The 55722-nt window shown below is 72.0% G+C and carries 57 protein-coding genes (2 of these 57 running past the window's edge); 24 read left to right on the forward strand and 33 right to left on the reverse strand.

Annotated features, from left to right (window positions below):
* From treS to ACFT32_RS13550, 3 genes are all read right to left on the reverse strand, one after another.
* Positions 1 to 1029, reverse strand: partial view of a maltose alpha-D-glucosyltransferase gene (gene treS / locus ACFT32_RS13540; protein WP_382488579.1) — the 5' portion only. It extends 690 nt beyond the left edge of the window; only the first 1029 of its 1719 coding nucleotides appear in the window; the start codon lies at positions 1027 to 1029; its stop codon lies beyond the left edge, outside the window.
* Complete coding sequence (locus tag ACFT32_RS13545) at positions 1026 to 3023, reverse strand: alpha-1,4-glucan--maltose-1-phosphate maltosyltransferase (RefSeq protein WP_382488580.1); 1998 nt, start codon at positions 3021 to 3023, stop codon at positions 1026 to 1028. Before ACFT32_RS13545 ends, treS begins: the two co-directional genes overlap by 4 nt.
* Before the next feature lie 75 nt (positions 3024 to 3098).
* Positions 3099 to 3422 (reverse strand): DUF5133 domain-containing protein, encoded by a 324-nt coding sequence (locus ACFT32_RS13550; RefSeq protein WP_382488581.1) that lies wholly within the window; start codon positions 3420 to 3422, stop codon positions 3099 to 3101.
* 375 nt (positions 3423 to 3797) lie between these two features.
* Between ACFT32_RS13550 and ACFT32_RS13555 the strand changes: the two genes are divergently transcribed.
* Together ACFT32_RS13555 and glgX are read left to right on the forward strand one after the other, a co-directional pair.
* A complete protein-coding gene (locus ACFT32_RS13555; RefSeq protein ID WP_184598753.1) occupies positions 3798 to 4310 on the forward strand; it encodes a pep a2 in 513 nt (170 codons plus the stop codon).
* Positions 4307 to 6451, forward strand: a complete 2145-nt coding sequence (glgX, locus tag ACFT32_RS13560; RefSeq protein WP_382488582.1) for a glycogen debranching protein GlgX — start codon at positions 4307 to 4309, stop codon at positions 6449 to 6451. Before ACFT32_RS13555 ends, glgX begins: the two co-directional genes overlap by 4 nt.
* Before the next feature lie 6 nt (positions 6452 to 6457).
* Here the strand turns inward: glgX and ACFT32_RS13565 are convergent, their stop codons facing one another.
* The gene (locus ACFT32_RS13565) at positions 6458 to 7261 is read right to left on the reverse strand and encodes a VOC family protein (protein ID WP_382488583.1); all 804 of its coding nucleotides are present in this window, start codon (positions 7259 to 7261) and stop codon (positions 6458 to 6460) included.
* Positions 7262 to 7512: 251 nt separating this feature from the next.
* Here ACFT32_RS13565 and ACFT32_RS13570 point away from each other — a divergent pair, with 251 nt between their 5' ends.
* A complete protein-coding gene (locus ACFT32_RS13570; protein WP_382488584.1) occupies positions 7513 to 7833 on the forward strand; it encodes an ANTAR domain-containing protein in 321 nt (106 codons plus the stop codon).
* Positions 7834 to 7854: 21 nt separating this feature from the next.
* On the opposite strand, the gene ACFT32_RS13575 is transcribed toward ACFT32_RS13570, so the two are convergent.
* Complete coding sequence (locus ACFT32_RS13575; protein ID WP_382488585.1) at positions 7855 to 8646, reverse strand: RNA polymerase sigma factor SigF; 792 nt, start codon at positions 8644 to 8646, stop codon at positions 7855 to 7857.
* Between the two features lie 249 nt (positions 8647 to 8895).
* On the opposite strand from ACFT32_RS13575, the gene ACFT32_RS13580 reads away from it, so the two are divergent.
* From ACFT32_RS13580 to ACFT32_RS13595, 4 genes are all read left to right on the forward strand, one after another.
* Positions 8896 to 9351 (forward strand): MarR family winged helix-turn-helix transcriptional regulator, encoded by a 456-nt coding sequence (locus ACFT32_RS13580; RefSeq protein ID WP_382488586.1) that lies wholly within the window; start codon positions 8896 to 8898, stop codon positions 9349 to 9351.
* The gene (locus ACFT32_RS13585; protein ID WP_382488587.1) at positions 9348 to 10205 is read left to right on the forward strand and encodes an ABC transporter ATP-binding protein; all 858 of its coding nucleotides are present in this window, start codon (positions 9348 to 9350) and stop codon (positions 10203 to 10205) included. The genes ACFT32_RS13580 and ACFT32_RS13585 overlap by 4 nt, the downstream gene beginning before the upstream one ends.
* Entirely contained in the window at positions 10165 to 11025 is an 861-nt protein-coding gene (locus tag ACFT32_RS13590) for an ABC transporter permease (RefSeq protein WP_382488588.1), read from the forward strand. The genes ACFT32_RS13585 and ACFT32_RS13590 overlap by 41 nt, the downstream gene beginning before the upstream one ends.
* Before the next feature lie 191 nt (positions 11026 to 11216).
* Positions 11217 to 11738, forward strand: coding sequence for a hypothetical protein (locus tag ACFT32_RS13595; protein WP_261682633.1), 522 nt, complete (start codon positions 11217 to 11219; stop codon positions 11736 to 11738).
* Positions 11739 to 11762: 24 nt separating this feature from the next.
* On the opposite strand, the gene hemC is transcribed toward ACFT32_RS13595, so the two are convergent.
* The 4 genes from hemC to ligD all read right to left on the reverse strand — a co-directional run bounded on the left by hemC (position 11763) and on the right by ligD (position 15782).
* Positions 11763 to 12698 carry a hydroxymethylbilane synthase gene (gene hemC / locus ACFT32_RS13600; RefSeq protein ID WP_382488589.1) on the reverse strand — a complete coding sequence of 312 codons (936 nt, stop codon included), beginning with the start codon at positions 12696 to 12698 and terminating at the stop codon, positions 11763 to 11765.
* Positions 12699 to 12766: 68 nt separating this feature from the next.
* The gene (locus ACFT32_RS13605; protein WP_382488590.1) at positions 12767 to 13789 is read right to left on the reverse strand and encodes a questin oxidase family protein; all 1023 of its coding nucleotides are present in this window, start codon (positions 13787 to 13789) and stop codon (positions 12767 to 12769) included.
* 99 nt (positions 13790 to 13888) lie between these two features.
* Positions 13889 to 14662, reverse strand: a complete 774-nt coding sequence (locus ACFT32_RS13610) for an NPP1 family protein (protein ID WP_382488591.1) — start codon at positions 14660 to 14662, stop codon at positions 13889 to 13891.
* Positions 14663 to 14801: 139 nt separating this feature from the next.
* The gene (gene ligD / locus ACFT32_RS13615; protein WP_382488592.1) at positions 14802 to 15782 is read right to left on the reverse strand and encodes a non-homologous end-joining DNA ligase; all 981 of its coding nucleotides are present in this window, start codon (positions 15780 to 15782) and stop codon (positions 14802 to 14804) included.
* Between the two features lie 134 nt (positions 15783 to 15916).
* Between ligD and ACFT32_RS13620 the strand changes: the two genes are divergently transcribed.
* The 4 genes from ACFT32_RS13620 to ACFT32_RS13635 all read left to right on the forward strand — a co-directional run bounded on the left by ACFT32_RS13620 (position 15917) and on the right by ACFT32_RS13635 (position 18787).
* Positions 15917 to 16657, forward strand: coding sequence for a response regulator transcription factor (locus ACFT32_RS13620; RefSeq protein WP_382488593.1), 741 nt, complete (start codon positions 15917 to 15919; stop codon positions 16655 to 16657).
* Positions 16658 to 16784: 127 nt separating this feature from the next.
* Positions 16785 to 18002: a cytochrome P450 gene (locus ACFT32_RS13625; RefSeq protein WP_382488594.1), complete on the forward strand. Its 1218-nt coding sequence runs from the start codon at positions 16785 to 16787 to the stop codon at positions 18000 to 18002.
* 26 nt (positions 18003 to 18028) lie between these two features.
* Positions 18029 to 18223: a ferredoxin gene (locus ACFT32_RS13630; protein ID WP_193483710.1), complete on the forward strand. Its 195-nt coding sequence runs from the start codon at positions 18029 to 18031 to the stop codon at positions 18221 to 18223.
* Between the two features lie 48 nt (positions 18224 to 18271).
* A complete protein-coding gene (locus tag ACFT32_RS13635; protein ID WP_382488595.1) occupies positions 18272 to 18787 on the forward strand; it encodes a MarR family winged helix-turn-helix transcriptional regulator in 516 nt (171 codons plus the stop codon).
* 165 nt (positions 18788 to 18952) lie between these two features.
* Here the strand turns inward: ACFT32_RS13635 and ACFT32_RS13640 are convergent, their stop codons facing one another.
* Positions 18953 to 20110 (reverse strand): MFS transporter, encoded by a 1158-nt coding sequence (locus ACFT32_RS13640; RefSeq protein WP_382488905.1) that lies wholly within the window; start codon positions 20108 to 20110, stop codon positions 18953 to 18955.
* 90 nt (positions 20111 to 20200) lie between these two features.
* Here ACFT32_RS13640 and ACFT32_RS13645 point away from each other — a divergent pair, with 90 nt between their 5' ends.
* From ACFT32_RS13645 to ACFT32_RS13660, 4 genes are all read left to right on the forward strand, one after another.
* Positions 20201 to 20947: an AraC family transcriptional regulator gene (locus ACFT32_RS13645; protein ID WP_382488596.1), complete on the forward strand. Its 747-nt coding sequence runs from the start codon at positions 20201 to 20203 to the stop codon at positions 20945 to 20947.
* 75 nt (positions 20948 to 21022) lie between these two features.
* Entirely contained in the window at positions 21023 to 21403 is a 381-nt protein-coding gene (locus tag ACFT32_RS13650) for a DoxX family protein (protein ID WP_189729852.1), read from the forward strand.
* Complete coding sequence (locus ACFT32_RS13655) at positions 21400 to 21867, forward strand: peroxiredoxin (RefSeq protein ID WP_382488597.1); 468 nt, start codon at positions 21400 to 21402, stop codon at positions 21865 to 21867. Before ACFT32_RS13650 ends, ACFT32_RS13655 begins: the two co-directional genes overlap by 4 nt.
* Positions 21868 to 21927: 60 nt before the next feature.
* On the forward strand, positions 21928 to 24270 hold the full coding sequence (locus ACFT32_RS13660) for a SpoIIE family protein phosphatase (protein WP_382488598.1): 2343 nt from the start codon (positions 21928 to 21930) through the stop codon (positions 24268 to 24270).
* A 13-nt stretch (positions 24271 to 24283) separates the two neighbouring features.
* Here ACFT32_RS13660 and ACFT32_RS13665 read toward each other — a convergent pair whose 3' ends face one another.
* Together ACFT32_RS13665 and ACFT32_RS13670 are read right to left on the reverse strand one after the other, a co-directional pair.
* Positions 24284 to 24892 (reverse strand): DNA polymerase ligase N-terminal domain-containing protein, encoded by a 609-nt coding sequence (locus ACFT32_RS13665; protein ID WP_382488599.1) that lies wholly within the window; start codon positions 24890 to 24892, stop codon positions 24284 to 24286.
* Between the two features lie 37 nt (positions 24893 to 24929).
* Positions 24930 to 25760, reverse strand: coding sequence for an aldo/keto reductase (locus ACFT32_RS13670; protein WP_382488600.1), 831 nt, complete (start codon positions 25758 to 25760; stop codon positions 24930 to 24932).
* Positions 25761 to 25864: 104 nt separating this feature from the next.
* Between ACFT32_RS13670 and ACFT32_RS13675 the strand changes: the two genes are divergently transcribed.
* Positions 25865 to 26929: a LacI family DNA-binding transcriptional regulator gene (locus ACFT32_RS13675; protein ID WP_382488601.1), complete on the forward strand. Its 1065-nt coding sequence runs from the start codon at positions 25865 to 25867 to the stop codon at positions 26927 to 26929.
* Here the strand turns inward: ACFT32_RS13675 and ACFT32_RS13680 are convergent.
* From ACFT32_RS13680 to ACFT32_RS13695, 4 genes are read right to left on the reverse strand one after another with little or no spacing between them, the layout of a single operon-like run.
* Positions 26892 to 28274 carry a glycoside hydrolase family 32 protein gene (locus tag ACFT32_RS13680; RefSeq protein ID WP_382488602.1) on the reverse strand — a complete coding sequence of 461 codons (1383 nt, stop codon included), beginning with the start codon at positions 28272 to 28274 and terminating at the stop codon, positions 26892 to 26894. The genes ACFT32_RS13675 and ACFT32_RS13680 overlap by 38 nt on opposite strands.
* Positions 28271 to 29125 carry a carbohydrate ABC transporter permease gene (locus ACFT32_RS13685; RefSeq protein ID WP_382488603.1) on the reverse strand — a complete coding sequence of 285 codons (855 nt, stop codon included), beginning with the start codon at positions 29123 to 29125 and terminating at the stop codon, positions 28271 to 28273. Before ACFT32_RS13685 ends, ACFT32_RS13680 begins: the two co-directional genes overlap by 4 nt.
* A gap of 17 nt (positions 29126 to 29142) precedes the next feature.
* Positions 29143 to 30099, reverse strand: a complete 957-nt coding sequence (locus tag ACFT32_RS13690) for a carbohydrate ABC transporter permease (RefSeq protein ID WP_382488604.1) — start codon at positions 30097 to 30099, stop codon at positions 29143 to 29145.
* Entirely contained in the window at positions 30096 to 31505 is a 1410-nt protein-coding gene (locus ACFT32_RS13695) for an extracellular solute-binding protein (protein ID WP_382488605.1), read from the reverse strand. The genes ACFT32_RS13690 and ACFT32_RS13695 overlap by 4 nt, the downstream gene beginning before the upstream one ends.
* Positions 31506 to 31663: 158 nt before the next feature.
* Here ACFT32_RS13695 and ACFT32_RS13700 point away from each other — a divergent pair, with 158 nt between their 5' ends.
* From ACFT32_RS13700 to ACFT32_RS13710, 3 genes are all read left to right on the forward strand, one after another.
* Complete coding sequence (locus ACFT32_RS13700; RefSeq protein ID WP_382488606.1) at positions 31664 to 33208, forward strand: glycoside hydrolase family 32 protein; 1545 nt, start codon at positions 31664 to 31666, stop codon at positions 33206 to 33208.
* Positions 33209 to 33296: 88 nt separating this feature from the next.
* Positions 33297 to 34271, forward strand: coding sequence for a TauD/TfdA dioxygenase family protein (locus ACFT32_RS13705; RefSeq protein WP_382488607.1), 975 nt, complete (start codon positions 33297 to 33299; stop codon positions 34269 to 34271).
* 52 nt (positions 34272 to 34323) lie between these two features.
* Positions 34324 to 35214, forward strand: a complete 891-nt coding sequence (locus tag ACFT32_RS13710; protein ID WP_382488608.1) for a YwqG family protein — start codon at positions 34324 to 34326, stop codon at positions 35212 to 35214.
* Between the two features lie 3 nt (positions 35215 to 35217).
* Here the strand turns inward: ACFT32_RS13710 and ACFT32_RS13715 are convergent, their stop codons facing one another.
* From ACFT32_RS13715 to ACFT32_RS13735, 5 genes are all read right to left on the reverse strand, one after another.
* On the reverse strand, positions 35218 to 36249 hold the full coding sequence (locus ACFT32_RS13715; protein WP_382488609.1) for an LLM class flavin-dependent oxidoreductase: 1032 nt from the start codon (positions 36247 to 36249) through the stop codon (positions 35218 to 35220).
* 94 nt (positions 36250 to 36343) lie between these two features.
* On the reverse strand, positions 36344 to 37849 hold the full coding sequence (locus ACFT32_RS13720) for a metallophosphoesterase family protein (RefSeq protein ID WP_382488610.1): 1506 nt from the start codon (positions 37847 to 37849) through the stop codon (positions 36344 to 36346).
* Positions 37850 to 37895: 46 nt separating this feature from the next.
* Entirely contained in the window at positions 37896 to 38741 is an 846-nt protein-coding gene (locus tag ACFT32_RS13725) for an MHYT domain-containing protein (RefSeq protein WP_382488611.1), read from the reverse strand.
* Between the two features lie 122 nt (positions 38742 to 38863).
* On the reverse strand, positions 38864 to 39619 hold the full coding sequence (locus ACFT32_RS13730) for a dienelactone hydrolase family protein (RefSeq protein WP_382488612.1): 756 nt from the start codon (positions 39617 to 39619) through the stop codon (positions 38864 to 38866).
* Between the two features lie 194 nt (positions 39620 to 39813).
* The gene (locus ACFT32_RS13735) at positions 39814 to 40434 is read right to left on the reverse strand and encodes an L-threonylcarbamoyladenylate synthase (protein WP_382488613.1); all 621 of its coding nucleotides are present in this window, start codon (positions 40432 to 40434) and stop codon (positions 39814 to 39816) included.
* 136 nt (positions 40435 to 40570) lie between these two features.
* Between ACFT32_RS13735 and ACFT32_RS13740 the strand changes: the two genes are divergently transcribed.
* A complete protein-coding gene (locus ACFT32_RS13740) occupies positions 40571 to 42064 on the forward strand; it encodes a helix-turn-helix domain-containing protein (protein ID WP_382488614.1) in 1494 nt (497 codons plus the stop codon).
* A gap of 215 nt (positions 42065 to 42279) precedes the next feature.
* Here ACFT32_RS13740 and ACFT32_RS13745 read toward each other — a convergent pair whose 3' ends face one another.
* The 7 genes from ACFT32_RS13745 to ACFT32_RS13775 form a co-directional block, all read right to left on the reverse strand.
* A complete protein-coding gene (locus ACFT32_RS13745) occupies positions 42280 to 43506 on the reverse strand; it encodes a cytochrome P450 (RefSeq protein ID WP_382488615.1) in 1227 nt (408 codons plus the stop codon).
* Positions 43503 to 44741 (reverse strand): cytochrome P450, encoded by a 1239-nt coding sequence (locus ACFT32_RS13750; protein ID WP_382488616.1) that lies wholly within the window; start codon positions 44739 to 44741, stop codon positions 43503 to 43505. Before ACFT32_RS13750 ends, ACFT32_RS13745 begins: the two co-directional genes overlap by 4 nt.
* On the reverse strand, positions 44738 to 45364 hold the full coding sequence (locus tag ACFT32_RS13755; protein WP_382488617.1) for an ATP/GTP-binding protein: 627 nt from the start codon (positions 45362 to 45364) through the stop codon (positions 44738 to 44740). Before ACFT32_RS13755 ends, ACFT32_RS13750 begins: the two co-directional genes overlap by 4 nt.
* Complete coding sequence (locus tag ACFT32_RS13760; RefSeq protein ID WP_382488618.1) at positions 45336 to 45698, reverse strand: DUF742 domain-containing protein; 363 nt, start codon at positions 45696 to 45698, stop codon at positions 45336 to 45338. Before ACFT32_RS13760 ends, ACFT32_RS13755 begins: the two co-directional genes overlap by 29 nt.
* Entirely contained in the window at positions 45695 to 46117 is a 423-nt protein-coding gene (locus tag ACFT32_RS13765; protein ID WP_382488620.1) for a roadblock/LC7 domain-containing protein, read from the reverse strand. The genes ACFT32_RS13760 and ACFT32_RS13765 overlap by 4 nt, the downstream gene beginning before the upstream one ends.
* Complete coding sequence (locus ACFT32_RS13770) at positions 46114 to 47874, reverse strand: ATP-binding protein (protein WP_382488621.1); 1761 nt, start codon at positions 47872 to 47874, stop codon at positions 46114 to 46116. The genes ACFT32_RS13765 and ACFT32_RS13770 overlap by 4 nt, the downstream gene beginning before the upstream one ends.
* Positions 47875 to 48079: 205 nt before the next feature.
* The gene (locus ACFT32_RS13775) at positions 48080 to 48748 is read right to left on the reverse strand and encodes a hypothetical protein (protein ID WP_382488623.1); all 669 of its coding nucleotides are present in this window, start codon (positions 48746 to 48748) and stop codon (positions 48080 to 48082) included.
* A gap of 256 nt (positions 48749 to 49004) precedes the next feature.
* Here ACFT32_RS13775 and ACFT32_RS13780 point away from each other — a divergent pair, with 256 nt between their 5' ends.
* Positions 49005 to 50432 carry an alkaline phosphatase family protein gene (locus tag ACFT32_RS13780; RefSeq protein ID WP_382488625.1) on the forward strand — a complete coding sequence of 476 codons (1428 nt, stop codon included), beginning with the start codon at positions 49005 to 49007 and terminating at the stop codon, positions 50430 to 50432.
* A gap of 49 nt (positions 50433 to 50481) precedes the next feature.
* Here the strand turns inward: ACFT32_RS13780 and ACFT32_RS13785 are convergent, their stop codons facing one another.
* Both ACFT32_RS13785 and ACFT32_RS13790 read right to left on the reverse strand, forming a co-directional pair.
* The gene (locus ACFT32_RS13785; RefSeq protein ID WP_382488627.1) at positions 50482 to 51336 is read right to left on the reverse strand and encodes a fructosamine kinase family protein; all 855 of its coding nucleotides are present in this window, start codon (positions 51334 to 51336) and stop codon (positions 50482 to 50484) included.
* A gap of 61 nt (positions 51337 to 51397) precedes the next feature.
* Positions 51398 to 51853, reverse strand: a complete 456-nt coding sequence (locus ACFT32_RS13790; protein WP_382488629.1) for a hypothetical protein — start codon at positions 51851 to 51853, stop codon at positions 51398 to 51400.
* A 225-nt stretch (positions 51854 to 52078) separates the two neighbouring features.
* On the opposite strand from ACFT32_RS13790, the gene ACFT32_RS13795 reads away from it, so the two are divergent.
* A complete protein-coding gene (locus tag ACFT32_RS13795; protein ID WP_382488631.1) occupies positions 52079 to 52402 on the forward strand; it encodes a hypothetical protein in 324 nt (107 codons plus the stop codon).
* Positions 52403 to 52435: 33 nt separating this feature from the next.
* On the opposite strand, the gene ACFT32_RS13800 is transcribed toward ACFT32_RS13795, so the two are convergent.
* Positions 52436 to 52972: a hypothetical protein gene (locus ACFT32_RS13800; RefSeq protein ID WP_382488633.1), complete on the reverse strand. Its 537-nt coding sequence runs from the start codon at positions 52970 to 52972 to the stop codon at positions 52436 to 52438.
* Positions 52969 to 53601, reverse strand: coding sequence for a hypothetical protein (locus ACFT32_RS13805; protein ID WP_382488906.1), 633 nt, complete (start codon positions 53599 to 53601; stop codon positions 52969 to 52971). The genes ACFT32_RS13800 and ACFT32_RS13805 overlap by 4 nt, the downstream gene beginning before the upstream one ends.
* A gap of 253 nt (positions 53602 to 53854) precedes the next feature.
* On the opposite strand from ACFT32_RS13805, the gene ACFT32_RS13810 reads away from it, so the two are divergent.
* Together ACFT32_RS13810 and ACFT32_RS13815 are read left to right on the forward strand one after the other, a co-directional pair.
* Positions 53855 to 54385, forward strand: coding sequence for a hypothetical protein (locus tag ACFT32_RS13810; protein ID WP_382488634.1), 531 nt, complete (start codon positions 53855 to 53857; stop codon positions 54383 to 54385).
* Between the two features lie 143 nt (positions 54386 to 54528).
* Positions 54529 to 55494 carry an NAD-dependent epimerase/dehydratase family protein gene (locus tag ACFT32_RS13815; RefSeq protein ID WP_382488636.1) on the forward strand — a complete coding sequence of 322 codons (966 nt, stop codon included), beginning with the start codon at positions 54529 to 54531 and terminating at the stop codon, positions 55492 to 55494.
* A 75-nt stretch (positions 55495 to 55569) separates the two neighbouring features.
* Here ACFT32_RS13815 and ACFT32_RS13820 read toward each other — a convergent pair whose 3' ends face one another.
* Positions 55570 to 55722, reverse strand: partial view of a hemerythrin domain-containing protein gene (locus ACFT32_RS13820; protein WP_382488638.1) — the 3' portion only. The gene runs 411 nt beyond the window's last position; the window shows 153 of its 564 coding nt (coding positions 412-564); the start codon falls outside the window, past its right edge; the stop codon is at positions 55570 to 55572.

The following is a 55722-nucleotide window of genomic DNA, read 5'->3' on the forward strand; positions in this document are numbered from 1 at the left end:
GTCGCGCTCTTCGTCGGTGACCATCTCGAGGGTCAGCTCGTCGTGGTTGCGCAGGAACATCCCCCACTGGCAGCCCGAGGGGATGGCCGGGGTCTTGGCCAGGATTTCCGAGACCGGGTAGCGGGACTCGCGGCGTACGGCCATGAAGATGCGCGGCATGACCGGGAAGTGGAAGGCCATGTGGCACTCGTCGCCGCCGCTGGGGTAGTCGCCGAAGTAGTCGACGACGTCCTCGGGCCACTGGTTGGCCTCGGCGAGCAGCACCGTGTCCGGGTACTGGGTGTCGATCTCCTTGCGGACGCGCTTGAGGAACGTGTGGGTGGCGGGCAGGTTCTCGCAGTTGGTGCCCTCGGCCGCGTACAGGTACGGCACCGCGTCCAGCCGGAAGCCGTCGATGCCCAGGTCCAGCCAGAACTTCAGCGCCGCCAGGATCTCCTCCTGGACGCGCGGGTTCTCGTAGTTGAGATCCGGCTGGTGCGAGAAGAAGCGGTGGAAGAAGTACTGGCCGCGCACCGGGTCGTACGTCCAGTTCGACGTCTCCGTGTCGACGAAGATGATCCGGGCGTCCGGATAGCCCTTGTCGTCGTCGGCCCACACGTAGTAGTCCCCGTAGGGCCCGTCGGGGTCCTTGCGCGACTCCTGGAACCACGCGTGCTCGTCGCTGGTGTGGTTCATGACGAAGTCGATGATCACGCGCATGCCGCGCTGGTGGGCGGCGTCGACGAACTCCACGAAGTCGGCGAGGTCGCCGAACTCCGGCAGCACGGCCGTGTAGTCGGAGACGTCGTAGCCGCCGTCGCGGAGCGGGGACTTGAAGAACGGCGGCAGCCACAGGCAGTCGACGCCGAGCCACTGGAGGTAGTCGAGCTTGGCGGTCAGGCCCTTCAGGTCACCGACACCGTCGCCGTTGCTGTCCTGGAACGAGCGGACGAGCACCTCGTAGAAGACGGCGCGCTTGAACCACTCCGGGTCCCGGTCCCTGACGGGAGTGTCCTCGAAGGTGTCCAGCACGGGCTCGTTCACGGTCATGACGTTCCTGCCCCTCCGATCGCTTGCGCGGCGGGCGGTGACAGGACGTGGAAGACGTGCGCGGGAGCCCGCCCCGGCTCCAGACGCACGTAGTTGTTCCTGCTCCAGTGGTAGGTCTCGCCGGTGAGCTCGTCCCGCACCGGCACCGACTCGTGCCAGTCCAGGCCGAGTTGCGGCATGTCCAGCGAGACCGTCGCCTCCTGGGCGTGGTGCGGGTCGAGGTTGGCGACCACCAGGACGACGTCGTTTCCCGTGCGCTTGCTGTACGCGATGAGGGCGTCGTTGTCGGTGTGGTGGAAGCGGAGATTCCTGAGCCGGTGCAGTGCGAGGTGTTCCCGGCGGATGGTGTTGAGCCTGGTCAGCAGCGGGGTGATGGTGCGTCCCTCGCGTGCGGCGGTCTTCCAGTCGCGGCGGGTGAGCTGGTACTTCTCCGAGTTCAGGTACTCCTCGCTGCCCTCTCTGAGCGGGGTGTTCTCGCACAGTTCGTAGCCGGAGTAGATGCCCCAGGTCGGTGAGAGGGTCGCGGCGAGGACGGCCCGGACCTCGAAGGCGGGCCGGCCGCCCTGCTGGAGGTAGGCGTGCAGGATGTCGGGGGTGTTGGCGAAGAAGTTCGGCCGCATGTACGTGGCGGCCTCGCCGGACAGTTCCGTGAGGTAGTCGGTCAGCTCCTGCTTGGTGTTGCGCCAGGTGAAGTAGGTGTAGGACTGCTGGAAGCCGATCTGGGCCAGGGTGGCCATCATCGCCGGGCGGGTGAACGCCTCGGCCAGGAAGATCACATCCGGGTCGGTGCGGTTGATGTCCGCGATCACCCGCTCCCAGAACACCACCGGCTTGGTGTGCGGGTTGTCCACGCGGAAGATCCGCACCCCGCTGTCCATCCAGTGCCGCAGCACCCGCACGGTCTCGGCGATCAGGCCGTCCATGTCGGCGTCGAAGGCGATGGGGTAGATGTCCTGGTATTTCTTCGGCGGGTTCTCGGCGTAGGCGATGGTGCCGTCGGGGCGGTGGTGGAACCACTCGGGGTGTTTCTGCACCCAGGGGTGGTCGGGGGAGCACTGCAGCGCGAAGTCGAGGGCCACCTCCATGCCGAGCTCGCGGGCCTGGCCGACGAACCAGGTGAAGTCCTCCAGGGTGCCCAGGGCGGGGTGGACGGCGTCGTGGCCGCCCTCCGGGGAGCCGATCGCCCACGGGACGCCGACGTCGTCGGGGCCGGGGGAGAGGGTGTTGTTCCTGCCTTTGCGGAAGGTGGTGCCGATGGGGTGGATCGGGGGCAGGTAGACGACGTCGAAGCCCATCGCGGCGATCGCGGGCAGCCGGCGCGCGGCGGTGCGGAAGGTGCCGTGCGGCTGCTGCCGGGTGCCCTCGGAGCGGGGGAAGAACTCGTACCAGGAGCCGTACAGGGCCCGCTCCCGCTCCACCAGCAGCGGCAGCGGCTCGGAGGTCGTGACCAGGTCCCGCAGCGGATGGCGGGCCAGCACCTCCTCCACCTCCGGTGTCAGCGCCCCGGCGAGCCGCTCCGGAGGGGACAGCGAGTCGTCGCGCAGCGTCTCCGCCGCGCCGAGCAGCACACCGCGGCCGTCGCCCTTCGGCACGCCGGCCGCTGCCCGCTCGTAGAGTTCGGCGCCCTCCTCCAGGACCAGGCCCGGGTCGATGCCGGCCGGCACCTTGATGCCCGCCGCACGGCGCCAGGTGGCCACCGGATCGCTCCAGGCCTGCACCCGGTACGACCAGCGGCCGACCGCGTCGGCGGTGACCTCGGCGCCCCAGCGGTCGCTGCCCGGGGCCAGCTCCCGCATCGGCGTCCACGGCCCGGGGCGGCCCTCGGGGTCCTTGAGCACGACATTGGCGGCCACCGCGTCGTGCCCCTCCCGGAACACGGTGGCGGTGACCTCGAACGCCTCTCCCACGACCGCCTTCGCCGGCCGGTTGCCGCTCTCCACGGCCGGCCGGACATCCCGTACCGGGATACGGCCGATGGCCCGGGTCCTACTCATGGTCCTCACCTCCACCGTGCTCGAAACCGGGCCCCCAGGGCCCGGTTCATGGGGACAAGATGTGCGGGAAGGCCCTCACCTTCCCGCCGGGTACCGCCGCTCCGCCGTCGGCGGTCTTCGTCGCACCGCCGTGGCCGGACGGGGTCGTTCGTTCTGTTCCTGCAGACAGGTGACCTGCTGTTCTTGCAGGTAGGCGAGCTGGTTGGTGCGCAGGTACCGCTCGGCCGCGTCCGCCGCCTCCCGCGCGCAGCGCTTGCCCATCAGCACGCAGAGCGTGTAGCCGGAGTCCTCGAACGTGGTCCGAACCGTGCGGTCGTTGGGTGCCGCGAGCATCACGCGTTCCCAGGCCCGGTAACGCCGCAACTGCCGGGCGACTTCGGCTTTGGCGGGTAGCAGCATGGCGCCGATCACCTTTCGGGCTCGAGGGGCACGGTCTCCCGACGGTCGGACGGCGGCCGCGCGCACAGCGACACGGCCCCGCCCCGGCGATCGAGTTCTGTCACACATGGTGCATGTATGACAACGCAACGTCCTGTTGGAGCTTCAACCAGTGGCGCGTCCGGGTGATCCGTTCAGGCCGTAGGGGTCCGTTCGGTCGCAGACGGTCGCAGGCCCCGGCCGCCCCGGCCGTGCGCTCGTGTTGCACGAACGGGCTAGCCCCCTCACTCTGAGGGTGACTCAGAAGCGATACACGCTCACGTTCCGTGCTCGGGGCTCGTCCCGCAGGACTGCGGGAGCGAGGAGGAGCTGAGCCTCGCGGTGAGGAGCCGACCGATGAAGACCGCAGTGCCCTGCTACTACCACCTCGACGTGGAAGTCAGCCCGGAACGGGTGGGACAGGTCAGCCGCATTCTGGCCGCTCACCTGAAGTTCTGGGACCTGGACAACCTGATCCAGCCCGTCTGCGGCGGTGCCGAGATGCTGCTCGAGGCCATCGACGAACACGCCACGGACAAGAACACCTCGATCGAGATGTGGTGGAACGGGCAACACCTGATCACCGCCATCGGGGACAACGACCGCGCCCTGCGCCCCGACCAGGAACTGCGAGGCTGCCTGGAGCACCTCGCGGCGATGAGTGACGGCTGGGGCTGCTGCGCCACCGAGACCGGCAGCAAGGTCATCTGGTTCTCGCAGCGCGCCCGCGCCGGCGAGCGCGTCCCGCTGGTGCCGACCGCGCCCGCCCCGCGACTGAGCGAGGGCCTCGACGTGCCCCGCGAGGTGCGCGTCGCACAGCTGGCCGGCCCCGCCGGCACACCCGACGAGGTCCTGGAGGAGGCCCGGTGACCCGTCGGCAGCACCGGAACGGGGCGTCCGCCTGGAGCGGGCGCCCCTATCCGCTGGGCGCGTACTACGACGGGGAGGGCACCAACTTCGCCCTCTTCAGCGAGGTCGCCGAACGCGTCGAGCTGGTCCTCGTCGACGATGACGGCACCCACACCCGGGTTCCGCTGGCCGAGGTCGACGGCTTCGTGTGGCACGGCTACCTGCCCGGCGTCGGCCCCGGCACACGCTACGGCTACCGCGTGCACGGCCCGTGGGCGCCGGCCGCCGGCCACCGCTGCAACCCCGCGAAGCTGCTCCTCGACCCGTACGCCCGCGCGGTGGACGGGCAGATCGACAACCACCCCTCGCTCCACGAGCGGAACCCGGACGGTCCCGACCCGGCCGACAGCGCCGGGCACACCATGCTCGGCGTGGTGACCGACCCGGCCTTCGACTGGGGCGACGACCGCCCGCCCAGCCGTGCCTACGCCGACACGGTGATCTACGAGACCCACGTCAAGGGCTTCACACGCACCCACCCCGGGGTGCCCGCCGAGCTCCGCGGCACCTACGCCGGACTGGCACACCCCGCGGCCGTCGAGCATCTCACCTCGCTGGGCGTCACGGCCGTGGAGCTGATGCCGGTCCACCAGTTCGTCCAGGACGGCGTGCTCCAGGGTCGCGACCTGGCCAACTACTGGGGCTACAACACCATCGGCTTCTTCGCCCCGCACAACGCCTACGCCGCGCACGGCACCCGCGGCCAGCAGGTCGCCGAGTTCAAGTCGATGGTGAAGACCCTGCACGCGGCCGGGCTCGAAGTGATCCTCGACGTGGTCTACAACCACACCGCCGAGGGCAACGAGAAGGGCCCCACCCTCTCCTTCCGCGGCATCGACAACTGCTCCTACTACCGCCTGGTCGACGGCGACTGGGAGCACTACTACGACACCACCGGCACCGGCAACAGCCTGCTGATGCGCCACCCCTACGTGCTCCAGCTGATCATGGACTCGCTGCGGTACTGGGTCACCGAGATGCACGTCGACGGCTTCCGCTTCGACCTCGCGGCCACGCTGGCACGGCAGTTCCACGAGGTGGACCGGCTCTCGGCGTTCTTCGACCTCATCCAGCAGGACCCGGTGATCAGCCGCGTCAAGCTGATCGCCGAACCGTGGGACGTCGGCGAGGGCGGCTACCAGGTGGGCAACTTCCCGCCGCTGTGGTCGGAGTGGAACGGCATGTACCGCGACGCCGTCCGCGACTACTGGCGCGGCGAGGACCATACGCTCGGCGAGTTCGCCTCCCGGCTGACCGGCTCCTCCGACCTCTACGCCCACAGCAGGCGCCGGCCACGCGCCAGCGTCAACTTCGTCACCGCGCACGACGGTTTCACCCTGCGCGACCTCGTCTCCTACAACGACAAGCACAACGAGGCCAACGGCGAGGACAACCAGGACGGCGAGAGCACCAACCGGTCCTGGAACTGCGGCGCCGAGGGCGCCACGCGCGACCCGGCCGTACGGGAGCTGCGCACCCGCCTGCAGCGCAACTTCCTCGCCACGCTGCTGCTGTCCCAGGGCATCCCGATGCTCTCCCACGGCGACGAACTCGGACGCACCCAGCGCGGCAACAACAACGCCTACTGCCAGGACAACGAGATCTCCTGGATCGACTGGCGGCTGACCGAGGAGCAGCGCGACCTGCTGGAGTTCACCCGGTACGTCATCCGGCTGCGCACCGGGCACCCCGTGCTGCGCCGGCGCCGTTTCTTCCTGGGCGAGACCCTGACCCGCGCTGACCAGCCGCTGCCCGACCTGGTGTGGCTGGCGCCCGACGCCCGGGAGATGACCGACGACGACTGGCGGCGCGGCGACGCGCACTGCGTCGGCGTCTTCCTCAACGGCGACGCCATCGCCGAACCCGACCCCCGCGGCCGGCCCGTCGTCGACGACTCCTTCCTGCTGCTGACCAACAGCCACTGGGAGCCGGTGGAGTTCCGCCTGCCGGACGCCGCCTACGGCGAACGCTGGACGGCGCTCATCGACACCGCCGACCCGGAGGGCACCCCGGACGAGGCGGAGCGCAAGGCGAGCACGGGCCTCACCGTCGGGGCACGCAGCCTGGTCCTGCTGTCACGGCCGTCCCGGAAGACCCGCTGAGCCGGATCAGCGGCCCCGGCGCGACGTGACCGTGAACTGGGCGCCGTCGTGGTCGCGCAGCACGGCCTCGTCGCCGCTCTTGAACAACACGCTGCCGCCGTGCAGCTCCGCGGTCCGGGCGCAGGCCTCCACGTCGTCGACGGTGAAGTGGACCTGCCAGTGCGGCCGGATCGTGGGGTCGGGGGCCGCCTCCAGCGCCCCCGACTCGATCCGTGCCACCACGTCACCGCGGCTGCGCAGCACGACCTCCCCGCCCTCGTACTGGACCTCGCAGCAGCCGGGGCGCTGTGTCGCCCAGTCGAGGACCTCGCCGTAGAAGATGGCCGCGTCGAAGGCGTCACGCGTGTGCAGCGTGATGAAGACCGGCTGCGCGTTGCGCCAGGTCTCCCAGTCGGTGAACAGGTCGCCCTCCCAGATCCCGAAGGTCGCCCCGTCCCGGTCCGCCAGCAGCGCCGCCCGCCCGGGCGGCAGGGAGATCGGCCCGACCGCGGCCGTGCCCATACGCTCCTGCACCCGCGCCACCGCCTCGTCGGCGCTGCGTACGGCGAAGTACGGCGTCCACGCCACCGCCATCTGCCACATGGTCGCGACCCCCGCGATCCCGGCCACCGGCGAGCCGTCCGCCAGCGCGATCCGGTGCCGGTCGCCCAGCTTGGCCGGACGCCACTGCCAGCCCAGCACGGCACTGTAGAACTCCTCCGTCGCCTTGACGTCCCGGCTGGTCAGGCTCACCCAACAGGGCGCGCCGACCACGGAGTGTGATGAGACGACGTCCTTCGTGCCGGAAGAGACGGGCATGTCATGGTTCATGGTGTCGCGTCCTGATCTCGTCGGCCTGGCAGCCACCGGAGGATTGCACCCAGTGTCCAACCGGAACCGCTGTGGGCGCCTGCCGAGTACCCCGGCGACGACGCACAAACGGTGTCCCGAACCGGCCTGGTCCGCCCCGGTGGCACCGGGCGGGCCGAGTGACGACGATGGATGGGTCGGACACTGCGTCAAGGCACTCAAGCACCCTGTGAGGCCACACGGACAGCGGCGCACCGGACCCGGAGGTGACCATGCCCACGGACGGGGGCTCGGAGCGGATCTTCGAGCTGCAGGAGGAGATCCAGCAGCTGAAGGAGGCGGTCGTCTCCCACGCCGTCGTGGACCAGGCGATCGGCATGGTCGTGGCGCTCGGCCGGGTCTCGCCCGACCAGGGGTGGGCCGTGCTGAAGGAGGTCTCCCAGCACACCAACATCAAGCTGCGCAACGTCGCGGAACTGATCCTCGTATGGGGGCGCACCGGCATGATGCCCGAGGAGATCCGGGCCGCGCTGGAAGACGCCCTCGACCGGGCCGGACCGACGCAGATCCCGGGAACACCGCCGGAGGCGTGATCCCCCGGCGGCCCGAGTCGCTCACCCGGTCTCGGTCAGCAGCTCCTCACGCAGATGGGCGAAGCAGCTGCTGAGCAGCCGGGAGACGTGCATCTGCGAGATGCCGAGCTGCTCGGCGATGCGGCTCTGCGTCATGCCCTTGAAGAACCGCAGGTAGAGGATGATCCGCTCGCGCTCCGGCAGCGCTTCCAGGCAGGGCCTGACGGCCACCCGGTTGACGACGGTGTCGAAGGCCGGGTCCGGCCCGCCGATCGCGTCCCCGAGGGCGTAGCCGTCCGTCCCCGGCATCTCCGCCTCCAGCGACAGCGCGGAGAAGCACTCCAGGGCCTCCATGCCGGTGCGCACCTCGCCCTCGGTGAGGTGGGCGTAGTCGGCGATCTCGGCCACCGTGGGGGAGCGGCCGGGGGTGGTCTGCGACAGCTCCTTGGCGGCGTGCCGCACCCGGTTGCGCAGATCCTGGACCCGGCGGGGCACGTGCAGCGTCCACATGTGGTCACGGAAGTGGCGCTTGATCTCCCCGGTGACCGTCGGTACGGCGTAGGCCTCGAAGGCGTTGCCGCGCGCCGGGTCGTAGTGGTCGACGGCCTTGACGAGACCCAGGGCGGCCACCTGGTACAGGTCCTCCAGGGCCTCGCCCCGGCCGCGGAAACGGACGGCGATCCGCTCGGCCATGGGCAGCCAGGCCTCGACCAGTTCGTCGCGCAGGGCCTTGCGCTCGGGCCCCTCGGACAGCCGCGCGAGACGTTCGAACGCGGCGGCGGTGTCGGGGGCGTCGTCGTGGGGGTGCGTTCTGGTGCTGCCGGCGATACGCATGATGCGCACCTCCCTGAGCAGGTGCCGAATGGACAGACACCGTGGGAAGCGCGGACTCGGACCTCACGGCAGGCACCGGGGGCCCGGGCGGCTCCCACGGACGTGCCTCCTGTCCGAAGCACTTCACAGCCCATTCCCGGGCGGGAAGATTACGAAACAATTCAGACAATACGCCCACTTGGCCTTTCTTGACTTCTCTTGACCTCTCCATGGATCGATTAGCTCTCCTACAGAGCTAATCTCGCCCGCATGGAGCCGGAGACCTTCCCCGAAGAGCTGGCCGACGCGCTCGTCGGGGTCCAGCGGCTGATCAGACGGCGCCTGCGGCGCGAGATGCCCGACCCGCGGCTGCGCGGCGCGGAGGCGGAGCTGCTGCGGCTGGTCGTGACACGGCCGGGGATCGGCATCTCCGACGCCGCCAAGGACCTCGGTCTGGCGGCCAACTCGGTGTCCACCCTGGTCAATCAGCTGGCAGGGGCGGGCTACCTGGTCCGCGAGACCGACCCGGCCGACCGGCGGGCCGCCCGGCTGCTGCCCACACCCGCCGCACGGACACGGCTCGACGACTGGCGCGGGCGCCGCGCCGCCCTCGTACGACGCCAGGTGTCCCGCCTCGACGAGACGGACCGCCGGGCGCTGCACGCGGCGATCCCGGCCCTTCGCAAGCTGGCCGACACCCTGCACGAGGAGGCCGAGGAGTCATGACCCGGGACACCGCACCGCCCCAGGCCGACGCCGTCGCCTGCACCGGGCTCGCCTACGCCTTCGGCGACACCAACGCCGTGGACGGGCTCGACCTCACGGTCCGGCAGGGCGAGGTCTTCGGACTGCTCGGCCCCAACGGCGCCGGCAAGACCACGGCCATCCGCTGCATCACCACCCTGCTGCCGGTCCCCGCCGGGATGGTCCGCGTCTTCGGCCACGACACCGCCCAGGACCGCATGGCCGTACGCCGCCTGCTCGGCTACGTACCGCAGCAACTGTCCGCGGACGCCGGTCTCACCGGGAGGGAGAACGTCGCCCTGTTCGCCCGGGTCTTCGACGTACCGCGCCGGGAACGCGCCGAACGCGTGGGCCAGGCCCTGACGGCGGTCGGCCTCGCCGACGCCGCCGACCGGCTGGCCGTCACTTACTCCGGCGGCATGGTCCGCCGGCTGGAACTCGCCCAGGCCCTGGTCAGCGCCCCGCGCCTGCTGATCCTCGACGAGCCCACCATCGGCCTCGACCCGATCGCCCGCACCGGCGTGTGGGAGCACATCGGCGCCGTCCGCGCCGCCACCGGCATGACCGTGCTCGTGACCACCCACTACATGGACGAGGCCGACCAGTACTGCGACCGGGTGGCCCTGATGCACCACGGCCGGATCCGGGCCCTCGGCACCCCGGACGAGCTCAGGGAAGGGCTCGGCGCGCGCCGCCGCGCCGCGGGCCGGGCCCCGGCCGCACTGCCCACGCTGGAGGACGTCTTCCGTGACGTGGCTGGCAGCGGTCTCGACGACGAGGCAGGAGATTTCCGCGATGTCCGAAGCACCCGCCGCACCGCCCGCCGGGTCGGCTGACCCCGTCCGCGACGACGCCATCGCACTGCTGCTGAAGCCCCCGCGGCCCCGCGCGGGATGGCGGCTGCTGCCCGCCCGCGTCGGCGCGATGTGCGCGGTCGAACTGCAGAAGCTGCGCCACGACCGCACCGAGCTGTACACCCGGGCCGTCCAGCCCGCCCTCTGGCTGCTGATCTTCGGTCAGACCTTCACCCGCATCAGGGCGATCCCCACCGGCGGCATCCCCTACGTCGACTACCTGGCGCCCGGCATCATCGCCCAGTCCGCGATGTTCATCGCCATCTTCTACGGCATACAGATCATCTGGGAGCGCGACGCCGGAATCCTCAACAAGCTTCTCGTCACGCCCACTCCGCGCTCGGCGCTGATCACCGGCAAGGCCTTCGCGGCGGGCGTGAAGTCGCTGGTCCAGGCGGTCGTCGTGCTCCTCATCGCGGCCCTGCTCGGTGTGGTGCTGACCTGGAACCCGATCAAGCTGCTCGCCGTCGCCGCGATCGTCATCCTCGGCTCGGCCTTCTTCTCCTGCCTGTCGATGACCATCGCCGGGATCGTCCTCAGCCGCGACCGCCTCATGGGCTTCGGGCAGGCGATCACCATGCCCCTGTTCTTCGGCTCCAACGCCCTGTACCCGGTGTCCGTGATGCCGGGCTGGCTCCAGGCCGTCAGCAGGGCCAACCCGCTCAGCTACGAGGTGGACGCCCTGCGCGGGCTCCTCCTCGGCACGCCCCACCGGCTGGCGGCCGATTTCACGGTGCTGCTCGTGGCCGCCGCGCTCGGCGTCGCCGCGGCATCGGCCCTGCTGGGTCGGCTGGCCCGTTGATCTTCACTCGGGAAAGTGATGTGCGGCACGCCTCGGCAACCGCTTTCTCCAACTGTTTCCGGATAACCGCTGGGCACGGCTTGATCGCCGATCAAATGGGGTGAACTGCCTGGCCACAGCGCATTCTGCTCATTTGACAGTGCGCTGAGACCACAGATAGGAAGCAGCTTCCAGAGGTCGAGAGGGGCACCGTGTACGAGCCGAACGTGGTCGGGGACTGGCAGGAGTACGACGAGCATGCCGGTCTGCGGGTCCGCGTCCACCGTCTGGAACCGGCCGAGCCGCCCCGCGGCCGTGACGACGCCGCCGACGGGCTGACGTACTTCTGCCTCCGCGTGACGGTCGAGAACCGCGGCCGCCGGCACCTCGGCGTCCACCTCGAGGACGGCCAGATCGACGTGCGGATCGGCCCGGACGGGGAGAGTGCCTTCCTCGACTGGCGCAACTCGCAGTTCATCGAGGGCTTCGACGTCTATCCGCTGCGCCGGGTCACCGCCGTGCTGTACGCGGCCGGCACCGAGGCGTCCCTGAGCCTGGTGGACGTCCAGGTCCAGCTGCGCGTCGAGGAGGAGTGGACCGAGCGCCGGCTGTGGTCGGGCGGCATCGGCGTCCACGAGGGTCCCGCGGGGACCCAGCAGGGCGCGGTGCGGGACAGCCTGGCGCACCAGGTGAGCGTCTTCCTGCGGGAGCAGGCGGAGGAAGGCACCGCCTGATCCGGCGTCAGGGCATCCCGCCGGTCAGTGCGGGATGCCGTCGATGATCTCGCGGGCACCCTGGCGCAGCAGGGCCACGGCGACCGAGGTGCCGAGCGTGGCCGGGTCCAGCCGGCCCGCCCACTCGTGCGCGTTCAGCCGCGTCTTGCCGTCCGGGGTGAACACGCAGGCCCGCAGCGACAGTTCACCACTGCGGTCCACCCGCGCGAACCCGGCGATCGGGCTGTTGCAGTGCCCCTGCAGCACATGCAGGAACATGCGCTCGGCGGTCGTCTCCCGGTAGGTGTCCGGGTCACCGAGGCCGCTCACCGCGTCGATGAGGTCGGCGTCGCCCTCGCGGCACTGGAGCGCCAGCACGCCCGCGCCGATGGGCGGCATCATCGCCTCGGTGGACAGGATCTCGCTGATCACGTCCTCGCGGCCGATGCGCTCCAGGCCGGACACCGCGAGCAGCAGCGCGTCGGCCTCTCCGGCGGCGAGCTTCGCCAGACGGCGGTTGGCGTTGCCGCGGAACGGCACGCACTCCAGGTCCGGATGCGTGGCGGCCAGCTGCGCGACCCGGCGCACCGAGGAGGTGCCGATCCGGGTGCCGGCCGGCAGCTCGTCCAGGGTGAGCCCGCCGGGATGGATCAGGGCGTCCCGGATGTCGTCCCGCTTGAGGAACGCGGCGAACACGGTGCCCGCGGGGAGCGGCCGGTCGGCGGGCACGTCCTTCATGCAGTGCACCGCGAGATCGGCCTCCCCGGCCAGCAGCGCCGCGTCGACCTCCTTGGTGAACGCGCCCTTGCCCTCGACCAGGGACAGATCGCCCATCCACTTGTCGCCGGTGGTCTTCACCGGCACGACCTCGGTGCGCACTCCGGGGTGAGCGGCGGCCAACTCGGCCCGGACACGCTCCACTTGGGCGAGCGCCATGGGCGAGTCGCGGGAGACGATGCGGATCAGTTCGGGGACGGACATGCGGACACGATAGACCCTCCCGCGGATGCGTTCGTGCCGTACTCCCCCCGACCGTCCGGCAGCGCACGTCAGTTCGGGACGAGCGGCTCGCTCAGTTCGACCGCGCGCAGGGCCGCGGCGAGGGCCCGCTCGTCGCCGACGTCGAGGGCGGTGTCGGTGAGCTTGATGACGTGCTCGTCGCCATGGGCGAGGGCCGCTTCCAGCACCTCCTCCGCCGTGCGGTCCGGGGCGGGGACGGCGGCGACGGGCCCGGCGGGGGCGTACATGGCGGTGACCGCCGCCGACGCCGTCCACGCCGCGTGAAGGCTCGGCGCCCACAGATCACGCGGGAGGGAGGGGAGGGTGCGCAGTACGGCGTTGGGCGCCGTCGCCGCGTGCACCAGCATGGTCTCCTCGCCGTGCCCGTGGGTGGCGTACCGGTGGGTCGCGGCCCGCACCAGCTCGGTGAGGCGGGCCCGGGCCGTGTCCGGATCGGTCACCTCGCCCGCCCACAGCGGCAGTCGCCGCACCGCCCTCAGCCGGTCGGGGAATCCGCCCCGGGGATCGTCGATCGGCGGTACGGCGTCCAGGGATCGCGCCGCGTCCGGTGCGGCGGGCAGCGGTGCGATGCCGGAGACGGGGCGGTGCCGGGCCGCCCAGTAGCCCAGGCCGTGCGCGAGTTCGGCGAGCCGCGGCGCGTTCTCGCCGGCCTCCAGGGCGCGTACGGCATGCCCGACGCGGATCACCGGATGAGTGGAGCCGCCGTACATCCCGGGCAGCAGCCGCGGCCACCACACGGCGAGGACGTCCCGCCACGGACGCCCGGTGAGCGCCCGGGTGAAGTGGACGATCCAGTCGGCGGCCCGACGCGGATCACCCAGGGCCTCGCGCCAGTCGGCGTCGGTCACGGGAGCGAGGGGCGCGGGGAAGTCCTCCAGCTTGGGCCGGTACAGATCCAGCCAGCGGTGCACGGCGCCCGCCTGACCGTGCGCGGCGAGGGCCTCCACGACCATGGGGGCGTGGTTGGTGAGCCTGCCGAGCCGCTCCGGGCCCGAGGCGTGGAGGCGTTCGAGGGCTTCCTCGAGGGTCCCGGTCGTGTCGTGGGTGTCCATGACGGGACGCTATGCGGACGCCCCGCGCCGACGGATCGGACGCGGGGCGGAAGCCGCACCGGCCGAGAGGCTTAGGCCGTTCGACCGGGACCCGTGGGGTCAGGCGTAGGGGTCGAACGCGATGCCGGAGGGCTTGGCCGAGGCCAGGTGATTGGCGAAGTTGGCGTCCTTCAGGCCGAAATTGGCGCTGCCGAAGTTGTACGCCGAGAGCTTGTCGCGCACGCCCGCCGGGTAGCCGTTCCAGCCGACCAGCGGCGGGTACTGCCAGGTGCCCTTGTGGTTCTCCGGCGGCTCGTCATTGGAGTTGGCCAGGCGGAAGCAGTGCGTGCTGACGCCGTCCTTGTGATACACGATCTTCGCGTGCGTGCCGTCGAAGCGGACCGCGGACGCCGCGTGCACGTCGAACGAGCCATGGGCGGACGTCGACACGTACTTGACCTGGTTGTCCTGCACGAACACCGCGACGTGCTCGAAGTCGTGCCGGTGGCCGCCGATGCTGCTCCCGGCGACGGCCTGGTCCTTCTCGAAGTAGAGGGCGTACAGGATGGCGCACCAGCCGTTGTTGCACTTGTAGCGCGAGTAGCCGTTGGTGTTGTCGAGGTCCGAGGCGTCGCGGCAGTCGCCGCCCAGGGCACCGGTCGGGTTGAGCCCGCCGTTGACCGTGCCGTCCGCGCCGATGGCGGGCGTGGAGTAGCAGCCGTCGGTGTCGTAGTCGTAGGCGGGCTGGTACGTCTGCTCCAGCGACTCCGCGTTGGCGGGCAGCGCCCTCGGCGGCGCGGCGAACGCCGTGGCGGGGAAGGCGAGGACGAGGGCGGCGGCACCGGCCAGGCCGGTGAGCCATCTCCTGCGGGGAGCGAACGGGCGTGACGACACTGCGTCCTCCTCTTGGGCGCAGCCCAACGGCTGTGGGGGAAAGGGAGGTTCAGCTTCCAGGCTGAACGCGTCCATGCCAAGAGGGGTGAGTGATCTCAGGAGTGAATCACTGCCCAACAACCGGCGTCCGGGTGCCGCTTCAGACCAAGTCGTCCGGGATGTCGGCCGCCGCCTCCTCGGGTGCGAGATCCGGCCGGAGCCGCAGCCAGGACGGCTGCCGCAACAGGCCCTCCCGGGTGCGGGTGCTGTAGCGGACCTCGCCGACCAGCCGGGGGAGGACCCAGTGCGCGCCCGGAGCGCGCGGTGCGGGGTCGAAGGGGCAGGCGTCGGTCGCGGCCGCCCGCAGCAGCCCGGCGAGTTCCGTCCGTTCGGCCTCGCTCCACCCGGTGCCCACGCTCCCGACGTACCGCAGCCGCCCGGCGGCGCGCTGCCCGACCAGCACCGCACCCGGCAGTCCGGTGAGCCGTCCCTTGCCGGGCTGCCAGCCGCCGACGAGGACGTCCTCGGTGCGCATGTTGCGGATCTTGATCCAGGCCCGGGAGCGGATCCCCGGTTCGTACACCGAGTCCAGCCGTTTGCAGACCAGGCCCTCCAGGTCGTGCGCACGGGTGGCGGCCAGGGCCTCGGTGCCGTGGCCGACCAGCGCGGCCGGGGTCGACCAGGCGGGCCCGGCGAGCCCGAGGCCCTCCAGCGCCGAGCGGCGTCGCGCGTAGGGGAGCCGGATCAGCGAGTGGGTCTCCAGGTGCATCAGGTCGAACAGCACGAGGTGGACCGGGACCTCCGCCGCCCGCCGCGCCGCCCTGGCCGGCGCGTGGGCCAGGCCCATACGGGACTGGAGCAACTGGAAGTTCGCACGGCCCTGTTCGTCCAGGGCCAGGACCTCCCCGTCCAGTACGGCGGGCATGGGCCCGAGGGCGGTGCCCAGCGGCCGCAGTTCGGGGTACGCGGCCGTGATGTCCTCCCCGGACCGGGCCCGCAGCAGCACGCTGCCGTCCCCGGGGAGATAGACCACCACGCGCTGGCCGTCCTGCTTGGTCTCATAGGCCCAGCGCGCGTCCTGCGCGGCGGACGGCAGGGTGCCGGACGTGGCGAGCATGGGCGGGATCAGCGGCAGGTCCACGGGTTGAGGTGTGGACGTACCGGGGTGCGGTCACGCGCGTTTCCCGCGTCTTTCGCCTGAACGGCGTCGATGCCCGCCACCCGGCGATGGCCGGTATTGCTTGAGTCAGGCAAGTAGCACGGTAGGCTGGACGCATGGCTACCTCGTCGCCGTACGGCACTCTCCGTGAGACGTCGACGCTCGCGCGCGGGGACGGGCAGCGTGTGCTGGTCGTCGCGCGGGAGCCGGAGCTCGCGGAACTGCTGTCCACCACCCTGGAGTTGGCGGGGTACCGGATCAGTCTGGCCGACTCCGGGATGGAGGCGCTGGCGCAGGTCGAACGGCGGCGGTTCGATCTCGTCGTCCTCGACGGGGAGCTGCCCGACATGGCGGAGCTGGGCCGGCGGCGCCCCGCCGTGCTCGCCCACCGCCCGCCGGCCCTCCTGCTGACGGTGTGCGACTCCCTCCCCGGCCTGTTGCCCGAACTCGGCCCGGGGGAGACGGACTACGTCACCAAGCCCTTCCGTGTGGCCGAAGTCCTGGCCCGGATCCACGTCTTACTGCGTGCCTCGGTCCCCGACCCGGGCCGTGCCGAGGAACTGGGCTACGGCGATCTGGTCCTGGACGACGCCCGGTGCCGGGCGCGCCGCGGGGCGCGGGCGCTCGACCTGACCCCCGCGGAGTACCGCTTGCTGCGCCACCTCCTGGTCAACGCGCACCGGGTGCTCTCCAAGGAGCAGATCGGCAGGATCGTCTGGGGCGACCCGCGTGGCGGCAACGCGATCGAGCAGCTCGTCTCCCGGCTGCGCCGCAAGGTCGACCGGGAGGCGCCGGCGCTGATCCACACCCGCCGCGGCTTCGGCTACTGGCTCGGGCGCGCCGACCTCGAACCCTGACGCCCTGTGAGCCGGGTCACGTCAGCTTTCTGTCAGGGGACTGACGGGAGGGCGTCAGCCCCCTCTGCTTGCATGAGCTCACCGAGGCCTCGACAACGCACTCCGCCCCCCACGACCGAGGAGAAGCATGGCCGACACCCTCGCCGGCACGGCAGCGGTCCACGAGTACCCCATGGCCCGGGCCGCCGGCTGCCCCTTCGATCCGCCCCCGGACCTGACCGCCCGGCAGGACGAGGGCCGGCTCGTCAAGGTCCGTCTCTGGGACGGCAGTACGCCCTGGCTGGTGACCCGGTACGAGGATCAGCGCGCCCTGCTCCTCGACCCCCGGGTCAGCGCCGACATCACCCGGCCCGGATACCCGCTCCAGGCCGCAGCCGGCGGTGGTGGGAACAACGCCAGCTTCATCCTCATGGACGACCCGGAACACGCCCGGCTGCGCCGCATGGTGACCGCACCGTTCGCGATCAAGCGCGTGGAGGCGATGCGGTCCGGCGTGCAGAAGATCGTGGACGACCTGATCGACGACATGCTCGCCGGAGCCGGGCCGGTCGACCTGGTGGAGGCGTTCGCGCTGCCGGTGCCCTCGCTGGTGATCTGTCAGATGCTCGGGGTGCCGTACGAGGATCACGACTTCTTCCAGGAGAACAGCAAGATCCTCATCAAGCGGGACGCGGCCATGGAGGACCGGATGGCCGCCCACGGGCGGCTCATCGCCTACCTCGACGAGCTGATGGGCGAGAAGATGGCCCGCCCGGCGGACGACCTGCTCTCCGGGCTCGTCGAGCGGGTCAGGTCCGGGGAACTGTCCCGGCTCGAATCGGCCCGCATGGGCGTGCTCCTGCTCATCGCCGGGCACGAGACCACCGCCAACATGATCGCGCTCGGCACTCTGGCCCTGCTCGAACACCCGGAGCAGCTCGCACTGCTGCGCGACACCGACGACCCCAAGAGGGTCGCCGCCGCGGTCGAGGAGCTGCTGCGCTATCTGACCATCGTGCACAACGGCCGCCGCCGCGCCGCACTCGAGGACATCGAGATCGGCGGGCAGGTCATCCGGGCCGGCGAGGGCATGGTCATGCCCAACGACCTCGCCAACCGTGACCCCGCGGCCTTCGCCGACCCGGACCGGCTGGACCTGGCCCGCGACGCCCGCCGGCACATCGCCTTCGGCTTCGGCGTGCACCAGTGCCTGGGCCAGCCGCTGGCCCGGATGGAACTCCAGGTCGTCTACGGCACCCTCTACCGCCGCATCCCCACGCTGAAGCTCGCCGCCCCGGTGGAGAGCCTGCCGTTCAAGCACGACGGATCGGTCTACGGCGTCTACGAACTGCCCGTCACCTGGTGACGCGCCAACCGGAGGAGACAGCAACCATGCGTGTGGAACTGGACGAGCCCAAATGTGTCGCCTCGGGGCAGTGCGTGATGGCCGCCCCCGAGGTCTTCGACCAGAGGGAGGAGGACGGTGTCGCCTTCGTCCTGGACGAGCGGCCCTCTGCGGACTCCCTGGAGGAGGTGCGCGAGGCCGTGGCGATCTGCCCGGCCGCCGCGATCCGGCTCGTGGAGTGAGCCACTCGATTTACTTGAGTTACGCAACGAGATGGTAAAGTGGCTCCCATGTCCACTCCACCGCTCCCCGACGTCCCCTCCCCGGAAGTGATCGAGATCGAGCGCGCGCTCACCCGGATCACATACCTGAGCACGCGCGCCCGCCAGCACGAGCGGCTGATGGCCCTGGCGGGCGTGCCGCTCGACCGGGCCGCCGTCGCGCTGCTGCGGCAGGTCGCCGACTCCGAGCCGCTGCGGCCGGGGGAACTCGCCGCGCGGCTGGGTGTGGAGGCCTCGCACGTCACGCGCACGGTGCAGCAGTTGCAGAAGTCCGGCTACGTCACCCGCGTCCCCGACCCCGACGACCGCCGCGCCCAGCGCATCGAGCTCACCGACGCCGGCCGGCAGGCCATCACCAAGATCCGTGAGGTCGGGGTCCGCGGCATGCAGCTGGCCCTGTCCGACTGGTCGCCCGAGGAGCTGCGGCAGCTCGCCGGCCTCTTCCACCGCATGGTCGACGACTTCCTGGCCTACGCCGTCGACGAGGAGCCCGAGTCCCAGTCCGCCCCGGCGGGCAGCGCCTGATCCCCGGCACTGTGTGCTCCGGTGGGCGGCGCCTGGTTCCGGGTCGCGGTGTGCCCGGGCGGTCGGCCTGTGATCCCCGGGGGTACACGGCCGCCGAGCGGAGGGTGCCTGCCCCCGCGGGGTCATCCCGTCCCTCCCGGTGGGCGGGCAGGGCCTGCACCCCGGTCACCGTGCGGCCGGGCTCCTCGGATCCGCCGGCTCGGCGACCGCTGGACCCGGCGGCGGGGGCTCGCGCAGCCGGCACAGCAGGAGCCGGCCCAGGACGGGCAGCACGATCAGCGGCAGCAGTGCCGTACGCAGGGACGTCGAATCGGCCAGCGCCCCGATCGCGGGAGCGGCGAGACCGCCGACGCTCACGGTCAGGCCCAGCGTGACCCCGCTCGCCGTGCCCACGCGCCGAGGCAGAAAATCCTGGCCCAGCGTGATGTGCAGCGAGAACGGCACATACAGGCCCGCCGACGTCAGCGCGACGAACAGATATACCGGCGGCCCGGGCACCAGGACCAGACCGGCCAGGGCCAGCACGGTCAGGGCGTACGACCTGCGCACCACCGCCAGCCGCCCGTACCGCTCGGCCAGCCGGCCCCCGGCCAGCGTGCCCACCGCACCCCCGGCGTAGAGCACGAACAGTGCCGCCGCGCCGGCCGTCTGACCGCCGCCGGTGCGCTCCCGCACGTACAGCGAGACGAACGCGCTCAGGCCGACGAACACGACCGAGCGGCACACCACCGCACCTGACATCCGCAGGAAGGACGCCCAGTCGTCCTCACCGGGGGCGACGGAGGCGCCGCCGCCCTCGGTGCCGGACCCGGCCGAACGCACCGCCGCCGCACACAGGGCCGCTCCCGCCAGGGCCGGGACGACCAGGAGAGGGGAGGCGCGCAGTCCGCCCGTGGCCACGACGGCGAAGACCAGCAGGGGTGCCAGGGCGAAACCGGCGTTGCCGCCGAAGGAGAACCAGCTCATCCCCGTGTGCCGGCCGCGCGCCACGGCCCGTGCCACCCGGGCGGCCTCCGGATGGTAGGCGGCGACGCCCACCCCCGACACGGCGACCACCGCCAGAGTCAGCGCGTAGGAGCCGGTCACCCCGCTCAGGGCCACGCCGGCCCCGGCCGTCAGCGCGCTGAGCGGCAGCAGCCACGGCATCGCCCACCGGTCGGTGAGCACCCCGAACAGCGGCTGCACCAGCGACGACAGCAGGGAGGCCGCCAGGACGACACCCGAAGCGGCGGCATAGGAGTAGGCGCGCTCGGCGACGAAGTACGGCACCAGAGCGGCCACGGCACCCTGGTACACGTCCACACAGGCGTGCCCCAGGGACATCAACAGGACGGGTCGGTCGCGTCTCGAAGCGGTCACCCAGCGATCGTCGTCGTCGGCGCCCATGGCCCGCTTCCGATAATCTGCCGGACTGTGCCGAACATCCGCCACACCCCCGAGGCGCCGACCCGAGCCCAGCGGCTGACCGCCGGCGACCGCATCGACGCGCACCGGCACGACGACCACCAGATCGTCTACGCGGGCTCCGGCGTCGTCGCCGTCACCACCGACTCCGGCACCTGGTTCGCGCCCGGCACCCGTGCCATCTGGGTGCCCGCCGGCACCGTGCACGCCCACCGCGCCCACGGCCGCCTCGACCTGCACCTGGTCGGCCTGCCCGCCGACGACAACCCCCTCGGCCTGGATCACCCCGCCGTCCTCGCCGTCAGCCCGCTGCTGCGCGAGCTGATCCTCGCCTACACCGTCGACCCCGGCGACGACAGCCCCGAGCGCCGCCGGCTGCGCGATGTCCTGCGCGACCAGCTGCGCCACTCGCCGCAGCAGCCGCTGCGCCTGCCCACGCCCGCCGATCCGCGGCTGGCCGCCGTCTGCGCGCTCGTGCACGCCGACCCCGCCGACCCGCGCACCCTCGCCGCCCTCGGCGCCGCGACCGGGGTGGGGGAGCGCACCCTCAGCCGGCTCTTCCGCGGCGAGTTCGGCATGACCTTCCCGCAGTGGCGCACGCAGTCGCGGCTCTACCACGCCCTGCGGATGCTGGCCGACGGCCTGCCCGTGACAACCGTCGCCCACCGCTGCGGCTGGTCCTCCGCCAGCGCGTTCATCGACGTCTTCCGCCGCTCGTTCGGCTACACCCCGGGCACGCACAACCGCCGCGCCTGACCTGGTGAACCCCCCGGTCCGCCCGCCCCTTTACCGCCCGGTAATATCGCGCGGCAGGCCATCAGAGGAGGAACCGTGTCCCGGTCCGAACGCTCGCCCCTGCTGCTCGCCGGCCTGCTGGCCGCCGCGGGGGTCGCCCACTTCGCCGCCCCACGCTCGTTCGACGCGACCATTCCGCGCGGCCTGCCGGGTACGCCCAGGACCTGGACCTACGCCAGTGGCGCCGCCGAGCTGGCGCTGGCCGCGGGCCTGGCGGCGCCGCGCACCCGTAAGGCGGCCGCGCTGGCCACGGCGGCCTTCTTCGTCGGGGTGTTCCCCGCCAATGTGAAGATGGCCGCCGACTGGCGCCACCGCCCCACGCCGCAGAAGGCCGCCGCCTTCGGGCGCCTGCCGCTGCAGGTGCCCCTCGTGCTCTGGGCCCGCGGCGTCGCACGGAACGCGGAGGGCCGGTCGTGAGCGCGCGCGTGGAGACCGGGGACAAGGTCGAGGACTTCGAGCTGCCCGACGAGACCGGCACCGTCCGCACCCTGTCCGGGCTGCTCGCCGAGGGGCCCGTCGTGCTCTTCTTCTACCCGGCCGCCCTGACCCCCGGCTGCACCGCCCAGGCCTGCCACTTCCGCGACCTCGCCGCCGAGTTCGCCGCCGCCGGCGCACGTCCCGTCGGCATCAGCGGGGACACCGTCGAGCGCCAGCAGGAGTTCGCCGGACAGCACTCCCTCGGCATGCCCCTGCTGTCCGACGCCGACGGCGCGGTCCGCGAGCGGTTCGGCGTGAAGCGCGGCTTCTCCCTGGCACCCACCAAGCGGACCACGTTCGTCATCGCCCAGGACCACACCGTTCTCGACGTCGTCCGCAGCGAGCTGCGCATGAACGCCCACGCCGACCGGGCGCTCGCAGCCCTGCGCGCTCACCGGAGCTGACACCGTCACGAATGCTGCGCCGCGGTTGATAGCGGGCGGCAAAGGGATGATCCTGGACGAATGGAGGACGCCTCCGCTGCTGCGATCATCGACGCGCGCGGCATTGTGACGGGGTGGAGCGAGGGTGCCCGACGGCTGACCGGCTATCCGGCCGAGGAGACCGTGGGCCGGGCCGTACGGGAACTGCTCGCCGAGGACGTGCCGCCCGAGGCGGTGTCCGCGCTGTCCGGCACCGTCATGGTGCGCCACCGCGACGGCTATCTGGTCGGGCTCCGCGTCCGAGGGTGCGCCGTGAAGGGCCCGGACGGTGAGGCGGGCGGATTCGTCGTCACCGCCGAGCCCCCCGGCAGCGCCGAGACGTCCCTGGCCGGGCAGGCCTTCCAGCAGGCCTCCATGTCGATGTCCGTGTTCGACACCAGCCAGCGCTATCTGCGGCTCAACGAAGCGGCCTGCCATGTGATGGGCGTGCCCGAGGAAACCCTGCTCGGGCGGCACTTCCCGGAGACCGTCGAGGAGGCCGAGCACAGCAAGGGCTTCAACTGGCATCTGCGGCACGTGTCCGACACGGGCAGGCCGGTGCGCTACGAGAGCTTCACGGGCGCGCCGTCCCTGAACCGGGAGCACGCCTGGAGCATCGAGATGTGGCCCGTCCGGGACGACTCCGGTGAGGTCCTGGGCACCGCCCTCGCCGCCTTCGACAGCACCGAGCAGTACTGGGCCCGGCAGCGGCTGGCCCTGCTGAACGAGGCGGCGGCCACCATCGGCACCACCCTGGACGTGGTGCGCACGGCCGAGGAACTGATCGAGGTCGTGGTGCCCCGGTTCGCCGACTTCGCCAGCGTGGACCTGTTCGACTGGGTCCTCGGCGCGGAGGAGTCGCCGGCCGTGCCCACCGAGGAGATCGCGCTGCGCCGCGTCGCTCACGGCTCCCACACCGAAGGCACCCCGGAAGCCGCCGTGCGCCTGGGAGAAGTGGACGTCTACCCAGGGTTCTCGCCCATCGCCCGGTCGATGCGGGAGGGCCGCGCGATCCTCAGCCAGGCGGGGGAGCCGTCCTTCATGCGATGGGTCGCCGAGCGCAACACCCGCGCCCCCCAAGGACGCCCCTACCGCAAGGGCGTCCATTCGATGATGGCGGTGCCGCTGCGGGCCCGCGGCACCACCCTCGGCGTCGCCGTGGCAGTCCGCATCAAGCAGCCGGACGACTACGCCGCCGACGACGCCGTCTTCGCCGAGGAACTCGCCAGCCGGGCCGCGGTCTGCGTCGACAACGCCCGCCGCTTCGCCCGGGAGCGCACCACCGCGCTGGCCCTCCAGCACAGCCTGCTGCCGAGAGGACTGCCCGGCCAGGCCGCCGTCCAGGTGGCCCACCGCTATCTGCCCTCCGGCTCGGCGGCCGGCATCGGCGGCGACTGGTTCGACGTCATCCCCCTCTCCGGCAGCCGGGTCGCGCTGGTCGTGGGGGACGTCGTGGGCCACGGCATCCCCTCCTCGGCGACCATGGGCCGGCTGGTCACGGCCGTACGCACCCTCGCCGACGTGGACCTGCCGCCCGACGAACTCCTCACCCACCTGGACGACCTGGTCACCCATCTCGCGTCGGACGACGAGGGCGACGAGGTCGCGGAACTCGGCGCCACATGCCTCTACGCCGTCTACGACCCCGTCACCCGCCGGCTGAACCTGGCAGCCGCCGGACACCCCGCCCCCGCCCTGGTGCTGCCCGACGGATCCGCCCGGCTGATCCCCATGAGCGCGGGGCCCCCGCTGGGCGTCGGAGGGCTGCCGTTCGAGGCGACGGAGCTCCAACTGCCCGAGGGCTCCGTCGTCGCCCTCTACACCGACGGACTCATCGAGGACCGCGACCGCGACGTCGACCACGCCACCGACGAGCTGTGCCGCGCCCTGACTGTGCCCGCCGACTCGCTCGACGCCCTCTGCGACACCGTGCTGAAGGCCGTACTGCCCGAGGAGCCCAGCGACGACGTGGCGCTGCTGCTGGCCCGCACCCGGGCGCTGGGCGCGGACCGGGTCGCCACCTGGGACGTCACCCCGGACCCGGCGGAGGTGGCCGTCACCCGGCAGGCCGCCACCGACCAGCTCACCGCGTGGGGGCTGGACGAGACGGCCTTCGTCACCGAACTGGTCGTCAGCGAACTGGTCACCAACGCCATCCGGTACGGCGCCCCGCCCATCCAGCTGCGCCTGATCCGCGACCAGACCCTCATCTGCGAGGTGTCCGACGGCAGTTCGACATCCCCGCACCTGCGGCGGGCCCACCAGGACGACGAGGGCGGGCGCGGACTGCTGCTGGTCGCCCAGCTCACCCAGCGCTGGGGCAGCCGGCAGACCACCAGGGGCAAGACCATCTGGTGCGAGCAGCCGCTCACCCCGCTGTTCTGACCACTGGTGGGCGTCATTCCCCGGCCGCGTCCGAGGCGACCTGGGCCAGGGTGCGGCCGGACCTGGCCGAACGCGCCCGGCGCGGATCGGGTGCCCCGTGCGTACGGGCGCCGCCGGCCCGCTTCACGAGCAGCCAGGCCTCCTCGCCGCCGTCCGACCCGTCGCGGAACCGGGTGAGGGCGTATTCACCGTGCAGCTTCGACCCGCTCAGCCGGAACGTGGCGTGCCCGCGCTCCAGCGACTCCGCGAAGTCCACGGGCCGGCCCCCGCGGTCGTGGCTCAGCGGCTCGTAGGTGCCGCGGTCCCAGACGATCACGGTGCCGCCGCCGTACTCGCCACGCGGGATCACGCCCTCGAACTCCTCGTACTCCAGCGGATGGTCCTCCGTGGGCACGGCCAGCCGCTTGTCCTTCGGGTCCGCCGAGGGGCCCTTGGGGATCGACCAGGACTTCAGCACATCGTCCACCTGCAACCGGAAGTCGAAGTGCATCGTGCGCGCGTCATGGATCTGCACCACGAACCGGGGCCCGTCGCCGGAGGCCGCCCCGCGGCCCCGGGGCTCGCCGGTCCGGCCGAAGTCGCGCTTGCCGCGGTAGTCCCGCAGCCGGTCCCGCTCAGCCACGAGCCGCTCCCTCCTGCCTGGGGGCCCCGGGTACCCGTCAGAACTCCTCGTGCACCTCCGGGTCCCCGCCGACCCGCCGGTGGGCCCGGTCGGCGACGGTCCGCAACTCGTCCTCGCTGAGCTCGAAGGCGAAGACGTCGAGGTTCGCGCGCTGCCGCTCGGGGTTCGCCGACTTCGGGATGGGCACCGCGCCCAGCTGGGTGTGCCAGCGCAGGACCACCTGCCCGGCCGACACCCCGTGCGCCTCGGCGATCCGCGCCACGGCCGGGTCCCGCAGCAGGGGCGTGCCCCGGCCCAGCGGACTCCAGCTCTCGGTGACGATGCCCTTGCCCGCGTGGAAGGCGCGCAGCTCCTCCTGCGGCAGGAACGGGTGCAGCTCGATCTGGTTCACGGAGGGCAGGACGCCGGTCTCCTTCTCCAGCCGCTCGATGTGCGCGGCCGTGAAGTTGGAGACGCCGATCGAGCGGACGAGCCCCTCCTCGCGCAGCTTGATCATGGCCTTCCAGGAGTCGACGTACCGGTCCACGCGCGGCAGCGGCCAGTGGATCAGGTACAGGTCGACGTACTCCAGGCCGAGGCGGGCCCGGGACTCCTCGAACGAGGCGAGGGTCTCCTCGTAGCCGTGGTGCCGGCCGGGGAGCTTCGTCGTCACGACGATCTCCTCGCGGGGCACCACGCCGGAGGCCACACCACGGCCCACCCCGGTCTCGTTGCGGTAGTTCGTCGCCGTGTCGATCAGGCGGTAGCCCCCTTCCAGGGCCGAGAGCACCGCCTGCTGCGCCTCGTCGTCGCCCAGTGGCCACGTGCCGAGGCCCAGGGCGGGGAGCGTCGTACCGTCGTTGAGTGCGTGTGTCGGGATGCTGATCACTGCCGGACCTTCCCGTTGACTGTTGACCGTGTCGTCCCCCCAGCGTCACGGATAGGGTGGGCGATGATCAACCGGACAGGTGGGGGATGAGGGCGGCGGACGGCATGGACAGCGCCGAGAGGAAGCCGGTGACGGGATCGGGGCGTCCCACCTCGCGGGACGTGGCCCGGCTCGCCGGCGTGTCGCACACCGCGGTGTCCTTCGTGTTCAACGGCCGGGCCGACGGCAACCTCTCGCCCGCCACCCAGGAACGCATCCGGCAGGCCGCGACCCAGCTCGGCTACCGGCCCGACCCGGTCGCCCGCGGCCTGCGCCGCAGCCGTACGGCCGTGATCGGCCTGGTCACCGACGAGATCGCCTCCTCGCCCTTCGCCGGACGGCTGCTGCGCGGCGCCATGGACACCGCCTGGGCCGGCGAGCACCTGGTCCTCACCGTCGACTCCGGCGGCGACCCGGCCAAGGAGGACGCGGCGGTCGCCGAGCTCCTCGACCGGCGCGTCGACGGCATCATCTACGCGGCCATGTCCCTGCGCCGCGTCCGCGTCCCCGAGGGACTGCACCGCACCCACTCCGTACTGGCCAACTGCCTGCCCGAGGACGACTCGCTGCCCGCCGTCATCCCCGCCGAGCGCGCGGGCGGCCGGACGGCGGCCCGGCTGCTGCTGGAGCAGGGGCACCGGAGGGTCGCGCTCGTCGGCGGGCAGGACGACATCGCCTCGGTGGAGCGGCTGCGCGGCTTCCGCGACGCCCTGCGCGCCGAGGGCATCACCGTGCCCAGGGACTGGGTCGTACGGACCGGAGGCGAGATCTCCAGCGGGTACGAGGGTGCCTTGCGCCTCCTCGACGGCGCCCCGGCCGACCTGCGGCCCACCGGGATCTTCAGCTACAACGACCGGGTCGCAGCGGGCGTCCTGCATGCCGCGACCCGGCTCGGGATCTCCGTGCCCGGCGAGTTGTCGGTGGTGGGCTACGACGACCAGGAGCACATGGCCGCCTACCTCGCACCGCCCCTCACCACCGTCGCACTGCCCCACCGGGCGATGGGGGAGGCCGCGGCCGGACTCCTCCTCGAAGCCATCGCCACCGGCCGGACACCGCCCGCCACCGTGCGGCGCCTGGCCTGCCCGGTGATCAGCCGCGCGTCGGTGGGACCAGCGCCCAGCCGGTGACGGCCGCGCCGGGGGTCACGCTCAACTCCCTTGTGTCGTCCGGACGTCGGTAGACGCGCTCGGTGACCGTGGCCCGGTCGCCGACGAACAGCTCGTACAGCGAGCCGTCGACGAGGAGGCGCACAGTGAGCTCCTCGTACGGCGGCACATGGACGACGATCGGCCCGGCCGGCTCGGCCTCCTCGCGGGGCCAGTCACCCCGGTCGAGTGTCACGGCGCCCTCTTCAGGGTCGAGAGAGACCGTGAGCTCGGCTCCTGAGGCCGAGCGCAGGAGGGTCACGGTGGTGCGGCCGCGGGCGCTGACGGTCAGGTCGTAGGCCGCCGGGAGCGCGGTCCGGCCCGGGGCGGTGACGAACGGCTCCGCGGCGTGCAGCCGGTGCAGCTCCGGGGCCGGGGCCACCCGCAGGGCCCCGTCCGGATGGACGTCGACGACGCGGGGAGCGGTGAGGACACCGGCCCAGTCGTTCCCGCCCTGCTCGCGGGCCTCCCACGACCAGCCCCACATCAGGGCACGGTCCGGCTCCTGGAGCACCGCGGGCGCGTAGAAGTCACGGCCGTGGTCGAGCCGCCCGCCCGCCCGTGCGGTGAAGCGCAGGTCCGCGTTCAGACGGCCCGTCAGGTAGCCGGTGGTCCAGGGGTGGCCGTCCCACAGCGACACGATCAGGACCCACTCGCCGCCCCGCGTCGCGTACAGCTGCGGGCACTCCCAGCCGGTCGCCCGGTCGCCGAACGCCGCCGCGGCGGCCGGGTCCCGGCCGTCCAGGAGCACACCGGCGAACCGCCAGTCGGTCAGGTCGTCGCAGTCGTACAGCAGGACCGACGGCGTACCGTCGGCGTGCCCCGCGCCGACCAGCGCCAGGCGCCGCCCGTCGTGCCGGAAGACGAACGGATCGCGGAACATCACCACGTCCAGCCCCTCGGGCGGACCCGTCACCACCGGCGTGGACCGGGGAGTCCACTCGGTCAGCGTCTCGTCGTCCGGGTCCGCCGCCCGTGCCAGGCAGATCGTGCCGAGCCCGGTGTGATCACGGTCGACCCCGGTGTAGACGGCCGTCGGCACTCCGTCGTCGTCGACCACACACCCCGACCAGCAGCCCGCCTCGTCCGGGCCGCCCGGTGTCGGGCCGAGCGCGATCGGGTGGTGCTCCCAGTGCACGAGGTCGGGGCTGGAGGCGTGCCCCCAGTGGACGTTCGCGTGCACGGGGGCGTCCGGGTTGTGCTGGTAGAAGAGGTGGTGGCGGCCACGCCAGCGGAAGGGGCCGTTCGGGTCGTTCATCCAGTTGGCGGGCGGGCGGACCCGGAAGCGCGGGGCGTGCGGGTCCTGCGGGGGAGCGGTGAGGCTCAACGGTTGACTCCTGCGGACGTGATGCCCTCGCGCAGAGGGCGCTGGCCGACGACGAACACGGCGACGGCGGGAATCATGGAGAGGACGACACCGGCGAGCACGACGGAGATCGAGCCGGTGCCGAGGTTGCCCTGGAGGGAGACCAGACCCAGCGGCAACGTGTAGTTCTGCCCCGATGTCTCGAGGATCAGCGGTCTGAAGAACTCGTTCCAGTGGTAGTTGAAGGCCAGCACGCCGACGATCGCGAGGCCGGGCGCGGCCAGCGGGGCGTACACGGACCGGAAGGTCCGCCAGGGCCCGGCGCCGTCCAGCATCGCCGCCTCGCCCAGGTCCTTGGGCATGCCCAGGAAGTACTGCCGCATCAGGAACGTGCCGAAGGCGGTCGGAAAGGCCGGGATGATCAGTCCCAGCAGGGTGTCGGTCAGGCTCATCGACTTGAGCACCAGGAACACCGGCACGATGGTGACCTGCAACGGCACCATCATCGTCGCCAGGACCAGGCCGAACAGCGGCTTCTTGAAGCGGAACTCCAGCCGCGCGAAGGCGTATCCGGCAAGGCCCGCCGTGATCATCTGGCCGACCGCGATCAGCCCGGTGACCAGCGTGGAGTTCAGCGCCAGCAGCCAGACGTCGATCTGGTCGAACACGCCCCGGTACGCCTCGGTGGACGGGTTCGCCGGGACGAGCTGGGGCGGCAGGTCGAACGCCTCGGCGGGCGTGCGCAGCGAGGTGGAGACCGTCCACACCACCGGGCCGAGGGTGAGCAGGGCGCATACGGCCAGACCGGCGATCCGCGCCCAGGGCGCGAGCCGGTACCGCACACGGCCGGCGGACAGGGTTGCTTGGCTCATGGGAAGACTCACCCGGCTCACTGGTAGTGGACGAAACGCCGGCTGAGCCGGAACTGGAGTGCCGTGACCGCCATGATCAGCACGAACAGCAGCACACCCACCGCGGACGCCTCACCGAAGCGCAGCTGCTCGAACGCCGTCTCGTAGATCACCATCACGACGGTGCGGGTGGAGTCGCCGGGACCGCCGTTGGTGAGGACGTAGGGCTGCTCGAAGACCTGCAGCGCGTTGATGATGCCGACGACCGAGGCGACCAGCAGTGTCGGTGACAGCAGCGGCAGGGTGACCTTGAGGTGCTTGCGCAGGCCGGTCGCGCCGTCGAGGGCGGCGGCCTCGTGGATCTCCTTCGGGATGTTGTTCAGACCGCCGATGAACAGCAGGAACGAGAAGCCGAACTGCTGCCAGACATAGACCAGGACGACGGTCGCCATCGCCGCGTTCTCCGACGTCAGCCAGGGCACCGGCGCGATCCCGACGAAGCCGAGCAGCCAGTTGACCACCCCGAAGTCCTGGTTGAACAGGTACTTCATCACCACCGAGATCGACGCGGCGGACAGCACGAGCGGGAAGAAGAAAGCCGAGCGGAACACCGACCGCAGCCACACCGGCATCCGCCCGTTCAGGGTCAGCGCGAGCGCCAGCGCGATCAGCAGTTGCAGGGCCACCGCGAACACCATGAACACCAGCGTGTTGCGGAAGGACACCAGGACGGTCTCGTCGCCGAACACCTCTCCGTAGTTGGAGAGCCCGGCGTAGGACGGCGAGTCGATGACATTCCAGTGGAACAGGCTCAGGACCACCGAGCCGACGATCGGGACGACGGTGAAGACGACGATGCCCACGATCGTCGGCGTCAGGAACAGTGTGGCCAGCAGCCTGGTGCCCCGGTCACGGGCCGAGGGGCCCTTCGGTGCGGGGGCCGGCGGGGCCGCGGGGCGTTCGGCTCGCGCGGGCGGTGTCTGGGTGTTCGTCACGCGTCACGCTCCATGGCCTTCTCCAGATCGCCCTGCATCCGGCGCAGCGCGGGACGCACCGAGCGCGCGGAGGCCAGGGCCGTACCGGTGTGCTTCAGCAGCACCTGCTCGACCTCCGCGACCTGCGGCGGCGCCGGGATCGGGCCGGTGTCGGGGAACCGGTCGAGGGTGTCGTAGAAGACCGGCCAGTGGGCCGGGCCCGTCTTCTCGTAGCGGGCGGCGGTCAGGAGAGAGCGGCGGGCCGGGGTCGTCTGGTTCGTGGCGAACAGCCGCTCGAGGGTGTCCTTGCGGGCCGCGTACTTGATGAACTCCCACGCCTCGTCCTGCATCTTCGAGGTGCGCAGCAGCGCGTAGCCCGCCGCGCCGTACTGCATGCGCTGGGTGCGCCAGCGCGGGAAGTACTGCACGTCGAACCCGTCCCGCCGCATGCCCGCCAGATGCAGGCCGCCCGCCCAGAAGCCGCCCGCCGGTGTGACACCGACCCGGCCGGTGGAGAACACGCCGATGAGATTCTGGCCGTTGCCGCCCTCGGGGCGGGTGCACAGGCCGTCCTGGATGAGGGAGGCGAGATAGTCGTAGACCTCCTCCACGCGGTCGTGGGTGGCCTGCGGTGTCGTCCAGCGGAAGCCGCCCCCGCGGCCCTCGCGCTGAGCCGCCGGATAGAAGCCGTCCCACAGCCACCGCCCGCCGGGTGCCTTGGACTCGGTGAGCAGGTTGGTGTCGTTCGCGAACAGCCAGGGCACCACGCCGCCCCAGAGCCGGTTGGTCCAGAAGTACGGTGTGAAGCGCGAGCCGCCGGTCTTCTTCATGTCCCGCAGCAGCGTGGTGAAGTCGTCGCGGGTCCAGTCGGCCGGCGGGAAATCGGCCCCCGCCCGGCGCAGCACCTGCCGGTTGAAGTACATGTCGGCCGCGTTGAACTCCACCGGCAGCTGGTAGAGGCTGCCCTCGTACATCATCGACTCCACCAGCGACGGGTGGACGTCGGCGAAGTACTCCTTCAGCTCGGCCGCGTCCCGCCGCACCCACTTGTCCAAGGCCACGCCGAGCCGCTGCGCGAACAGCTGCACGCCCTCGGTGGCGACATAGACGAGGTCGGGGGCGGTGCCCGCCGCGACCTGGGTGAGGATCTTCGCGAAGAAGTCCGACCAGTCGACGGCCTGCACCGCGTTGATCCGGAGCTTGATGTCGGGGTGCAGCTCGCGGAAGCCCTCCTGGAGCGTGCGGATGGCCTCCGGCCCGTAGGCGGGGCCCAGCGTGGCGACGACTAGGGAGCCGTCGTCCCGGCCGGGGATGTCGGCTCCGGTGAGCCGGTCCCAGCTCGCGGCGGTGCCGGCCAGAGCGGCGGCCCCCGCGCCGTAGGCGCCGTACCGCATGAGGGCGCGGCGGGTGAGGTGCGAGTCGGTCATCGTTGTGGGCCTAACTCGTGTTAGACGAGGAGTGATGCCCCAGATGATGTGAGGGCCGCGCAGAGCTGTCAAGGCGTGCGAGCGCTTGACCTTTAACGAGTTAGGTCCGAGAGTCCTGGTCCCATGAGCCGCCGTTTCCGACGAGAGGAACGAGTGTGATGAGCGGGATCACCAGGAGAGCGCTGTTCGCCGGCACGGCCGTGGGCACGGCCGGCGCGTTACTGCCCGCCGCGGCGGGTCCGGCCGAGGCCGGGCCGAGGGCGGCCCGTGCGAGCTACCGCGCCGCCTATCACTTCACCGTCCCCGAGCAGTGGAAGAACGACCCGCAGCGCCCGGTCTGGATCGACGGCGCGTACCACTACTACTACCTCCACAACGCCGACTACCTCACCGGCGAGGTCGGCACCGCCTGGCGCCTGGCCACCAGCACCGACCTGGTCTCCTTCACGGACCGGGGGATCGCCGTGCCCAAGGACATCAACGCCAACGGCGACGTCTGGTCGGGCTCGGCGGTGGTCGACACGGAGAACACCGCGGGCTTCGGGGCGGGCGCGGTCGTCGTCCTGGCCACGATGTCGCCGCACGACGGCCCGAGCGACCAGGCGCAGTATCTGTACTACTCCACCGACGGCGGCCGTTCGTTCACCCCGCACGGCAACGATCCGGTGCTGCCCAACCCCGGTGTGCGCGACTTCCGCGACCCGAAGGTGATCCGCGACGAGGAGCGCGGACGGTGGGTCATGACCCTCGCCGAGAACGACAAGGTGGGCTTCTACCACTCCGCCGACCTGAGGTCCTGGACGTACGTCGGCGGTTTCGTCAGGGGCGGCATCGGGGTGCTGGAGTGCCCCGACCTGTTCCGCATCCGCGCCGGGGACGGCACCGTGAAATGGGTGCTCGGCGTGAGCGCCAACGGCAAGGCCGCCGGGCTGCCGAACACGTACGCGTACTGGACGGGCTCCTTCGACGGCAGTGCCTTCACCGCCGACGCGAACGATCCCCAGTGGCTCGACCACGGCTGGGACTGGTACGGGGCGGTCACCTTCGACAAGCGCGGCACCGACGGAACCCTCGACGAAGCAGGCCGCTACGCGATCGGCTGGCTGAACAACTGGGACTACGCCCACATCACGCCCACGATCGACAGCGACGGCTGCAACGGCACCGACTCGATCGTCCGCGAGATCACGCTGAAGCGCGGCGCCGAGGGCGCTTACTACCTGGCGTCCCGGCCGGTCGCCGCGCTCGACCGGTACGTCTCCCGCACGGTGACGCTCGGAGACCTGGAGGTCGAGGGCACCCGCCTGCTCGACTATCGGGGCACCGCCTACGAGCTGACGTGTGAGATCACCTGGGAGCAGCTCACGGGCGCGGGAATGCAGCTGCGGCGCTCCCCGGACGGCGTCCGGCACATCGACGCCGGAGTCCACCGCGACTACGCCTACCTCAACCGCCGCCCCTCGGTGTCCCCGGACATGTCGGGCAGATGGCAGGAGAGCCACAGCCCCTTCGACCCGGCCCGGCGCTCGGTGAGGCTCCGCGTCCTGGTCGACCGCACATCGGTGGAAGTGTTCCTGGACGACGGCCGGTACGTGCACTCGACGGCGGCGTTCCCGTACCTGGTCGACACGGGGCTCGCGCTGTTCACCGTTGACGGGAGGGCGGTGTTCCGGAACACCACGATCCGGGAGTTCGAGGTGTGAGCGGTGCCGGTGCGGTGTCGCCCCGGGCGGAGATCACTGCCACGATCTTCGGGACGGCAGACACACGCCCACGACCAGCGGAGCGCTCATGACGACGGACGGCCCGATCACGGACGAGGCGGCGCGGGACACCGGGGTGGAGGTGAAGCCGGTCGCCGGGCACATCGGGGCCGAGATCAGCGGTGTCGACCTGGCCGCGGACCTCGACGACGCGGTGATCGCCGCGATCAGGGCGGCGGTGCTGCGGTGGAAGGTGGTGTTCTTCCGGGGCCAGCGGCTGGACCACACCGGGCATGTGGCGTTCGCGCGCCGCTTCGGCGAGACCGTGGTGCTGGCCCGGCGCGGCAAGGCCTCGCCACCGGACTTCCCCGAGATCGAGACGACAGCCGACCGTCTCGAACTGGGCGGGCGGTTCGGCATGGAGCACGACGAGTGGCTGCGGCGCCGCCGCCACACCCTGCTGCGCGGCTGGCACTGCGACCACGGCGCCCGCGTCGACCCGCCCGCAGCGACGATCCTGCGCGCCGAGACCGTACCGCCCTACGGCGGCGACACCACCTGGTCGAACCTGGCGGCGGCGTACGCCGGACTCTCCGCGCCGCTGCGGGAGTTCGCCGACGGGCTGCGGGCCGAGCACCGGCTCGGCGTCGGCTACCAGCCCCGGCCCGGCGACGACGCGTATGTCCGGCACCTGCTGGACCGTCAGGTCGCCTCCCTGCACCCGCTGGTGCGTGTCCACCCGGAGACGGGGGAGCGGATCCTCTACGTCAACGGCTACTACGTCGAGCAGATCGCCGGCCTCTCCCGGCCCGAGAGCGGCGCGATCCTGGACCTGCTGCTGGAACAGGCGGTCCGGCCCGAGTACACGGTGCGCTTCCGCTGGGAGCCGGGCAGCGTGGCGTTCTGGGACAACCGCGCCACCATGCACCTGGCACCCGGCGACACCACGCACCTCGACCACCCGCGGATCATGCACCGGGTGATGCTCGCGGGGGACGTGCCCGTCGGGGTGGACGGCAAGGCGTCGGAACCGATCACCGGGACGGCACCCGGGCGTTGGTGATCGGCGCCGGCGCGGCGGGCAGACCGGACAGGTGCATGTGGGACGAGTGTCAGTGCTGCCCGGCATGATCAGGCTCATGACTCATGGATCTCCCGAAGCCCTGCGCTCCCTCGCCTCACAGCACCTGCCTCCTGACATCGCCGAGAAGTGGCTGGACCTGTTGCGCCCGTCAGTACGGCTCAGTGCATCCGCGGACTCGGACAACGTGGTCGGTCACCTCGGCGGACAGCCGCACCTTCCGACCGGTATGGACTGGCCTGTTTGGGAGGGGCACGGGCCGCTCTCGTTCATCGCTTCGATCGATTGCGCGGCGCTTCCCGCCCGGACTCTGGACATCGACCTGCCGGAGACCGGGAGGCTGCTCTTCTTCTACTTCGACGGGCAGCTCGATGACGGCGATGCTCTTGTCCTGGCAGAGGACCGGGACAGCTGGGCGGGTGCTCGCGTGCTTCATGTGCCGATGGACGAAGACGTGCGGGATCGGGAAACGCCGGGGGAGCTCAAGCCGTATCCCGTGGTGCCGCTGGCAGCACGGGTGGCGTTGACGGCGGCTGAGCCCTGGCATCCGCGACTCCGTGAGGCTTTCGCCCCGAGTGCTCCGCTGGGGCAGCGGTACGACCATCCCGTCTGCACTCAGGAGTTCCTCGACGCGCTGTGGGCGTTCGATGACGCCGTGGGCCACCAGATCGGCGGCCACGCGCACTCGGTCCAGAACCCGGTGGAGATAGAGATCGCGGAAGCCGTGCTGGAAGGGGAGGTGCCCTGGGATGACCCCCGGCTGTCCGAAGAGGTGGGTGACTGGGTGCTGCTGGCACAGTTCGACAGTGAGGATGCCGCGGACATGATGTGGGGTGACTGCGGTGCGTTGTACTGGCTGATCCGTCCGCAGGACCTGGCAGAACTCCGGTTCGACCGGGCGATGTTCACCTGGCAGTGCAGTTGATGTCTACGAGCCGGTCGCCCGCCACCCCAGCGCCGGACCGAGCCTCGTCGCCATGTCGGTGAGGATCTGCAGATAGTCCTCGTGCTCGAACGTGAACGGCAGCGCGAACGCCACCTCGTCCACCTCCCGGAAGGCGGCGTGTGCCTCCAGACGTTCGGCGATCTCGGCCGACGTGCCCACCAGGTCCGGCGCGAACATCAGCCGGGCCGGGCCCTGGGGTTCGGTCGTACGGGGGGTGCGCCGGTCGGCGTACTCCTCGTACCGGGCGCGCTGTTCGGGCGAGGCCGAGTCCGTCGGGATGACCACGAGACCCTGCGAGACGCGGGCGGCCTCGCCGTCGGGGTGGGCGGCGCGGAAGGCGCGGATGTGGGAGAGCTGGATCTCCGCGAAGTCGTAGGGCCCGTCGGGGTCTTCGGCCTTCACGACGCTGCTGGTGAGGAGGTTCATGCCGTGCTCGCCCGCCCACCGGGCCGAGCGCAGGCTGCCGCCGCCGTACCACATGCGCCGCCCCAGGCCGGGGGAGTGCGGCTGCACCCGCTGCGAGAAGACCTCGAACCCTTCCCGCCCGCTGAAGTCCGTCGCCGGCTTGCCCCGTACGAAGTCCAGCAGCCGTTCCACTCGTCCGTAGCCGAAGTCCTCGGTGTCGGCCGTGTCCGGGTGGAGCGCGTCCTTGACCTGGTCGTAGTGCATCGGCGGGCCCACGCTGACACCCGGGTTGAGGCGGCCGCCGGACAGCAGGTCGACGGTGGCCAGGTCCTCGGCCAGCCGCAGCGGGTTCTCCCAGCCGAGCGGGATGACCGCCGTGCCCAGCTCGATGCGGCGGGTGCGCTGGGAGGCCGCGGACAGGACCGCGACGGGGGAGGAGATGCCGTACTGCAGATGGCGGTGGCGTACCCACGCGCTGTCGAAGCCGAGCCGCTCGCCCAGCTCGATGATCTCCAGTGTCGACTCGTGGCCACGGCGTGGATCCGCCTCGTCGAACAGCCCGATGGTCAGGAAACCCAGTTTGCGCAGCGGTCGTGAGGTCGGTGGCACGGACCCTCCATCATTGAACGTTCAATGGATACGGCTGTGCCAACCCCGAGACCACCCGCGCTGTTCCCGCCACAAAGGGTCGGCCCGCACCTGGTCAGCGCAGCGGGATCGTCACCTCGTCCTCGATCGGCGGGGCGAGTTCCTGGGCGCGGTCGCCGGTGGCCGCGTAGCAGCGAAGGCGGACCGAGTCCGGGGAGACGTCCAGGCGCAGGAAGCACTTGAAGAACGGCGGGCTGTAGGTCGCCGAGCTCGGCGAGAACAGCGATGTGTAGATCTTCCGCACGGGCAGCCGGAACCGCTTGGCCTTGTCGGGCCGGCGGCCGGTGCCCAGCAGCCCGGCGACCAGGCGGACGCGCCGGGTGACGCGGGTCGAGGTGGCCGGCGAACGGGCGGGCCGGATGCCGAGGCGCTCGGCGATCACGGCCGTCGCCTCGGCCTCGGTGAGCGTGAAGAAGCGGCGCATGCGCAGCCGGCGGCCGTAGAGCCGGCTGTAGAAGGCGAGGGAGTCACCGCGCAGCGGATAGCAGCGGAAGTCCTGCTCGGTGACGTCCGCGACGGAGACGCGGGGGATGGTGTGGGTGGCGTGCATGAACGCCCCGCCGCCGCCCGCGACCACGTACTGGAGGGTGCGTCCGTCGTCCAGCCGGACCGGGTAGCGCTGGTAGTTGTGGATGTCGCCGCCGATCGCCGCCACGTAGTGGTGGGCGGGGTCGCGGACGATGCCGTCGACCGTGCCGCCTCCCTCGATGGCGCACGGCTCGTGCCTGCCGTCCACGTACAGGGGCGAGCCGGTGACCAGGATCTTCGGACGGGGGCCCTGGGAGACCTCGCGCAGCCAGGCGCCCTGCTCGGCGTCGAGGGTGCCCAGCAGGCCCGTGTCGATGCCGATGATCCGCACCGGCCCGGCGTCGATCGCCCAGTACGGGCCCGGCTGGACGGCCTGCTGAGCGGGGGAGGAGCGCAACTTGCGGGCCTCGGCCAGGTGTTGCCCGTCGTCCGGACGCGGCCTGTGCCACAGCAGGGACCGCAGCCAGGCCCGGCTGAGGGGGCGCGGCCGGGGCTCGGGCGGCAGCGGCGGGGCGTCGTCGCAGAAGACGCGCATGAAGCCGCCGAGATCCTCGTACCAGTCGTGGTTGCCGGGTATCGCGTAGATGGGCGCCGGGTAGTCCTGGTACGGGCGGAAGAACTTGGTGTCGTAGTCGTCCGCGCTGCCCACCGGGTAGATCACGTCGCTGGCCAGTACGGCGAAGCTGGTGTCCTGACCGGTCTTCAGCAAGCCCGGCACGACGGCGTACTGAGGGTCGTCGCCCTCGCCGGTGTCGCCGATGACGAGGAAGGAGAACCGGTCCGGCTCCTCGCGCCGGATCACCTTGTCGGCCGGTGCGCCGGTGGCCTCGCGCTGTGCCACCCACCGGCCGCGTATCCGGCCGGTGGGGTCGCCGAACCAGGAGGCCAGCACGCCGTTGCGGGCGGCCCACAGCGTCTTCGGGTTCAGCCAGGAGATCTTCTCGACCCGCTGCGGCATCAACTGCTGGTACGCGCCGCGTTCGGTGCTGTTCCAGCCGGCGCCTTCGGCGGTATCGCGTGAGGAGTCAGACACCGATGCACCGTAACAATCGATCCAGAAGCCGTCCGCGGCGGGTTCCTCACCGCCTGCGGGTGGGCCACGCCGCTTCCTTGCGCGAACTGCGGGGCGACGCGGCGGAGTTGGCCACCGACCCCTTCGCGAAGGTGCCCGGGCGCGATACGGAGGGCCGTTCGCCCAGCACCAGCAGCGGATCGAACATCACCACGACCCCGGCCAGCAGAAGGAAGACGACCGGTCCCAGCAGCATCGGCAGCAGCAGCGACATGGGCGAGTCGCCGGCCCACGTCCCGCCGGCCGTGTCGTGCACATGGACGCTGACGGCGGCCATGCCCGTGTAGTGCATCCCGGACACCGCCACACCCATCACGAGGCTCGCCCCGAGGCTCATCAGCAGGCTGCGGATCGTGACGGCCGACCACAGCGCGGCGGTCGCGGCGGCGATGGCGATCAGCACCGACAGTGCGACACCGAGCGGGTCGTAGCCGACGTCGCCGTTCAGCCGCATCGCCGCCATGCCCAGGTAGTGCATGGTCGCGACCCCCAGTCCCGTGACGGTGCCCGCGACCGCCAGGACCGTGCGGCCCGTGCCGCGGTAGCCGACGATGAACACGCCGATGCCGACCACGACAACGGCCACGACGAGACTGAGCACCGTCGTGGCCGCGTCGTAGCGGATCCGGGTCTCCTCCACGTGGAAGCCGATCATGGCGATGAAGTGCATCGTCCAGATGCCGCACCCGATGGAGGCGGCGCCTAACGCCAGCCAACCGGGTTTCCAGGAACGCTCATTGAGCAGCGAGCGCACGATGCACCGCAGCCCCAGTGCCCCTCCCAGGCAAGCCATCAAATAGGCCGCAACCGGGGTCACCGCACCGTAGCGGAACCCGTCGACCGTGCCGTCCATAAGCCAACTCCCCCCAGAGTCCTGGCTGGTGTGGAGGCAAGGTCTACGTGCAGTGGACACGTGAAAGCAAGCCCTTACCGTCGGTAGATCGACAACTTGCGTTCATCGAGTGTCGACTTCGGTCAGAATGTGCGCTTCAGGAGGTCGAGCAGGGCCGCCCAGTGCCGCTTGTCGCCCTCCTGGTGGTACGACGCCGTGTCGGCCTGCGTGAAACCGTGGGGCGCGCCCGGGTACACCTCGCAGCGGTGGCGGACGCCCGCCGCCGTCAGGGCCTCCTCCAGGCGCTCGATCTGCTCCGGCGGCAGCGAGGGGTCCTGGTCGGCGTGGCCGAAGTACAGCTCGGCGGTGATCTTGCCGGCCACCAGGTGCGGGCTGTCCGGCGTGTCCGTCGCCAGCCGCCCGCCGTGGAAGCCGGCCGCGGCCGCGACCCGCTCCGGGTAGGTGCCGGCGGTGAGCAGTGAGAGCCGGGCGCCCATGCAGTAGCCGGTCAGCGCGACCGGGCCGTCGGTCACCGCGGGAGACTCGGCCAGCCAGCCGAGATAGGCGGCGGCGTCCCGCATCGCGACGTCGGGCGTCAGGGCCCGCATGACCGGCATGATGCGCTCGAATATCTCCGGACGCGCTCCCGGGTCGATGAACTCGGGCAGCTCGAACAGCGGGGCGCGACCGTGCCGGTAGAACACGTTGGGCACCAGCACCGTGTAGCCCTCACCGGCCAGCCGGTCGGCCATGGAGCACAGCCGCGGACGCAGACCGAAGGCGTCCATGTAGAGCAGGACCGCCGGGTGGGCGGCCCCGTCGTCGGGACGGGCCAGATACGCGTCCGCGATGCCGTCCCCGGTGGGGATGTCGACAGCGGTTCCCTGTACGGCGGTCATGGCTGGGCTGCCTCTCTGCGGGGGTGTCGGAGCTGCGGGGTCCCGGACCCGAGAGGTGTCGGACCCGCGGGATCCCGGCCGGGGACCCGTCCGCGTGACCGGGCGGATCACCGGCATCGTGACACGCGCTTTCCCGGGGCATTTCGCCCACCCCCCACACACGGTTCAACCGTGAACGGCCCTTGGCGTGCCCTTTACTCGAACCGTGTGGTGTCGCCCGCGCCGTGCCGCACGATCTCCGCCTCGCCGCCGGAGAAGTCGATGACCGTCGTCGGCTCGGTGCCGCAGTCACCGGAGTCGACCACCGCGTCCAGGACGTGGTCGAGCTCGTCCTTGATCTCCCAGCCCTGCGTCATCGGCTCCTCCTCGCCGGGCAGCAGCAGCGTGCTGGACAGCAGCGGCTCACCGAGCTCGGCGAGCAGTGCCTGGGTGACGACATGGTCCGGGATCCGGACGCCGACCGTCTTCTTCTTGGGATGCTGCAGCATGCGCGGCACCTCCTTCGTCGCCGGCAGGATGAACGTGTAACTGCCGGGCGTCGACGCCTTGATCGCGCGGAACACGTCCTTGTCGACCCGCACGAACTGGCCGAGCTGCGCGAAGTCCTGGCACACGAGGGTGAAGTGGTGCCGGTCGTCCAGCTTGCGGATCGACCGGATCCGGTCGATGCCGTCCCGGCTGCCCAGGCGGCAGCCCAGTGCGTAACAGGAGTCCGTGGGGTAGGCGACAAGAGCGTCCGCGCGGATGCTGTCGGCGATCTGGCCGATGGTGCGCGGCTGGGGATTGTCGGGGTGCACGTCGTAGTACTTGGCCATCTGTCGAGCTTATGCCGCCCGCGTGGGTCGGTGGAGCAGGGTGGGGTTTCGGCCCGGGATGAGTGCGCGGCACACGTGAGGTAACGTCCCCGACCGGTGCGCCGGAGGCGGTGCGAGAAGCGAGGGGAAGGCCGAGGTGGCTGGCCGAGAGGACGGGAACCGGCAGCAGGAGACGCCGGCCGGCGCGGGTGCGGCGTGGGCGGAGGAACTGCTCGAGCATCTGCGCCCGGCGGGTCGCGACGTCCGCAGGGTCGTCGCCTGGCTCTCCGGCGCCGTGCGCGGATCGGTGGCCCTGCAGGACGCCGCCGGGAATCTCATCGCGGGGAACCGGCTGCCGCTGGACGAGGAACTCGTCACGGACATCACCGCGGGCCGGATCGCCTCCGCCGCCTGGGAGAGCCGGGAGCGTCATCTGCGCCTGGTCCGGGTGGAGCACCCCTCCCACGCCTGCGTACTGGCCGTCTCCCGCGCCACCCCCTTCGACCGGCGGGCCTCCGACGTGGTCACCCACACCGCCCAGGTGATCGAGCTCCTGCTGACGGCGCGCGAGTCGACCGCTGCGGGGCACCGGCTCCGGCGGGCCACCTCCGACCTGCGCCTGGCCATCCTGCAGCTGCTCATGGTCGAGGACACCGTCGCCGCCCGCCGCGTCGCCGCCGGGCTCTGGCCCGGGCTGCTCGACGCCGACACGGCGTGCGTGTACGTGGTCGAGTCCGGCCCCGCCGTACGCGACCGCATCGCCGAGGAGTGCCTGGACAGCACCGGGGAGGAAGCCCTGGTCGTGCGCTGCCCGGCCATGGACGGGCACGTGATCGTCGTCAGCCCCCGTGACGCCACGCGCAAGGCCCTGCGGTCACTGGTGGGACGGCACCCCGACCTCTTCCTCGGCGGCAGCGTCCGGCAGAGCCTGGCCCGGACCGCCACCGCCTACGGACAGGCCGTCAGCGCCCTCGCCGTCGCCCACTTCCGGCCCGACAAGACGGCCGTGTACGCCGAGCGCACCCACCCGGAACGCCTGATGGACCCGGTGGCGCTGCGCGGCTGGACGTCCCGTGTGCTGCGCCCGCTCGACACCCTGCCGCACCACACCCGCGCCGAACTGCTCGCCACCAACCGGCTCGGCCTGGAGTTCACCGCCGTCAACGCCGCCAAGGTCCTCGGCGTCAGCCGCAACACCGTCCGTGCCCGTATGGAACGCGTCGAGGGCCTGCTCGGCACGGACTTCGCCGACCTCACGGTCCGGGCCGTCGTCCACCTGGCGCTCAACACCCAGAGCGGCCTCCCCGACGCGCACCCGACGGGCGACACCGGCAACCCCGCGCTCCGGCTCTCCGACCTGCTGTCCGGGACCGCCGTGCGCACCTGGGCGCAGGACCTGCTGGGCCGGCTGGACGCGGACGCCAGGAACCCGCGCCGGACCCTGCGCACCTGGATCGCCGCCGGCGGCAACGCCGAACGGGCCGCGCAGACCCTGGGGGTGCACGCGCAGACCGTGCGCGAGCACGTCCGCAGCGCCGAACCCGTCCTGGAGCGCCAGCTGCTGGCCGCCGGTACCGACCTGTACGAGGTCGTGCTCGCGCACCTGGCCGTCGGCGACCTCGACCTGCCGGATTTCCACCGCCGCGGCTGACCGGTTTTGCCTCAGAGGCAACCGGTTGGCCAGGTCCAGGCGGGACGAAACCGGGCCAACCGGACTCAGCTGTGCACGGGTGAGCCTTGTTGAGCGTGCAACGGGCATCGACGCGGTTCACAAGGCCTCTGCCATGGACGTAAGTTCAACGCACCGCGGGGGCACGACCGGAACGGGGGACCGGTCGCGCTCCCGCGAGCTGCCCGTCGCCCGCCTCAGCCCCGCAGCCGCACCGGGATCTCCTGCCAGCCGAAGGCGATGAAGGACGGCACCTGCCGCAGGCCCTCGTCACCGGTGGCCAGGCACAGGTCGGGGAAGCGGTCGAACAGGGCGGGCAGCGCGGTGAGCGCCTCAAGGCGGGCCAGGGGTGCGCCGATGCAGCGGTGGACACCGATCCCGAACGCCAGATGGTCGTCGGCGGCGCGGGTGGCGTCGAAGAGGTCGGCGTCCGCACCGTAGTGCTCGGGGTCGAGTCCCGCGGCGGCGTACGTCGTGATGATGGCGTCACCGGCCGGGACCGTGACGTCGCCGACGGTGAGGTCGGTGACGGCGAACCGGAGCGGCAGCGACGCGATCGACGGGTGAGCGCGCAGCGTCTCGTCGACGACGGCGTCCCAGCCGATCTCCCCCGACCGCACGGCGGCCAGCTGCTCGGGGCGCCGGAGCAGGGCCACGGCCGCGTTGCCTATCAGGTTGACGGTGGTCTCGAAGCCCGCCCCGATGACCAGCAGCAGCGTGTACAGCAGCTCCTCGTCGCTGAGCCGGTCGCCGTCCTCGTCCCGCACCCGGATCAGCTCGGTGGTCATGTCGTCGCCGGGGTGCGCGGCCTTGTGCGTGATCAGCGCGGGCAGCACCGTGCCGATCTGCTCCTGGACGGACGCCGCGTGCTCCGGGCTCGGGTCGGTGGTGTCCATGATGGCCGCGATCATCCGGGCGGTGTCCTCCCGCAACGCGTCCGGGACACCGAACAGTTCGCAGATCAGCCGCATCGGCAGCGGATGGGCGAACCCCTCCTTGATGTCCACGACCTCGTCGTCGGCCGCCGCGAGCGCGTCCAGCAGCTCCGCCGTGATCGCCTCCACGCGGGGCCGCATCGCCTCGGTGCGCCGGTGCGTGAAGCTGGGCGCCACCAGCTTGCGCAGCCGCGTGTGGTCCGTGCCGTAGGTGGAGAGCATGTTGACCACGCCCACCCAGCTCACGATCCAGCCCCAGGACGGGTGCTCGCCGATCTCCGGCCACAGCCGCCAGTGCAGCCGCGGGTCCTTGCTGACCCGCGGATCGAGGATGAGCTCCTTCAGCGTGTCGTAGCGCGTGGGAGCCCAGGCGGGGATGCCGCCGGGCAGCTCCACGGGCACGATCGGGCCGAGGGAGCGCAGCCGGGCGCTCTCGCCGGCGATGTCGGCGCCGAACGGGTCGAGAGCGATGCGGTCGGTCACGGTCACGGTCGTCCTCCTGGCTGGTCGGGGGAGCGGGGGCTGAAACGGACGGGCAGCGCCGTCAGCGAGCGGTGGAAGGGCCCGGGACGCCAGGTGAGGCGCTCGCGGGGCAGCACGGGTTCGAGGTCGGGCAGCCACTGGGTGAGCCGTTCGATCGCCTCCGTGGCGATGAGCAGCGTGTGCTGCTTCACCGGGCAGGCGTGCGGGCCCGCCGACCAGGACAGGTGGGAGGCGTCCCCCGGGTGCCGGTCCGTGCCGTGCTCCTGCTCGGCGGCCTGCGCCAGCGCCCCGTAGGAGATCACCACCGGCACCGCGGCCCTGAGCCGGACGCCGTGGAAGGTCACGGGTGTGCGGGCGTAGTGGATGCCGTAGTTGGCGAGCGGCGTCTCGTGGTGCAGCACCTCCAGCACCGCGTCCGTCACGGGACGGGCACCGCTGGTGAGCGTCGAGTAGTAGGCCGGGTTGCCGAGGATCCTGGACAGCGCGTTGGACACCAGGTTGGCCGTCGGCTCGTGCCCCGCGCCGAGCGTGAGGAACACCTGCCAGGTGACCTCCTCGGGGGTCAGCCCCGCCGGATGGTCCAGCAGCCAGCTCGGCAGGTCGTCGCCCCGCCGCTCGCTCTTGGCGGCGATCAGCTCCAGCACGTACCCGCCGAACTCGGCCTCGCCCTCCGCCGCCTGAGCACCGCCCTCGATCAGCTTGCCGAGCGCGGAGTCGAGCCGGTCGCTCGCGCTGTCCGGCAGCCCGAACAGGCTGTTGAACACCAGCGCCATCAGCGGCCTGGTGAACTCGCCGACCAGATCGGCCTCGCCCCGCGGCCCGAACCGGCTCACCAGCAGGTGCACCGCCCGGTGGATCCGGGCCCGCAGATCGTGCGGCTCCACCAGGTCGAAGGCGTCGAGCAGCGCGGTGCGGTAGCGGATGTGGGCGGCGCCGTCGGCGAACAGCGTGTTGGGCCGCCAGCGCATCATCCCGAGCACGGGGGAGTCGTCGGGGACGGTCGCCTCCCACGGCCGGGGGTCGTGCGAGAACGTCTCCGTGTCGTGCAGCAGGTCGAGCGCGGCCCGCCGGTCCGTGACGACGTACGCCGGCACACCTGGCGCGAGTTCCGCCCAGCCGACCGGGCCGTGGGCGCGCAGCGCGGCGTAGTAGGGGGAGGGGTCGCGGGCGAAGGCGTCCTCCCACAGGCGTACGGGCGCCGCGAGGGAGAAGGCCTGCTCGGCGGGGGACGGACGGTTCACCGGTGCTCCGCGGGTCGGTGGTCGATCAGGTGCTGGACCAGGGCGAGCAGGGAGTCGATCGAGGAGTCCGCCTCCCGCGCGTCACAGGTCACCATCGGGGTCGTCGGCTCCAGGTCCAGGGCGGCGCGCAACTGCTCGGGCGTGTGGTGGCGGGGCGCGTCCGGGAAGGTGTTGAAGGCGACCGCGTACGGCAGCCCGGTCTCCTCCACCAGCCCGAGCACGTCGAACGACGCGTCGATGCGGCGGGCGTCGACCAGGACGAGCGCGCCGAGCGCCCCGTAGGCGATGTCGTCCCACAGCGGCCGGAACCGCTCCTGGCCGGGCGTGCCGAACAGGTACAGCACGATGCCGCCCGGCAGGCTGATCCGGCCGAAGTCGATGGCGACCGTGGTGGTCGACTTGTCCCGCACCCCGGCGAGATCGTCCACCTGCGCGGACGCCTCGGTGAGCCGCTCCTCCGTGTGCAGCGGGCGGATCTCGGAGACGGAGCGGATCAGGGTGGTCTTGCCCACCCCGAAAGGCCCTGTGACCAGGATTTTCACCAGATCGCGCGCGGTGTCGGGGAGGTGGATGTCCGTGGCGCCGGACTGGGCGTCAACGGTGCTTGAGGTCGCGGAGGCCATCGGCCACTCTCTTCAGCAGGTCGGGGTCGAAGCGTCGGGCGGGCGGGATGGGCGCGCGGGCCAGTGCCAGGTCGCGGTCGACGAGGCCGGCGGCCAGCACCAGCACGGCGGAGACCGGCAGCCGCAGCAGGGCGGCGGCCTCCAGGACCGTCAGGGACCCGTACTCCAGCTCTTCCAGCAGGGCCGCCTGGGCGGCCGGCAGATCGGGGGGAGCCGGCGCACCGCTGCCGGTGAGCACGGACAGCCGCTCCAGATGGGTACGGCTGGGCCGCGCCACCCCGCCGGTCGACAGGTACGCGGGAACCAGGGGACGGCCGCCTCTGCGGCCGGTCATGCCGGAGTGCCGCCGTCGGCACCTCGGGGACCGGCGGCCATCGCCTTCTCGCCCAGCCGGGCGACCTGCGAGTGCACCCGGTGGGCGAGCAGGTCCAGGCGCACCTCGGGATCGCCGTACGCGGCCACGCAGGTCCCGTGGTCGGTCGGCACGATGAGCACATAGCCGTGGTCCGACTCGATGACGACCTGCCGTATCTCGGCCCGGTCGGTGTCGGCGAACGCGGCCGCCGCGGTACGGCAGGCTCCTTGCACCGTGCTGGTGATGGCGGCGACCCGCTCGGCGGACGGCTGCGACAGCGCGTCGGTGTAGCCCGTCACGAGCCCGTCCCGGGTGAGCAGGACGGCGGCCACGACGTGCGGCACCTCCAGGACCGGTTCGAGCACCCATGCCGTGTCCCCCGCTGCGCGGCTGGTCATCGAGCCGTTCCCCCTTCGTGGTCGTTCCGATCGTGATCGGTGTCGTCGGATGCCGGGTCGGCCGTGGTCACGGCCGGGGCACCCTCAGGTACGGCTGGGAAGGCCCCGGTGTTCGGCCGGGCGGCGGCGGAACGTCCGGCCGCCGTGCCGGACTGGAGCGCGCCGAGGGCGGCGGCGGACTCCTCGGGCCGCCGGGGCCGGCGCTGCGGAGAGGGAGCCGGAGCGGATGAGGGGCCCTGGCTGTCCGACGGTGGAGTGGCCCGGCTGCGGCGACGGCGCTGGGGGAGGCCGCCACTGTCAGCGGGGCTGTGGTGGCCCGGGGCCGGGGCGGCGGCACGGTCGTGCTGGTCCGTGCCGTAGCCGTGCTCGCGTTCGGCGGCGGTGGGGGTCGGCTCGGGCGTCTCGGGGCCGGCGGTCGGTTCGGGTGACTGGGGCGCGGCGGCCGGTTCGGAGCCGTCGGACCTGTGGGGCTCGTCGGCTCCGTGGGACCCAGCGGCCGAGTGGGGCTCGTCGGACCCGTGGGACCCGGCGGACCCGTGCGGCCCGTCGGACGCGGCGGCCGGGGCCGGTTCGCTCCAGCGGGACGGGGACGGGGACGGGGACGGGGACGGGGACGAGTCCGGCGCGGCCGGTTCCGTGCCGCGGGGCGTGGCGGAGCCGCCCGTCGTGTCCCGTACGGCCTCCTTGCGGGTGGAGCGCGGGGCGCTGGCCGCCGGGGGCAGTTCCTCGGGGTCGATCCGCGTCAGCAGATGACGGTCGACCCGCAGCACCGCCCGCACACCGCCGTACGGGGACGGGGAGGACAGGTCGACGCTCAGATCGAACTGCCGGGTCAGCTGGCCGATCGCGGCGAGTCCCATGCGCGGCGGGTCGCCGAGCTCGGTGAGCAGGATCGGTTCGCGACCGCCCACCATCCGCTGGGCCCGGGCCCGTTCGTCCTGTGTCATGCCCAGCCCGGCGTCGTCCACGGTGACACAGACACCGTGGTGCACGGCCTCGAGATTGACCACGATGCCCGTGTCGGGCGCGGAGTGCCGCAGCGCGTTGTCGAGCAGTTCGGCGACGATGATGGCGACCGGCTCGACGGCGTGGGACACCAGGGCGGTGCCGGCCTCCAGGTGGTTGTGGATCCGGACGCGCTGGTAGCCCGCGAGCCGGGCCTGGCCGCCCGTCACCGCGTCCACGAGGTGCGACTCCTCCCGGGCGAGCCCGACCCAGGCCCCGCACACCACCGCGGCGATCTGCGCGCGGCGCAGCGACTGCTCGTTCTCGTGGTCCAGTTCGAAGAGGGTCTGCGCCAGCTCGGGGTCGTCGTAGCGTTGTTGCAGACCGCGCAGGGCGTCCTGCAGCCGGTACAGCGCCGCCTGGATCTCCCGGGTCGCCCCGCGCATCCCGGCCTGCGCGGCGGCGTCGATCCTGGTGCGCTGCGCGGCGAGTTCGGCGTGCAGTCCCTTCAACACCTGCTCCAGCGCGAATCCCAGGGGCGAACCCGCGAGCTGCGGGCTCAGCGGGCCGGGCACGGCGATGTGGGGATGCGTGACCTGCCGGGCGGCGGAGGGCAGGCGCCGTGCCGCCAGATGCTCGACCTCGGCAGTGAACGCCCGTGAGGTTCCGTCGAGTTGGGCCCGCAGTGCGGCCGTCTTCGCGCGTTGGGCGGCCAGTTGACGCCGGGAGCGCAGCAGCCCGCCGCCGAGGGCGAACGCGGACAGTGTGCCGAGGGCGAGACCACCGACGGCCAGGTCCGGTAGTTCGATCATCGAAGAGATTCCAGGGGGAGTCGGGCAGGGCGGAGTCCGAGGTGCTCTGGCGAGCTACCCGCAGCACAGTACACACCGTCATCGACTGATCTCGCACGGTGGAGCGCTACTTCGTTCCGAAAGTGATCGGTGTCTGTTCGCATCTGGGGCCAACTGTCGGGATTGCCGTTCCGGGAACTCAGGGAACTCAGGGAACTCAGGGAACTCAGAGCCCGAAGACTCCGCTCACGCGCTCGACCAGTTCGTCCTCCGACAGCGTGCGGTCGACGGTGATGGCGGGCAGTCCGAGGCGCGCGGTCTCGTCGCGCAGGCGCTTGGTGAACATGTCGTCCCGGGCGGCGAGGTTGCGGTTCGCCCGTTCCGGGTCGCTGGTCCTCGCCGTGAAGCCTTCCCCCGGGACGGCCCGGCTCCGGAAGGCGGCCCGGCGGAACTCCGGTGTGGGCAGGAGCCAGACGGCCTGCCCGGGCGCGGTGAGCATAGGCCGCACGAGGTGCGGCAGCAGGCGGAACCCCTCGACCAGGACGGACGTCTCCCGCGGCATGCGCAGCAGGTCCTCGACGATCAGCCCGAAGGCCTCCCCGCGGAACCAGTGGAACGTCTCGAGCATGATCTCGGGCGACCGGTCCACCCACCGCTCGTCCATGTCCATCGCCATGAACGTGTGCAGAAGCGGCGCTTCCTCGGCGGTGGTCCGCAGCGCGTGCTCCCGCATCACATCGTCCGTCGGGTAGAGACGCCAGCCGTGTCGCTCCGCGAGCCGGCGGGCGATCGTCGACTTACCCGCTCCGCTGCCGCCTCCGATCCAGTGGACGTGCCTCAATCGCGCGGCCGACACCGCGCCGGTGGCCGTCTCGTCGTGCCGACCCGTCCGCATCGCTGTCCCTTCCGTGTTTCCCACGCACTGGCCATCCCTCTCCCAAGCCCGGGCAACGCGCTGGGAATGCGGGGATATGGCCGGTCAGGTCTTGGCCAACCGCACCCCGCTCATTGGTCACCTGTTCACCGACTGCCCCTGACACGCCCGGTCCCGCCGGGCGGAGAGTGATCGACGGCCCGGAGCGAACCGGGCCGGCCGGCCCTCCGGAGAGCCGCATTCGCTCACCCTCCCTGTCAAGCAAGAAGGGGCAGACATGGCCGAGTTGACCCGTCGTAGACTCCTGGGTTCCGCCGCGGGCGCGCTGGGCGGCGCCGCGGCGCTCTCCCTCCTCCCGCCGAGCGTCCAGAAGGCCGTCGCCGCCGAGCCGCCGAAGCACAGCTCGCTGCGCGACATCGAGCACGTCGTCATGCTGATGCAGGAGAACCGGTCCTTCGACCACTACTTCGGCACCCTCTCCGGCGTCCGCGGCTTCGCCGACCCGCACGCCCTGCGGCTCGACACCGGACGCTCCGTCTTCTACCAGCCGGACTCCGAGAACCCCAAGGGCTACCTGCTGCCCTTCCACCTCGACACCCACACGTCCAGCGCCCAGGCGATCCCCTCCACCAGCCACGCCTGGTCGGTGCAGCACGAGGCCTGGAACGACGGCAGGATGGACCGCTGGCTGCCGGCGCACCGCAAGGCCGACGGCGTCAACGGCCCCTACGTCATGGGCTACTACACGCGCGAGGACATTCCCTTCCAGTTCGCCCTCGCCGAGACGTTCACCGTCTGCGACCACTACTTCTGCTCGGTGATGGGCCCGACCTGGCCGAACCGCCTGATGTGGATGACCGGTTCGATCGACCCGGGCGGCACCCGGGGCGGCCCCATCCTCAGCAACGTGGCGCCCACGCCGTACCGCTGGACCACGTACGCCGAGCGCCTCCAGGCGGCCGGGATCAGCTGGAAGGTGTACCAGCAGGACGACGACTACGGCTGCAACATGCTGGAGCAGTTCGCGACGTTCAAGGACGCCCAGCCCGGTTCCGACCTGTACGAGCGGGGCGTGCGGCCGCAGCCGGAGGGCACCTTCGAGGACGACGCCCGGAACGACCGGCTCCCGACGGTGTCCTGGATCATGCCGACCAGCTACCAGTCCGAGCACCCGGACTATCTGCCGGCCGCGGGCGCCGACTTCGTGGCGTCGAAGATCGAGGCGATCGCGTCCAACCCGAAGGTGTGGCGCAAGACCGCGTTCATCCTCAACTACGACGAGAACGACGGCCTGTTCGACCATGTGGTCCCGCCGACCCCGGCCGACGGTACAAGGGACGAGTTCGTCCAGGGGCTGCCGATCGGCGGCGGCTTCCGCGTCCCCGCCATCATCGTCTCGCCGTGGACGGTCGGCGGCTGGGTCGCCTCCGAGCCCTTCGACCACACCTCCGCGCTGCGGTTCCTGGAGCGGTTCACCGGAGTCGAGGAGCCCAACGTCAGCGACTGGCGGCGGGAGACCTTCGGCGACCTGACCTCCGCCTTCCGCTTCTCGCACGCCCGGCCGCGTCCGCCCCGCCTGCCCGACGACACGGCCGAGCAGTTGCAGAAGGCCCAGCAGGAGGTCGCCACCCTGCCCAAGCCGACACTGCCGGGAGCCGACCAGCGCTTCCCGCGCCAGGAGAGGGGCCGCCGTCCGCACGTGTGACCCCCGCCCGGCCGGCCCGCTCCACGGCGCGTCGTGATCCGCCGGCCGGTCACCCCGCCAGGGCGCCACGGGCCACCGAGAGGGCCTGTTCCGCGTACCCCCGGCCGAACAGCACGGCGTGCACCAGCAGCGGGAACAGCTGGTGCACGCCGACCCGGTCCGCCCACCCGTCGGCGAGCGGCGCCTGCTCCTGGTAGCCCTCCAGCACGGTCTCCAGGTGGGGACAGCCGAAGAGACGCAGCATCGCCAGGTCGGTCTCGCGATGCCCGCCGTGCGCGGCCGGGTCGATCAGCCACACCTGCCCGTCGGACCCCCACAGCACATTGCCGTTCCACAGATCGCCGTGCAGCCGGGCAGGCGGCTCATCCCGCCCCGCCAGCCCGGGCAGCCGCTCGCACAGCCGCTCCACGACGGTCGCCTCACCGGGGCGGACGGTGCCCTCGTCGACGGCGCGCCGCAGATACGGCAGGACACGCTGCCCGGCGTACCAGCGCGGCCAGTCGGTGTCCGGCTCGTTGCGCATCGGGGCGAGCCCGATGTACGCGTCGGCGGGCCCGTCCGGGGGCGGCGCGCCGAACGCGGGCGCCCCGGCGGCGTGCAGGACGGCGAGGTCACGACCGAAACGGGCCGCCGCCTCCCGGCTCGCCCGCCCCTGCGGAACCCGGTCGATGACCAGCCAGCTCCCGTCGTGACCGTGCACGTCCGGCACCCGCACCGCCCCGGCACCGGCCAGCCAGCGCAGCCCGGCCGCCTCGGCCCGCGTCGCCCCCGGATCGTCGGCACGCTTGACGACCACCACCCGCCCGTCGTCGAGGGTGGCCTCCGCGAGGGCCCCGGACAGGGGCCGTTCGCCGGTGACCACCCGTCCGGTGAGCCGGGCGGCGGCGTCCGTACGGGCGGTCATTCGTGGTCCTCCTCGACTCCGCGGTTGATCTCCGACCAGCGTACGGTCGTGGCGGGGCCGCTCAGCTCCCGGAACCGCAGTCGACGTCGAGCAGCTGGATCGGCCGCGTCGCGTCCAGGTCGACGTACGCCGTGAAGTCGGCCTTGCCGGGCCCGCCGTTCCAGTACGTGCTCACGGTCGCCCAGCCGACCCGCGCAGACTGGGCCGTGGTGACCGGGCCGATGTCGATGGACGCCGGGATGTTCTGGGCGCACAGCAGGACGTCGAACTCCGGGTTGTCGGCGACCTTCTCCTTGAGCTGAGGCGAGATGCCGTACTTGCGGGCGAAGTCGCCGGGACCGTGCTCGCCGTAGAAGTCCTCGAGGAAGGTGTGGATCTCCTCGGCGGTGTACCGGTGGTTGCCGTCCACGGCGGGCGCGGCGGCGGCCGGGACCGCGGCGGCGGCGATGCCGAGAGCGGCGACACAGCCGACGGCGTAGGCGCGCCACCTGGCAGGACGCGCGGCGTTGCGGAACATGTGGATACCCCCGTTGTGGTCTCTTCGACGTGCTCCCCGTGCCGCGGCGCGGCCGTTCGTCAGGGAAGCCGGTCGCAGAAGGAGACCTCTCGTGTCCGGCCGCCGTTGTGCCCGCCCCGACGGCCGTTTCGATTCCGGGACATTCGCCACGCACCGGTCACGCGGGACGGTGAAATCCCGCCGCCCACCGACAGAACAGGCCGCCGCCGGGGGAGCAGTCGGGTCATGACGACTTCACCGTTCCAGCGCACCATCGCCCTGCCCGCCCCCGTGTGCGAACAGGCCGCACAGCACCTGGAGCAGGCCGCGCAGCGGGCCATCGACGGAGCCGCGATCCCCCTGAAGGCGTTCCGCGCGGCCGCCGACAGCGACTTCACCCTCCCCGTGCAGGTCGTCGAGCAGGCGGCGGCCTGTCTGCTGGTCCTGGCCACCGAGACCGCCCAGACCGTACGCCCCTCGGCCCTGCGCGCCACCATCAGTGTCGCGCTGCGGCTGCGCGACGCCGTGGATCTGACGCATCAGCCGGCCCTCAGCAGCAGATTCTGGTAGATCCGGGCCGGTATTCCGGGGAGGGCCTGTGCGTCAGGTGGTCTCGCGGAAGGCGACGTCGACCTGTCTGCGGCGCAGCTCCTCCAGCGAGGTGTGCTGCCGCCGGGCCCGTTCGACGAGGTCGTCGAGCTGCCGCGCGTCGAGGCGCCGGTCCGTGCCGGCCAGGGCGCGGAGGGCCTGCCAGACCGCGGTCTTCCCGTCCACTCCCAGCCGCAGCGCCTCCAGCTCCCACAGCGTGCTCAGCGGGGAACGCCGTACCAGACTGCCGTTGCTCTTCAGACGCCCCATCTGCTCGGCCGCACGGCCCGCGTAGACCTTGTAGCGCCGCACCGGGACATCCAGCCGCCGCATGATGTGCAGCAGGCTCGCCCGGTCCTCGGCGATCTCGTCGGCGATCGGGGCCAGGGCGTCGGCGAGCGCCGGATCACCGCACGAACGCAGCAGATAGCGGACTCGGGCGGTCCCGGCGGTGGCACCGGCGAGATGGTCGTTGAGGTAGATGCCCAGCAGGGACATGTCCGTGGCCGGAGCACCCGGTGCGCCCGGCGGGTCCGCTCGCTGTTCCGTCATGGCACTGCTCCTGTCCTGCTCCGGCCCTGTGCCACGGCCACCCGCGTGGTGACGCGTACGACGCAGGGGTTGCGGGGCGTCGAGCCGGGCCCGAACCGCACGGGAGGCTCGACCGGGGCGAGGGCGCCGAGGCTCTCGCCCTCGTAGCTGACGGTGGCCGAGGTGACGGGGTGCAGGTCCCGGACGCCGTACCACTGGTGCCGGCCGGCCCGGGCGCTGCCGTGGGTGCGCGCGCCGAGCAGCAGCCGGGCGGGCCGGTCCCACAGCGCGATCCAGCCCGGGCTGGTGGCGAGCCGGTCCGGCACCGCCCGCAGCGCGAGGCCCGGCAGGCCCCTGCGGCCGGTGCTGAAGCGCAGATCGAGCGGTGGCGCCGAGACGGCCCAGTGCCGCCGGTCGGTGACCCGCACCCCGACCGGCACGACCCGCACCTCGTCGAAGAGATACGTACCGGCCACGAAGTCCGCCGTCTCCCGTGAGGGCGCCAGCAGCAGCCGCGGCCCGCCGGGCGCCTCGAACATCACGTCGCTGAACGGCCCGAACGGCGACCTCGCCCAGTGCCCGAGCACCACACGGGCGCCGGACGCCGTTCCGATCCCCGCGATCCAGCCGTCGAAGCGCAGTGTGCGCAGCGGCGACCGGGTGCGGGTACGCCGGGCCTGACCACTGGGTTCGCCGGACTCACCGGGCCCATGGAAGAGCACGCGGCCCGGGTGCCCGGCCCCTTCGCGGCGAAACGGCACCGGGGGCTCCTGCCTCCGGGCTGCGGCGTGTGGCCGAGGCCACGTCACGGACGAGGCCTCTGTCACGCCCGGGCGAGCGCGACGGCGGCTACCTTCTACGAGCGGATCCCCCACTTCCCCCACCCTTTCGGACGGCCCGGCAGTGCAAGCAGATCTCTCCCCTGTCATCGCGGCGACCGCCCAGTGGCTGACCCGCGCCTACCCCGCCTCCGGCGGGGCGCTGGCCTCCGCCCTGTGCGAGGTGCAGGCCCGGCAGGCCGTGACGGTCGCGGCGTGGCTCAGGTATCCGACGGAGACGGACGCCGCCCTGCTCGGCATGGCGGGCCCGGGCGGCTCCGCGCGGCTCGACTGGGTCACCGGCGCCGACGCGGCCCCGTGCGACGACGAGGACGACGCGCAGGCCTGGCGCACCTGGGTGGACGAGGTCGTCGCGAGCTGGGCGGCCTGCCTGCTCAGCGACGGGGAGCTGGCCGACCGGGCGGTGTCCGCGCTCGCCGAGGGCAGCCACAGCACCGGCACACCGGCCGAGTTCCGCAGGCTCCTCGCCCCCGACGACGGCGACCGCCGCGCCGCCGCCCTGCTGCGCCACCCCGATCTGCTCGCCCCGGTGGCCGGCCTGCACCACTCCCGGCTCCTGGACCGCCTCCACCCGGGCCGCACGCTGATCGCCTGACACGGCGGCCCGGACGGCGCCCGTCCCTCACCCTCCGTCCCTCACCCTCCGTCACTCACCTCTTTGCCGTACACGACCGTGCCCCGCCCGCACGGGCGGCGGACGCTGAGCGTGGCCACGCCGCCGACGGAGGAGAGACCGACATGACCACCGCCCTCTCACAGAGCTGGGAACACGCCGTCGTCACGGGCGGTGCCGGGTTCGTCGGATCACATCTGTGCGCGGCTCTGCTGGACGCGGGTGCCGCCGTCACCTGCGTGGACGACTTCAGCACCGGCAGGCCGGAGAACATCTCACCGCTGCTCGAACGACCCGGCTTCACGCTGGTCCAGGCCGACGTCGCGGAGGAACTGCCGGTCAGACAGCGGCCCGACCTCGTCCTGCACTTCGCCTCCCCGGCGTCCCCGGCGGACTACACGCGGCTGCCGCTGCACACCCTGGACACGGGCAGCCTCGGTACCCGCAATGCCCTGGACCTCGCACACTCCGTCGAGGCCCGCTTCGTCCTGGCCTCGACCTCCGAGGTCTACGGGGACCCGCGGCAGCACCCCCAGGACGAGCGCTACTGGGGCAACGTCAACCCCGTCGGTCCGCGGAGCGTCTACAGCGAGGCCAAACGCTTCGGCGAGGCGCTGACCACCGCCCACGCCGAGACCCGCGGCACCGACACCTGCATCGTGCGGCTGTTCAACACCTATGGCCCCCGGATGCGCGGCGAGGACGGACGCGTGGTGCCCGCATTCGTACGGCAGGCCCTGGCGGGCGAGCCCCTCACCGTGACCGGCGACGGCCGGCAGACCCGGTCGCTGTGCTACGTCGACGACACCGTGCGCGGCGTTCTGGCGGCGGCCGCACACGGCATGCGCGGCCCCGTCAACATCGGCAGCCCGACCGAGATCAGCATGCTCGACCTGGCGCGGCTGGTCGTCGAACTCGCCGGGTCCTCCTCGGAGATCCGCCCCGTCGCCCGCCCCGTGGACGACCCGGCCGTGCGCTGCCCGGACATCACGCTGGCCCGCGACAAGCTCGGCTGGGAGCCGCGGGTACGCGCCGAGGAAGGGCTGCGGCGCGCCATCGCCTGGTTCCGCGAGAACACGACGGACGGCTGACCCACCCGGGCACGCCCCCGGTCCCTCGCCGCGGGCACCGCCGCGCCCCGCTCCCCTCGGCGTGCTGCGGCTGCCCTAGTCGAATTTGCCGCGGCCGGTCAGCGCGTCGCGCAGCCGGTCGACCATCCCCGTGCCCGGAGCCAGAAGCTTGTTCGCCGGAGGCTTGTCGGGGGCGGCCGGGTGGGGCCGCGTCGGGGCGGTCTTCTTCGCCTTGCGGACCTTCTCGCC

It is taken from the genome of Streptomyces sp. NPDC057002 (genome assembly GCF_042673825.1).
In the GTDB taxonomy this organism is placed as follows: Bacteria; Actinomycetota; Actinomycetes; order Streptomycetales; family Streptomycetaceae; genus Streptomyces.

Coding starts and splice junctions, on each gene's coding strand:
- ACFT32_RS13705 (WP_382488607.1), top strand. CDS start 33,297: ATGACGACGGACGGCCCGATCACGGACGAGGCGGCGCGGGACACCGGG.
- ACFT32_RS13590 (WP_382488588.1), top strand. CDS start 10,165: ATGTCCGAAGCACCCGCCGCACCGCCCGCCGGGTCGGCTGACCCCGTC.
- ACFT32_RS13570 (WP_382488584.1), top strand. CDS start 7,513: ATGCCCACGGACGGGGGCTCGGAGCGGATCTTCGAGCTGCAGGAGGAG.
- ACFT32_RS13605 (WP_382488590.1), bottom strand. CDS start 13,789: ATGGACACCCACGACACGACCGGGACCCTCGAGGAAGCCCTCGAACGC.
- ACFT32_RS13700 (WP_382488606.1), top strand. CDS start 31,664: ATGAGCGGGATCACCAGGAGAGCGCTGTTCGCCGGCACGGCCGTGGGC.
- ACFT32_RS13620 (WP_382488593.1), top strand. CDS start 15,917: ATGGCTACCTCGTCGCCGTACGGCACTCTCCGTGAGACGTCGACGCTC.
- ACFT32_RS13795 (WP_382488631.1), top strand. CDS start 52,079: ATGACGACTTCACCGTTCCAGCGCACCATCGCCCTGCCCGCCCCCGTG.
- ACFT32_RS13635 (WP_382488595.1), top strand. CDS start 18,272: ATGTCCACTCCACCGCTCCCCGACGTCCCCTCCCCGGAAGTGATCGAG.
- ACFT32_RS13695 (WP_382488605.1), bottom strand. CDS start 31,505: ATGACCGACTCGCACCTCACCCGCCGCGCCCTCATGCGGTACGGCGCC.
- hemC (WP_382488589.1), bottom strand. CDS start 12,698: ATGTCCGTCCCCGAACTGATCCGCATCGTCTCCCGCGACTCGCCCATG.
- ACFT32_RS13545 (WP_382488580.1), bottom strand. CDS start 3,023: ATGAGTAGGACCCGGGCCATCGGCCGTATCCCGGTACGGGATGTCCGG.
- ACFT32_RS13730 (WP_382488612.1), bottom strand. CDS start 39,619: ATGACCGCCGTACAGGGAACCGCTGTCGACATCCCCACCGGGGACGGC.
- ACFT32_RS13800 (WP_382488633.1), bottom strand. CDS start 52,972: ATGACGGAACAGCGAGCGGACCCGCCGGGCGCACCGGGTGCTCCGGCC.
- ACFT32_RS13790 (WP_382488629.1), bottom strand. CDS start 51,853: ATGTTCCGCAACGCCGCGCGTCCTGCCAGGTGGCGCGCCTACGCCGTC.
- ACFT32_RS13760 (WP_382488618.1), bottom strand. CDS start 45,698: ATGACCGGCCGCAGAGGCGGCCGTCCCCTGGTTCCCGCGTACCTGTCG.
- ACFT32_RS13580 (WP_382488586.1), top strand. CDS start 8,896: ATGGAGCCGGAGACCTTCCCCGAAGAGCTGGCCGACGCGCTCGTCGGG.
- ACFT32_RS13815 (WP_382488636.1), top strand. CDS start 54,529: ATGACCACCGCCCTCTCACAGAGCTGGGAACACGCCGTCGTCACGGGC.
- ACFT32_RS13565 (WP_382488583.1), bottom strand. CDS start 7,261: ATGAACCATGACATGCCCGTCTCTTCCGGCACGAAGGACGTCGTCTCA.
- ACFT32_RS13685 (WP_382488603.1), bottom strand. CDS start 29,125: ATGAGCCAAGCAACCCTGTCCGCCGGCCGTGTGCGGTACCGGCTCGCG.
- ACFT32_RS13755 (WP_382488617.1), bottom strand. CDS start 45,364: ATGGCCTCCGCGACCTCAAGCACCGTTGACGCCCAGTCCGGCGCCACG.
- ACFT32_RS13555 (WP_184598753.1), top strand. CDS start 3,798: ATGAAGACCGCAGTGCCCTGCTACTACCACCTCGACGTGGAAGTCAGC.
- ACFT32_RS13785 (WP_382488627.1), bottom strand. CDS start 51,336: ATGACCGCCCGTACGGACGCCGCCGCCCGGCTCACCGGACGGGTGGTC.
- ACFT32_RS13675 (WP_382488601.1), top strand. CDS start 25,865: ATGGACAGCGCCGAGAGGAAGCCGGTGACGGGATCGGGGCGTCCCACC.
- ACFT32_RS13765 (WP_382488620.1), bottom strand. CDS start 46,117: ATGACCAGCCGCGCAGCGGGGGACACGGCATGGGTGCTCGAACCGGTC.
- ACFT32_RS13775 (WP_382488623.1), bottom strand. CDS start 48,748: ATGCGGACGGGTCGGCACGACGAGACGGCCACCGGCGCGGTGTCGGCC.
- ACFT32_RS13640 (WP_382488905.1), bottom strand. CDS start 20,110: ATGTCCCTGGGGCACGCCTGTGTGGACGTGTACCAGGGTGCCGTGGCC.
- ACFT32_RS13550 (WP_382488581.1), bottom strand. CDS start 3,422: ATGCTGCTACCCGCCAAAGCCGAAGTCGCCCGGCAGTTGCGGCGTTAC.
- ACFT32_RS13575 (WP_382488585.1), bottom strand. CDS start 8,646: ATGCGTATCGCCGGCAGCACCAGAACGCACCCCCACGACGACGCCCCC.
- ACFT32_RS13780 (WP_382488625.1), top strand. CDS start 49,005: ATGGCCGAGTTGACCCGTCGTAGACTCCTGGGTTCCGCCGCGGGCGCG.
- ACFT32_RS13725 (WP_382488611.1), bottom strand. CDS start 38,741: ATGGACGGCACGGTCGACGGGTTCCGCTACGGTGCGGTGACCCCGGTT.
- ACFT32_RS13735 (WP_382488613.1), bottom strand. CDS start 40,434: ATGGCCAAGTACTACGACGTGCACCCCGACAATCCCCAGCCGCGCACC.
- ACFT32_RS13660 (WP_382488598.1), top strand. CDS start 21,928: ATGGAGGACGCCTCCGCTGCTGCGATCATCGACGCGCGCGGCATTGTG.
- ACFT32_RS13585 (WP_382488587.1), top strand. CDS start 9,348: ATGACCCGGGACACCGCACCGCCCCAGGCCGACGCCGTCGCCTGCACC.
- ACFT32_RS13625 (WP_382488594.1), top strand. CDS start 16,785: ATGGCCGACACCCTCGCCGGCACGGCAGCGGTCCACGAGTACCCCATG.
- ACFT32_RS13630 (WP_193483710.1), top strand. CDS start 18,029: ATGCGTGTGGAACTGGACGAGCCCAAATGTGTCGCCTCGGGGCAGTGC.
- ACFT32_RS13770 (WP_382488621.1), bottom strand. CDS start 47,874: ATGATCGAACTACCGGACCTGGCCGTCGGTGGTCTCGCCCTCGGCACA.